Source organism: Acinetobacter sp. NIPH 284, from assembly GCF_000369425.1.
GTDB lineage: Bacteria > Pseudomonadota > Gammaproteobacteria > Pseudomonadales > Moraxellaceae > Acinetobacter.
Map to the genome: position 1 here is coordinate 1014561 of NZ_KB850011.1, position 57671 is coordinate 1072231.

Genomic DNA, 57671 nt, shown 5'->3' on the forward strand with positions numbered 1-57671 from the left:
ATATTGAACCATTTGAAAGATTCTTTTTAATAGAAATAGATCAAAGTACTTATTTTCGAAATGAACTCAAAGAATTAATTTTTATCATTTCTAAAAAGTGGTCAAAAATTTCAAAATATGGAACAATTTCTTTTTGTCCGTACATCTTAATTCATGGAATAGATTATTCTGAATTAATCGAGATTAAAACAGAGTTATTCAGAGAAAGATATAAATTTATTGGCAGAGTAAAACTTGAAGTGCGACATAAACCACCTAATTAATTTAAAGGGTTTATGGAGTATATAAAATTGTCATACCATCATCTTAACTTTGAAGATCGTACTGCATTAATGCTTGAGTCAAGAAAAGAAGGCTTTTCACCCAGAAAATTTGCTGAACTTATTAAAAGACATCCTAGTACGATCTATCGTGAACTTAAAAGAAATAGCATCAATGACGTTTATCAAGCTCGATATGCTTCTGATAACACCTTCGCTAGACGTAGACGTGGTCACAGAAAACTCAAAATCGACTCAATTCTCTGGAGATTTATTGTTGAAGCGATCCGTTGTTTATGGTCTCCTCAGCAAATATCGAAGCGTTTAAAGACATTTCCTGATTTGGATCAAACAATGAATGTAAGCCATACAACGATTTACTCAACTATACGAGCATTACCAAAGGGTGAGTTGAAAAAAGACTTATTATCCTGTCTGCGTCATGAAAATAAAAAGCGAAAAGCTAACGGTGAACCTAAAAAAGATTCTATATTACAGGATATTAAAACTATTCATGAGCGCCCAGCCGAAGTTCAAGAAAGAAAAATACCGGGTCATTGGGAGGCCGATTTAATTAAAGGTAAAGACAATAAAAGTTCGATAGCAACACTTATTGAACGAAATACACGGCTCTGTATCTTGGCAACATTACCTGATGCAAAGGCAGAATCAGTGCGCAAGGCTTTAACTGAAGCTCTGAAATATTTACCTGCAGAACTGCGTAAAACGTTGACCTATGACCGTGGACGTGAGATGTCAGAACATAAAATACTCGAAGAAGATTTAGGCATAGATGTATATTTCTGTGACCCACATTCACCATGGCAAAAAGGCACATGCGAAAATATGAATGGTTTAATTAGGCAATATTTACCTAAAGGAATTGATTTAAATCAGGCAGATCAGCATTATTTAAATCAAGTTGCCATGTCACTGAATACTCGTCCTAGAAAAGCGTTAGATTGGCTTACACCATTAGAGAAGTTTGCTCAGCTTGTTGATTATCATAAGGCTTTTGAAACTGTCGCACCTCATGTTTGAATTCGCCCTACCTTGATTAAGTTTAGGTTGTCCTTTTTTCTCACCTGAAGCATAAGTATCGCCAGTATCAATTTGTTCAGTATTTTTAAATTTAGCAAAATTTAAAACCTCATTAATATCAAATGGTATTGGAGAATCAAGATGAATTCTTTGTTTATCTTGCTCTTCACCAGTAAACTTTTGTTTTCTATCTAATATTATAGATTCTTTGAAAATATTACGTTGATTATGATCATTAGCTTCTGTATCTAGGAAAAATTCTTCTAATTCTTCACTATTTAACATCCAATATGGAAGAGTTAAATTCGAAATATCAATGTAACTTGCATTAGGAAAAGCCATTTTATATTCAGAATGAATATCAAAGACGATAACGTGAGAATTATTTAAATGAAAATTCTCATTTTTCTCAGAGGTCGCCTTTTGGATAATTTTTGCTAGAGTATGAGATTTTCCTGAACCAGTTGAACCAACTATAGCAATATGTTTATTAAAAAACTTGTTCCCATTAATTGGTACAGCGACCTCTGTATTTGAAGAAAGATTTGAAAAAGTAAAGCTTTCTGCTGAATTAACTGTATCCTCATATATCTTTTTTATGTCTTCTATAGTTGCTGGAACTACTTCTTTTGGAGGAATAGCTAATGAATCACCTCCACGTTCAAATTTTCCATTTCTAAGCACCCCTAAAGGAAATGCTTCAATGATATAGTTTTGTACACCTTCGCCTACAGAAATTTGAAAATTTTCAATTACAGCTATTAAAACTGCATTTTCATTATCTGCAATTTTTAAATATGAACCAACTTTTAATGACTCTTCAGCAATTTTAAAATTCTCTAAATCTTCGACAACGATTTTTACTTTATCGGGGAATACAGCTATGACTTGAGCATTTATTTTTTCATCTGGATTCGAAACAATCATATGATTTCCTTAATATCTGTAATATGTTCAATTTGAATGTTGTGTATTCCAATTGAAGGGTTTGAGCATTCAAAGTAAGGAGACGTGATAAAAAATTGATAAACTTTCTTAGTTTTAGTAGGAATAGAATTAAGGGTCAGTTCCAAATTTGTCAACATATTTAATATTTTAATCTTAATTTGATTTTGGTAAGTTGCTGCTTGTACAATTGAAGTTGGATTAAATTCAGCTCCTTGGAAATCATGACCATCAATAAATTTCTCTGTACACGACAAATTTCATAGAGCCCTTGTCCTATCAGGCTTTTTCTTTCTTAAAATTGCGAGCACTTTCTTAAATTCTTCTTTTTTTCCAAAACCAATCAAACGTAGAATAGCCATCTGAACATAGTCTAAACCGTATCGAAATAAACTGACTGAAAGTCGTCCATGCTTCTTTATTTTTATCGCTTTTTTTCGATCATGTTGCCATTCACCTGTTAAATAGCACCAACAGAAACCGATGGCTAGCACTGCTATCAATTTCTTGACTCGTCTAGGGTCTGTTAAACGAGTATTTTCAAGATTGAATCCACGTCCTTTGAGACAACTAAATAAGGTTTCGATTTCCCAGCGTAATGCATAATCACGAATAGCAGAAGCATTAAACCTAGGAGAAACAACAAGTAAAAGTTCTCCATCTTCTAATCGTAACGCACTAATATACAGTTTCACTCGACCAACCCAAATACGTCGTTTACGACATTCTGTTTGACCAACTTGAAGATGACGAAATAAATCACTAATTTTATGATTCTTAGCTAAGTGATTGGTCACAATAAAGTTTTTTTAACACGTATACAGAAGTTAATGTCATTTTCAATTAACCATGTAAACCATTTCTCACCGATAAATTCTCTATCTGCAAACACATTCACAATACGGTCTTTACCAAAAATGGAGATAAAGCGTTGAATCAAAGCAATACGCTCTTTTGTATCTGAATTTCCACGTTTATTGAGCAATGTCCAAACAATATAGTCAACACGTCAAAAAACCAATACAATACCAATATGAGTTATCCAATACATTTTAGAAAGAAAATATTAGCCAAGCTTGAAGAAGGTCAATCTATCCGAGCGGTTGCTCAGCACTTCGAAATTAATAAAAATACAATTGTCGAATGGAAAAAGCGAATCGAAATAAAAAGAACTCGACCAAGAAAACCATCTAAAGTTGATGATGATGCCTTACGTGCAGATGTTGAGCAATATCCTGATGATTATCAATATGAACGCGCTGCTCGTTTTGGTTGTGGTACTTCTACAATTGGAGATGCGCTCAAGCGTCTAAATATCACAGTTAAAAAAAGACCTTACGGCACCCGAAAGCAAAAACAGAACTCAGAGAACAGTATTTAAAAGATTTAAACCGATTAAGGTATCAACACCAGATTATCTATCTTGATGAAAGTGGATTTAAATCTCATGAACATAGACCTCATGGTTATTCAAAACAGGGAACTCCTTGTTATGGAACATATAATTGGCAATTAAAAAATCAAACTAATGCAATAGGAGCAATCCATGAGGGTAAGTTATTTGCAGTGGGTTTATTTGATAGCAAAGTAAATTCGGATGTATTTCATTTTTGGGTAGATAAGTTTTTATTACCAGAATTACCCTCGAATAGTGTAATTGTCATGGACAATGCAGCCTTCCATAAACGACAAGATATACAAGATCTATTAGCCCAACATGGGCATCAAATACTTTGGTTACCACCTTATAGTCCTGACCTTAATCCTATTGAAAAAATGTGGGCATGGGTTAAAGCAAAAAGGAAAAAATGGTTGGTTAACTCAATAGATAAGCTTTTTAGTCGTTTCTTTAACGAGTGTATGGGTAATTAAGCGGTTTTACTATAGGTATCGCTATTCCACGATAGACGATGGCTAACATCAAGATATTGATATCTCGTTTTCCCCATTTCCAGTTGGTTCTATCCAAAGTTAATTGGACTTTATCGAATGAAAATATATTGAAAATTAACTGAGAAATTTGACGATAATCGAAGTACTGATCTGCAAAGAAGCGTTGTATACGTCGATAAAATGATTGTGGTAAGCACTTGATGGGTAAGGCTTTAGATGCAGAAGAAAGATTACATGTCTGTTTTACAATTAATGCAAGCATAATCAGTGTAAAACATTTTACACGTGACTTGTTCCACTTTAGATATTTGTTTAAGATGAGATGTAACTCATTGAAATGTGTCATCATATTCGTCGTCAGAAAACAAGTATTATGCCATTATTTCAATGAGTTGTCTTTTTTTGTCGTGTACAAAGATAAATTTTATTCTTTTTCAAATCATATGTTTGTGATGTATTTCTCATATTTTTACTGATCAAAATTTGACAAGCTCCTTTTTGACGCTTAAGATGCGCCCCTAAGTTAGTTTTTTGTTTACTTTTTATACACCTTGTAAATGATGTGAAACATTTTCATCATTTTTCCATTAACCCAATGTCATTTTGAATGACGTTCATGACTTGCCCACCCCGATTTAATTTATCAACTTTTAGAAGTTGTGGTGAAGTTTCGCCTCAATTTTTAGGGCATAAATTACCTGTAGCGGAGACAACATGCACAGTAATTCAAGTTCTGGGTCTAGGCCTGGCCTTAACTCTTTATCTTCTAAACTTTCATTTCAAACGATGGTATTAGGAATTGCAATCCTTCCCTTTAATAGTTTGAACGCAGAAAAATCACATCAATACAACACGGTTGTAACCACCAATACATTAACGGTAGTTGCTGTTGAAAACCCAACAACTGTCTTTAAAGACGGGCAATTTTTGCATGGTTTTGGCTATGATTTAGCACGAAATTATGCACAGAGTTTAAATGTCAAACTCGATTTTAAAACGGTTCCTGATAATGCAACTGCGTTAAAATGGATTGCTCAAGGTAAAGCTAATCTTGCTATGACAACTGCAAATTTAGCAGCCATTGAAAGTAAACAACTTGTCTCTTTTTCTGCAAGTTGTGGTGATCAAGCTACTTTAAGTAAAAATGGATTAAATCCTCAACTCAATTGGGTACTTAAGCAAGCTGATGATCCGTTAACGCTCACTGCAAGTGGATTTGTTTGTCAAAGCAAACAGCTTGGTACAACCCAACAACTAGCTTCCTTTTATAATCGCAATGTGGTTAAACCTGAAGCATGGTCTACGATTCAAAAAGACCTGAACCAGCGTTTGCCAATTTATAAAGCAAGCTTTAAACAAAGTGCGTCTAAGTATAATTTAGATTGGCATTTGCTCGCTGCTATTGGCTATCAAGAGTCTTATCTTAAACCCACCTCGGTTTCTCCCACTGGTGTACGCGGTTTGATGATGTTGACCAATAGCACCGCTCAAGCAATGGGTGTGAGCAACCGATCTGATCCGATACAAAGTATTCAAGGTGGTGCAAAATATTTTGATCTAATGCTAGATCAATTTTCGAATGTCCCTTATCCAGACCGTAATTGGTATGCTTTGGTCGCCTATAACATGGGACCAGGTGCAGTCAATCAGATTCAAAACCGAATCAAAACCCAAGGAAAAAACCCAAATCAATGGGTAAATTTATATGATTATTTACAGCGTAACCAAGCGCGAAATGGTCGATATAAACAAGCAGTTCAATACGTGACACGTATTCGAACTTACTTAGAACATTTAAAGACCAACAGTCGTATTGATGTCTAAGTTGAAAATAAAAAAGCTTACCTCTCGGTAAGCTTTTTTATGAGAAAAGGACTTAAGCAGTTTGCTCAAGTACTTTCTTGAATAAATCTTTTTGTTCTTGGCTTGGCTTCGCCGTTTGTAAAGCCATAAGTTGAGACATATCGCCTTGTACTTTGATTTTACCAGTCATAAACGCTTGCATCGCAGCAGCCATATCAAACTCTAAAAATACTTTACGTAATGTTTCAGCATCCATATTTAAAGTTGTTTTAGCATTTGCAGACAAACCTTTTTGGATTTTACCAGCATCTAAGGCCAATTCGGTATTACCAGCCGCATCTGTTACAACTAAGTTAATCGCTAAATTCGCAAGTGCTGGTGGTAAATTTAAATCACCCGCTTCAGCAGTAAGTTTTTCAACAGTTGCAAACCAATCATCAGTTAAAAATGCAGCCATGATTATTCCTCAAATATATTTGTTCAATTTCTTGTGTCATCTATCCAGACAACATTAAATGAAGCAATTTGCTTGTGCCCTGTTATAGCACGTAATTTTTATTTTAGGCTATGGCTTTTTGTACGAAGAATTCACTTTTTAGCTCTTTTTTATAAAAAAAAGACACTTAAATAAGTGCCTTTTCAAAAAGTTTTACATTTTATTCAGCAGCGAAACTCAAGTTCACTACATCAAGACGATTTTTCATCTCTTCAGGGTCTTTCATATCAAATTCACGTTGCCCATCTAAGGCTTCGAAGTCAAACAATTCACGGTCAGCCAATTGTGAAGGCGATACATTCTGTAAGGCACCAAAGATGCTATGTAAACGTTTTGGATGTTGTTTATCCCATTCACGTAGCATGTCATTAATAATTGCACGTTGTAAGTTTTCTTGTGAACCACATAAGTTACATGGAATGATTGGGAACTTTCGTAGATCAGCATATTTAATAATGTCTTTTTCTTCGACATAAGCCAAAGGACGAATCAAGATATTCTTTTTATCTGAAGAAAGAAGTTTTGGTGGCATTGCCTTTAAGCTACCGCCATGGAATAAATTTAAAAAGAAAGTCGCCATAATGTCATCGCGATGATGACCTAATGCAACTTTGGTTGCACCGATTTCTTGTGCGAAGCCATATAACGAGCCACGGCGCAGGCGTGAACAGACCGCACAGTAGGTCTTGCCCTCAGGCGTTAGGCGTTTAGTAATCGTATAAGTGTCTTTTTCAAGAATGTAATATGGAATGTTATTTTCTTCCATATAACGTGGTAAAACATCTTCAGGAAACCCTGGTTGTTTTTGATCAAGATTCACCGCAACAATATCAAAATTGATTGGTGCAATGCGCTTGAACTGCAACAGGATATCCAGCAAGGTGTAGCTGTCCTTACCACCTGAAACGCAGACCATGACCTTGTCGCCATCTTCGATCATGTTGTAATCACGAATTGCATGCCCTACTTGACGACGAAGCTTTTTCAACAGGCGATAATATGCCGAACTCGTCGGAAGCTCAGGCTTAAAATTAAATCCTTGGTTGGACTCCACTGGCGCGTACATAGACGTGATTTACTCATAAACAAAAATACCGCAAGATTTTATCCGATTCCGAAAAGATGCGCACCTAAAGAATTTTTCAATTTCGTGCAATCGTCATATTTCAGTTTCATACTGGTAAAATTCTGACCAAATTATGTCAAAACGGTCTGGATTGCTTATATTTCAAACTTTTCCACAGTTTTCCACAAAAGCTGTGGATAAAATTGTGGATTTCTTCGCTATTGACAAAGTATTTTTATGTGAGAACAAGGCTTACAATCAAATTGATCATTTTTTAATCAATGATTTTTAGTTAACAAAAACAATGCTTTAAATATGTCAAGACTTAGATTTTAAAAAAAATAATTTAATTTTTTTTGCTGAACATTCGCACAAATCGACTTGCTTTTTGTAAGACAGCGGAAATAAAAAAATTGTAGCTAAAGTTTTTTTTATGCTTTTTTTTGTTACACTACTGTGAACAACTCCATGCTCATCTTTTGTGAATATTATAATGATGGACAAAACAAAATATATTTTCGTTCTTTTTTTGGGGACAATCGGTTTTTTAAATACGACAGTATCTAGTTATGCTGGTCAAACCATTTATCAATTTAAAGATGATAATGGTACAACTTTGCTTACCAATAAAAAGAAAGCTGAATACAATCACCTAAAAGTGATTAAAGCGACCTATTATCCTGATAGCAATATTCACAGCTATAGTAACTGGGGCGCAAGTGAAGCCTCTGTTCTACCAAGTTATAGTCGTAATAAAAATGCTTTTGATCAAATGATCCGTCAAGCAGCGCAACAGCATGGTGTTTCAGAAGGTCTGATTAAAGCCGTTATGCATACTGAGTCAGGTTTTAATATTAATGCGCGATCCCCTGTCGGTGCTCAAGGATTAATGCAATTGATGCCTGCCACTGCACGGCGTTTTAATGTGAGTAATGCTTACGACCCTCAACAAAATATTTTTGGTGGTGCGAGATATCTAAGTTGGTTGTTAAAACGTTTTAATGGCAATACGCAACTTGCTATTGCTGCTTATAACGCTGGTGAAGGCAATATTGATAAATATGGTGGAATACCGCCATTTCGTGAAACACAAGATTATGTCCGTCGTGTCACAAGTCGTTTTCAAAATCTCTATTCATCAGGTCTAAGTTCAACTTCGAGTTCTAATAATGCAAATACTCAAGTGATTGCTCAATCGGCAAATTATACATCTTCAAATTCAGAAGCTGTGGCTGCACCTAAACAATATAGCCGTCAAATTATCACATTGGCCGATGGTACTTTTACAGATGCTCCAGGCACATATACCACAGCCAATGCAACTGCATCTGCACGAATCCGAGTAAGTGATTAAACAAAGAAATCACTTATTCTCACATCATGATTTTATTTGTTTTTTTTAAATAAATTAGTCGTTTCCCCCTTCTTAAAACACTTCTATTGTTTTATTAGCTTAATGTATCTACGCTCATTTTTTGCTTGAATTTTTAGGGTTCGCCCTGCATATTAGCGTTATGATTTATAATTTATAAATCAGATCAGTTTTTATTTATAAGAGGATTTTCTCAATGATGCGGATTGGTTTGTTCTTGCTGACCAACCTCGCGGTACTGGTTGTAGCTGGCATTATCTTGTCACTCTTCGGTGTCGGTAGTTACCATGGCGCGGGTGGCTTGAATCTAGGCAACCTTTTAGTCGTCTGTTTTGTCTTTGGTATGGTGGGTTCTTTAATTTCCTTATTCATGTCGAAGTGGATGGCGAAAAAAACCACTGGAACTGAATTAATTGACCCAAATGCTCCTCGTAGTCAAGCAGAAGCTTGGTTACTACAAGAAGTGGCACAACTTTCCCAACGTGCAGGTATTAAAATGCCTGAAGTTGGTATTTTCCCTTCTTACCAGTCCAATGCATTTGCGACAGGTTGGAATAAAAATGATGCTTTAGTCTCTGTTTCGACAGGCTTACTTGAGCGTATGAACAAAGATGAACTTCGTGCTGTACTTGCGCACGAAATCGGTCACGTTGCCAACGGCGATATGGTGACTCTTGCATTGATTCAAGGTGTAGTGAACGCCTTTGTGATGTTCTTTGCACGTATTGCAGGTGACTTTATTGACCGTAATGTGTTCGGTCGTGAAGATGGTGAAGCACCTGGTCTTGCTTATTTTGCTATTACGATTGTACTCGACATCGTATTTGGTATTTTGGCCTCTGCGATTGTAATGTGGTTCTCTCGTCAACGTGAATATCGCGCAGACGAAGCTGGTGCACGTTTAGCTGGCAAACAAGCAATGATTTCTGCTCTACTTCGTTTACAGGCAGAGTCAGAAATGCCAGATCAAATGCCAAAAGAAATGAAAGCATTTGCAATTGCTGAAGGTAAGGAACAAGGCTTTAGCTTAGCGGCTTTATTCCAAACGCACCCAACCATTGAACAACGTGTTACCGCTTTACAGCAATTAAATGTTCAATAATCAGTATCAGATAAATGATAAAGCCTCCGTTATGGAGGCTTTATTTTTGCTTAAAATCTAGTGTGCTTGGAAAGATTGATAAAACTGCCACAGATAACTCAAACCTGCCCAAACTGCAACAAGCAATAAAATGAGTACGGCAATACCCAATAAATCTGGGATACGTAACCAAATCCAACTTACGATCGGATTACGCCAGAAAGCTGAAGTTTTCTGCTTTTGTTCTAGGGATTCATGCAAGAATGGATGCACCACATGAATATCACTATGTACTTGATATTCCTCACGGATATGATCATGTACGATTTCCAGTGTTTTGCGACTTGGACGAATAAATACGTCAAATAAGGTACCGACAATCGGTACAAAACCCACCAACATATCCATAATTGCCAGTTTAACCACACCTTTCAATTTATGCTGTGGTACGCCCACTTCTCTGGCTTTTTTAAAAGCATATAGTGTTAAAATAAAACCTGCGATATCGCCCGCAAAGGGAATGGTACTCAATGCAGCATCTGCCCCGACTCCCTGTTTGGTAAAAGGAATCCGAACCAAACTATCCATGGTATTGGCAAATTTTGCTAAATCACGTTCAACAGCGATCGCTTGCTGCTGAGTTAATTTTTTTTGTTCTGTTGGAGCAGTCATTCACTCAACCTAAAAACCATGTTTATGCTTGAGAATAAAGCAGATTTTTCGTTTTGTCGGTACAATTATTATTACCAATCAGAATAAAATCATTGAAGCAATTAATAATTCAGGTCTATGAGCTTAACTCATAGACCTGATCATTCATTTGCACTGAATTTTAAAGATTGTCTTATTCAGTGGTTTCCAGTTTATGTTTAGGCTGGAACATACTGGCAACCAGTACAAACATAAATGGAATAAAGATCAGTACCAATATTGTCCCGAATATCACACCACCTAAAACACTGATACCAATTTCTTGACGGCTTACAGCCCCTGCTCCAAATGCAAAAACCAGTGGAATAACTCCCGCGCCAAATGCAAAAGACGTCATTAGAATAGGACGCAAACGCAGCCCTGCACCTTGTAGCGCTGCTTGAATGGCATTTTTTCCTTGTGCTTGGGCCATCGCTGCAAATTCAACAATCAAAATTGCATTTTTACAGGATAAGCCAATTGTTGTAAGTAAAGCGATCTGAAAGTAAACATCATTTGGTAAAGCAAAAATATGGGCAAAAATAATACTACCGCCAATCCCTAAAGGAATTGCGGTCATCACAGCCATAGGAATACGCAGACTTTCATACAACGCGGCTAAACATAGAAAAATAAATGCAATAGAAATTAAATATAGCCAAATTGCTTGATTAGTCGATTGCTGCTCTTGATAAGAAAGCCCAGTCCATAGCAAACCTAAGCCTTCTTGTTGGCCCACCAACTGTTCAATATCTTTCATGGCTTGGCCTGAAGATTGACCACTGACAACGTTAGCTTGTAATTGCAAAGCACTGTATCCCATATAGCGTTGCACAATGCTTGGTGTCCCTCCCCATGATGTCGTTGAAAATGAACTAAAAGGAACCATTTGATTTTGATTATTGCGTACTGACCAGCTATATAAGTCTGCAGGCTTAGAACGGAATGGTGCATCACCTTGTAAAATAACTTGTTTAATTCGACCACGGTCAATAAAGTCATTCACATATGTCCCACCCCATGCGGTCGACAAAGTACTATTAATTTCATTTAGATTTAAACCATTTGCCATCGCTTGCTTATGGTCAATCTTCACATTCAAAGTAGCTTTACTATCAGTAGATTGTTTATCTAAGTTTTCAAAACTTGAATATTTTTGTCCCAACTGTTGCAACTGTTTAAAACTTTGATCGAGGAATTGCTCACCTTGCCCATTAATATCCTGAATCCATAAATCCATTCCATCTGTTGCGCCTAATCCATTTACCGAAGCAGGCAACGTCACATTGATCTGTGCATCGGGAAATTGGCTAAAATATTTAAGTGCTCTCTTTCGAATAGCTTCAGCAGAGTTTTTCTTCCCAGTACGGTTGTCCCAATGATTTAATGAAACAAAGCCTTGTCCAAGATTTTGCCCTGTTCCAGAATTATTTCGTCCGTAACGAATAAGCACTAAATTGACATTTGCTTTTTCACTCTGAAGAAAATACTGACGAATTGCCTCACCGACCTCCTGACTTTTTGAAAGTGGCGCACTATCCACTAATTTAAATTGAACACTTAATATCCCTTGGTCTTCTTTTGGTAAAAAACTACTTTGTAGACTGCTATACAACAAAGCAAATACGGCAATTAATGCAATAAAAATCACAGATACAGAGATTTTATAACGAAGCATGGTTTGCACTAGAGATAAATACTTATTTTTAAGTGTGTCTATCCCGTTATTGAACTGAATCGCCCATGACTTAGGTTGATGGTTTGGCTTTAAAATCAAAGCACATAAAGCGGGTGTAAGCACCAAAGCCACTACTAAAGATAAGACCATCGCAGCAACCAAAGTGATTGAAAACTGACGATAGATAACCCCGATAGAACCAGCAAAAAATGACATTGGAATAAAAACGGCTGTTAACACCATGGTAATTCCAATCAATGCACCACTAATTTCTTGCATAGATTCAACGGCTGCTTCTTTGGGTGACAAATGCTGCTCATGCATAAGCCGTTCAACATTTTCCACTACAACAATTGCATCATCAACCAACAAACCAATCGCAAGCACCAATGCAAAAAGAGTTAAGGTATTAATACTAAATCCAAGTAATTCAAGTACAGCAAAAGTCCCTAAGATCACGATCGGTACAGTAATACTTGGAATAAGCGTCGCACGCCAACTTTGAAGAAAAAGAAACATGACTAAAATAACTAAACCAATTGCTTCGACAAGTGTTTTAATTACCTCTTTAATAGATTCTTGCACAAAGGGAGTATTATCTCTTGGATAAACGATCTTATACCCTGTTGGAAGCTTGCTAGAGAGTTCATCTAGAGTCTGATGAATAAGTTTAGATGTTTGAATTGCGTTGGCACCAGAAGATAAAGAAATACCAAGACCTGCAGCTGGATAACCATTGATCGTATTAAATGATTGATAATTTTCTGCCCCTAATTCAATCCGAGCAATATCTTTTAATTGAACAAAACTTCCAGATACATCTGATTTCACAATAATTTGTTCAAAGTCTTGAATGGTCTTTAAGCGAGAACCTGCTGTTACTTTTGCATTCAAGTATTGACCTTGAACAACGGGCAAATCGCCGATCGCACCTGCTGCCACCTGTGTATTTTGAGTAGTAATCGCGGTAACGACATCATTTGGAATTAAATTATATTGAGTCAATTTATTTGGATCTAGCCAAATTCGCATTGCATACTGCGATCCAAAAATATCTGTTTCACCGACGCCATCAATCCGATTTAAATTATCAAGGACATGTGTAGATAGATAATCAGACAACGCAATATTATTTGCTTGCCCTGTACTGTCATACAGTCCAATCACCATAAAGGTATCACCCAAGGACTTAGTGACATTAACTCCCTGCCGTTGTACCGCATCTGGGAGACGGCGTATCACACCACTAATTTTATTTTGTACTTGAACCTGTGCTGTATCGGGATTTGTGCCATTTTCAAAACTAATCGTAATACGGCTACGACCAGCTGCATCGCTGGTTGAACTAAAGTACAGTAAATGATCAAGCCCTTGGATTTGTTGCTCTAAAACTTGAGTTACACTTTGTTCAACTGTTTTGGCATCAGCACCACTATAGTTGGTCGATACTGTAATTTTCGGTGGAGCAATATCAGGATAACGTTCAACTGGCAAATTCAGAATTGCCAGTATTCCTAATGCCATCACAATAATGGCAAGCACACCTGCGAAAATTGGACGCTCAATAAAAAATTTAGATAGCATGGCTGCTCATTCCATCGTGGAAACAGTCAATTTTTTCAAAAAGATAGGAAAATAGAGGGACTTTCAATCTACGATCATTACCGAGCTTTCAAGGAAACACCATCCTTATTAACATATCATTGCAAAAAGCGAAAATTACGGAGAAATAATGAATTTTTTATTGATCATCAGCATATTTCATCGAAAACAAATGAGGTCAAAAATTTAATTTACTATCCTATCAAATACTTCTTAATTTTAGATTGACACTCCACTCACTTAAACCGATAGTAGCACGCTCTCCGTTGCTCCCTTATTTTTTAGGCATATATGAAGGCCAATTTTAAACATTTTAATATTCTGCTCCTAATTCTATTACCCGCATTAATTACTGGGGGGTTACTCAGTATTGCTGGCAATTTGTCTGATGGTTTAAGACTGGGATTTCTTTCTTTGCCAGGTGTAGGTTTAATTTGGCTTGCGATTAAAACACAAAAAAAATATTGGTATGGACTTACAGTTTTATGGTGGTTTGCGACTTGGCTTGATGTACTATTGCGTTCGAGTACGTGGTTTTTATTTGATAGTGATAATGAAGCCTATTTTATTATTGAAGCAATTGCTAATACCAGTCAGCAGGAAACGTGGGAATTCATACAACTACACTTAAGCACAATCTTAAGTGTGATTTTTAGTCTACTTTGCTTGCTAATTATTTACAGTATTTCTACTTTCAAACTGATTAAAGCTCACCATCTTGATCAGATGTGGCAGAGTCGAATTTATCGTAGTTGTATCGTTTTACTTGTTCTATTAACAATAACAAGCTATTTAATGAAGCCATCACGTAAAGTTCATCCTATCATTTTTTGGTCAGACTATCAAACAAAACTTCAGGATTTTAAAAATAGAATTAAGCAACATCAAAATGTACACCGACAATGGGACATCAGTGCAAAGCAAAATTTAACTTTAACAAAAAAACAGGATGAGAAACAAACACATGTGTTAGTTCTCTCAGAGAGCTTAACAAGTTTAAATTTAGGTGTTTGTGATTATCAACGCGAGACGACTCCACAATTAGCAAAAAAACTTGATGAGTTAAAAATCTTTTGTAATGCATTTTCACCGTCACCTTCAACGATCAATGCGCTACGTGTTTTATTGACTGAAAGTCCTGCATCTGCGCATGATCAATATTCTTCGGAAAGCGTTTTAGCTTACGCTCGCGCGGCAGGCTATAAGATTTATTGGTTAAGCAATCAAGATGATAGTTATTTATCTTCATTATTTGGTTCTTATGCAGATACGGCTGTTTATAAAAATACACGATCAGGAAGAAGTAGTCATTCATTAGATGAAAAGCTTATTCCCGTTTATCAACAAGCTCTTGCAGATCCGGATCCTAAAAAACTGATTATTCTTCATTTGATTGGCGCACATCCAAATTACCAAGAACGTTACCCATTAGCGTTTAATAAATTTACTGGAGACAGTAATGATGCTGTCGAACTCGACCTCAAGAATCGTAATATTGATCCTTGGGTTCGTTCACTACGCAATGATTATGATAATGCAGTATTATATGAAGACTCGTTGCTTGCCAGATTTTTAGACGATCTAAAGGCTGATAATAATTCTGATTTTAGATCTTTTATGGTCGTTTCAGATCATGGAAATGAAGTTGGTCATGAAATTGACTATGCTGGTCACAGCCCGAATACAAAAGCGGGATACCAAGTTCCTGTGATTATGTGGCATGACAATATGCAAGTCACGGGTGTCAATAAAGAAAAAATGCTTAATACAGCAGAACTCGATAACAACTTAATGCATATCATGGGTCTTAAAAATAAAACTGCTTCACCGCAATCTTATTGGTTAGATCGTGATTATCGTTTTACGCCTGAAGTAAATTGGCCTTATTGGAAACAGAAGTCATAATCTCCCTCCAGACCCCGCTTTATCAAAGCCTAAAATCAGATATTGGATTTCAAACATTCAGTTAAAAAAATCATTATTTTCATAAAATTATCATCTAATTGTCATCCATTTGATAAATTAAAACGGCAAGATCAATGCTTTAAGAAAAACTAATGAGTTAAATTATGTTCAAAAAAGTATTGGTCTGTATTAGCTTGATCGGTCTGACAGCTTGCAATGATGACAACAAAGATCAACAAAGCACGGCGCAACCTGAACCTCAATTACCACAAGTGATTGGACATCGTGGCGCGAGCGCACTTCGTCCAGAACATACACTCGCATCCTATCAAAAAGCGATTGATGATGGTGCTGATTTTATTGAACCAGATTTGGTATCAAGCAAAGACGGCATATTGGTTGCTCGCCATGAAAATGAGATCAGCGGCACAACCAATGTTGCAACGCTTCCTCAATTTGCAGACCGTAAAAAAACTAAAATTATTGATGGCGTGAGTTTAACAGGTTGGTTTACTGAAGATTTTACTCTGGCCGAGCTAAAACAGCTCAAAGCACGTGAGCGTATTCCCCAGTATCGTGCTGCCAATACGCAATATAATGATCAATTTGAAATCCCGACACTCGATGAAATCATTGATTTAGCTGCAAAGCATTATCAAAAAACGGGCAAAATTATTGGTCTTTATCCAGAAACCAAACACCCAACCTATTTCCAAAAACAGAATTTGGCTATGGAAGATACTTTGTTAAAAACCTTATCCAAATACCAATATAGCCGCGATATTGCGCCTATTTATTTACAGTCTTTTGAAGTTGGCAATCTAAAATATTTAAAAAATCAACTCGATTTACACAAGAGTGTTAAGCATGCACAATTGATTCAGCTCTATGATTCACCTGAAGCAAGACCAGCAGATTATGTTGCACAAAACAATCCTAAAACCTATGCAGATCTAGCAACGGCACAAGGCCTCAAAGACGTTTCGGCCTATGCGAATGGTGTAGGTCCATGGAAAGTCTATGTCTTTAAAGATGCAGCAATGACACAGACCACCTCTTTTATTGCAGATGCCCATAAAGTCAATTTAAAAGTACATCCTTATACCTTCCGCCCTGAAAATAATTTCCTACCAGACAGCTTAAAATGTAGTAAGGATACGTCCAAAGCAGCCGAGCGTTGTGAGTCTGGTTCAATCAAGGAAATGCAACTTTACTTCAAGGCTGGCGTAGATGGTGTATTTACTGATGATCCAGCATTAGGTCGTCAGGCAGTACAAAGTTATCAAGCAACTAAATAAGTCAAAGTAGTGAATAAGGGCAGTTGTTCTACTGCTCTTATTTTTAAGAAAGAGTAAGTTGCTTGTGTTTGACTTGTTCCCATTGCCACCAACCATATGCAGCCAACAACACAAAAGCGGCATACAATCCTGCGGTTAAAAATAATTCTTTATAAATAAACATACCTACATAGACAATATCGACAAATACCCAAAGTACCCAAGTTGCGATATGTTTACGACTTGTCCAATAGGTTGCCAGTAAACTAAAAGCAGCGAGTTGGGCATCTAATAACGGTACAGCAGCATCGGTAAAATGTTTAAGCGTTAAACCAAACAATAATCCACCGATTGCTGCTAAACACATTTGCATCAATACCATTTTGGCTGCAATTGGTTCGATCCGAATCTCATGGTCTTGGCGTTTACCTTTCAGCCAATAATAAAAACCATAGAAATTAATCAGCATAAATAAGAATTGTAAAATCGTTTCGCCGTATAATTTAAAGGTGAAAAAAAGGTAAGCATATAAAATAAATGCCAAAAAATTAAACCACCAACACCACATATTCCGTTTTATCGTGAGCGCAACACCGATCACACTAATAATAACGGCAATAATTTCTAAAGAAGACAAGAGCAAACTACTTTGAAAATCCGAATGACAACATTATGGAAATATTCTTTATTTAAGCAAGCCAAAAAATCTTGATCTGATGCGCTTCTATTCGCCATATTTTTAAAGCTTTAACGCCAAAGGTTATTTTTCACTCAAGCCCACATCGAATTAAATAGTATAAAACTGATAGGTCAATAAAATGACCTATCCTTTATAGTCTCAATCCGTTTCACACTGTAAACTACATACCATCCAATTAGAATTTCTCACAGATTTGCTCAAGGATGAAAGAATCTATGCGTTCAAATATTTTATGGCTTTGCTTTGGCATTTTTTTGCTATTACAAGGTTGTGTCAATGCGGCAATTCAACCTCAAAAAATTCAATCTCAACCAACAGAATTAAAACAACGTTATTTTCAAGCAAAAACAATCGCATCAGATGGAACAATCATTGCGTTTACAGTGTATCAACCACATTTAAAAGCAGGACAAACAGCTCCTTTGCTGCTACATACCCATGGTTTTGGTTTATCTCGAATGAAAAGACCAGAATTAAGCTTGTATGGTTTTTTACTTCCGACGGGTCAAGTAGCCAAAACAGCGTGGAAAGATGGCTATTGGGTAATCAGCTATGATCAACGTGGTCATGGAAATAGTCAGGGTAAAATTCGCTTAACCGATCCTGAAAAAGAAGCTCAAGATGTCATTAGCATCATGAACTGGGCTGAAAAAAACTTGCCACAGCTGGCACAAAATCAAAATGGTGTTCGTACAGGTATGATTGGTGAATCTTATGCAGGCGGTGTGCAATACATTGCTTCTGCTTTAGACCCTCGCCTACAAGCAATTGTACCAATCACAACTTGGCATGATATCGTCGATAGCCTTGTACCCAATGGCGTTCCAAAAGGAGATTGGCTAAGTTTCTTGAATTTGATTGGTGACTGGTGGAACTGGAAAAAATTGATCCCGAACTTAAACAAGCTTATCAAGATATCCAACAAGGTCAGTTGAAACAATCAACTTATGATTTTCTAAAGACACATCAAGCTAGTTGGTTTTGTGAAAATGCTCAAGCGCCAAAAGCAGATGCGCTCATTATCCAAGGCTTTAGAGATGTATTATTTCCTTTTAATGAAGGCGTTAAAGCGGCTCAATGTATTCAGAAATCGCAGCATGAAGTCCATTTAATCGGCGTACAAGGCGGACATTTACAACCATTTGCACAGCGTTCCCCATTGGGTGATACTCCTTTTTGGTATATTGGGAAATCTGTTGCCTGTGGGAATCAAAAGCAATATAAATTACAAGACACGATCATGGGATGGTTTGATCAAAAACTCAAAGACCAAACTGCAACAATTGATTTACCAGAATTATGTGTCGACAAAAGTCCAGTCTATAAGTTCAAAGATTTGGATGCAAAAACACAATACACGTTAAATAGAACTTGGATTGAACCTCAGAATTCGCAAGCTGTGTTTGTTCCGATCCATACAATAACTGAATTGGCACATCTCACAGGTACACCACAACTCAATTTAAAGATCGAAACGCCAAATAATAAAGTAGAACCAACACTATTTATTTCTATGGCCATTAAATCTGGAAAAACGGGTAAATATGCTATTTTAAATGATCAAACAACAGCATTAAATCCAAGCAAAAAACATACTTTTGATCAAGTTATTTCTCATAAAAATTCAGCATCGAAAGGAAATCAAACCATTGAATTACCTAGTATTAATGGAAGTTTGAACAAAGGCGATACTTTAGGCTTACTGATTCAGACCGAAAGTATTTATTATCAAAAAATTAAACAACCTAAAATTGAAGCATGGATTTCAGGTCAAATTACTTTACCTAAATTTTGGAGTGAGATTTCAAATAAGGAATGATCATAATTTCTAAATATCGAGAGTGAATTTTACCACTCTCGATTTGCAATCAATTGTTCCATTTCAATCTCAAAATAACCTGCTTCTTGCACAATCATCATCATAGCTTCAGCAATATAATCCGCAGCCGTATCATCTAAACTTGAATCTAGGTCTTCAAACTGGGGTTTCATCTCATTAATTGCGATCATTGTATGATGAGCAAAATGATATATTTCTGCTTCAGTTAAACCAGAACGACCCACCTTTTTGGAAAAGTGTTTAATCTGTTGTTTAACTTCGGCAACGAGAATGTCAGGATAATATTCATCATCAAACATGGGGAGAAGGAGATCTTCAAACATAAATAAAATAATATGCCAATAAAACGCCATGCTTATAACATAATCCCATACAAATCACGATATTTAGACATAAAAAAAGCGATCTTTCCGACCGCTTTTAAAAAAGATAATTTAGTCTTTTTTAGCACTTAAACTTTTTGCGATCTTGGCAAGCTCTATAAATTCCTCACGCATTTGGTAAAGATCTGGTTTTGCAGATTGCTGGGCTAACTGAATAATTTGATCCCACCCCATAGCAGCATTGTATTGCCCACCTTTTAGCTGCTGGGCATAGGAAGCCACCGCAATCGCAAAACGAGTATCGCTATTGGCCTGAGCAAGGGACTTACTTTGCGCTTTTACAGCTTGGTTTAAAAGAATGCTCTTCTCTTGATTTGGCAATTTATAGCGCAAATTTACAAACGCATATTCAGATTTTTTCGTTGTATCTGTTTTTGTCGATGCCTGATAACGTGAATCATTGAGCCAGCCTTGCTGCCCAACTGGAACGATTTCATAAATTGCCGTCACGTTATGCCCTGCCCCGATATCGCCCGCATCAACTTTATCATTATTGAAATCTTCCTGTTTCAACATCCGATTTTCATAGCCAACTAAACGATATTCTTTTACCGTAGCAGGATTAAACTCCACCTGAATTTTTACATCCTGAGCAACCGTTGCCAGTGTTGACGAAAGCTGACGTTGTACCACTTTTTTCGCTTCATTTTTATTATCAATATAGCTGTAATTACCATCTCCTGCATCCGCCAGTTGCTCCATCAACTGCTCATTATAGTTGCCTGTTCCAAAGCCCAGTGTCGTGAGTGAAATACCACTTTTGCGCTTTTCCGCCACCATCCCTTTTAAAGTACTAAAGTCAGTAATACCTACATTAAAGTCGCCATCAGTTGCCAATAAAATACGATTGATTCCATTCTTCACAAAGGCTTTTTCAGCTTGTTTATAAGCCAGTTGAATTGCATGTTCGCCTGCGGTTGCCCCACTTGCCTGTAATTCATTAATGACGGTTAAAATTTTGTCTTTTTGATCACCAGAAGTGGGGGCTAAAATGAGTTTCTCGCCACTAGCATAAGTAATAATCGTGACTTTATCTTGAGGTCGCAATTGCTCGGTCAATAATCTAAGAGTTTGCTTAACCAAGGGTAACTTATCTGCCGCATCCATACTACCTGAAACATCAACCAAGAATACCAAATTGGCTGGTGGTAACTGTTTGGTTGCCAAGTCTTTGGCTTGAATCCCGATTTTGATCAGTTTGGCATTTTCTTTCCACGGTGAATCAACAATTTCAGTCGTGACCGAGAATGGGTGAATGCTGTTTGGCTGCGGATATTGATAATCAAAGTAGTTAATCATTTCCTCAGCACGAACCGCATCGACTGGTGGCAAACGCCCATCATTCAGGAAACGGCGGGTATTGCTATAACTGCCTGTATCGACATCAATGCTAAAAGTTGAAACTGCCTGATCTGCAACCCGATAAATAGGATTGACCTCATTCTTTTGATATTTTTCAGTATTCTGCTCCAGCCGCACGCTTTCTGGACTAGGCATTGCCGCCATGTACGCAGCAGGAGCAATCATCTTTCGGGTACTATCCGCTGCCATATTAGACATAACCAAAGATGCAGGAGCGACTACATGGCTACGTTCCTTTACGGGATTACCACAGGCGATCATCATAGAACTTAGCAAGGTTAAGGTCAGTATTTTTGTAGATTGATGCATCATAAAATCCCCCAATTTTTATGTCTTTTAAATGAATGACGAGATTGCAGTGATTGTATGCAAAAAGATAAAGATACATCGTATTGGAATGTATTTTTATCTTCATTATTTCTCTGTAATTATTGAGCTAAACTCATCGCATTCCAAACTTTTATCGCATCGCTTGTGGCTTTAACATCGTGCACTCGAACAATACTAGCGCCCTGCTGAATACTCAGTAGATGCCCCATGACACTTCCAAGCGCACGTTCCTGTGCAGGTATACCATTCAATGCCTCACCAATGAAACGTTTACGTGACAAGCCAGACAAGATCGGATACCCCATCCGATTGAGTTTCCAAAACTCATTGAGTAATTGAAAATTCTGTTGTGCGTTCTTGGCAAAACCGAAACCTGGGTCGATAATAATATTTTCTTTGCTTACTCCGACTGCAATTGCTTGATTAAGCCGCTGCTGTAATTCATGAATCACATCTTCAGTCACATCCTGATATTGATCCAACTGATTCATATTGGTCGGTTCACCACGCATATGCATCAACACCACAGGAATATTTAATTCAGCCGCCGTTTCTAAAGCTTGTGGACGAGTTAAAGCACGAACATCATTCCAGATATGCGCACCTGCTTTCACGGCAGCTCGAATCACCTCAGGCTGACTGGTATCAATCGATATGATCACATCATACTTGGATAATGCTTCCACCACAGGAATTACACGCTGAATTTCTTCTTCTAGCTCAACGGGTGATGCATTTGGGCGAGTTGACTCTCCACCAATATCAATAATGCTTGCACCCTCTTCAATCATCTGCAAAGCATGTTGAATGGCGAGGTCTTTTTGATGATGCTGTCCACCATCACTGAAAGAATCAGGGGTGACATTGAGAATACCCATAATCTGTGGTTGGGATAAATCCAATGTAAAACGACCACATTGTAACTGCTGCTGTGGTAATGGCATCAACTGCATTATCAAAAAACTCTTAACACTTTACGAATCACTTTAGTTTAACAAGACTATTCTGTGAACATTGTTGATTTATTTTCAGCTTGGCTAAAATAAGAACAAAAAAAGAGCCGCTTTTAGCGACTCTCTTTGATTTTAACCATTAGCCCATTACTGGTAATGGTGGTGGTGTAGATGGACCATCTTTCGGTGGTTCAAATGCAGCCACTGGATTTTCAGGAATATAGACCTTAGGTGGTTGTGGTTCACGACCTTCCATAATGTCACGGATTTGGTCACGATCGATGGTTTCCCATTCCATCAACGCTTTCACCATTGCATGTGCGATATCTTTGTTATTTTCCAAGATATCACGAGCAACTTTATATTGTTCATCTAAGATACGACGTACTTCTTCATCAACTTTTTGCTGAGTTGCTTCTGAAATTGTACGGCTACCCACATTACCAAAGAAACCACTTTGGTTTTCATCTTCATAAACCATTACACCAAGAGCATCAGACATACCATACTTGGTCACCATTGCACGCGCCATTTTAGTTGCACGTTCAAAGTCGTTTGATGCACCTGTCGACATTTGATTAATGAACACTTCTTCGGCAATACGACCACCAAATAAGATTGAAAGCTCATTCAACATCTTATCTTTGTAATGGCTAGTTTGGTCTTGCTCAGGCAACTGCCAAGTTACACCTAGTGCCCAACCACGTGGCATGATTGTCACTTTATGCACAGGGTCTGTACCTGGCAAAATTTCAGCAACAATGGCATGTCCAGCTTCATGGTAAGCCGTCGCACGACGTTCTTCTTCACGAATCACCATCGATTTACGTTCTGGACCCATGTAGATCTTGTCTTTTGCATCTTCAAAGTCATGCATATCGACCGTGTTTTTATTACGGCGAGCAGCAAACAACGCAGCTTCGTTGACTAAGTTCGCAAGTTGCGCACCTGAGAATCCTGGCGTACCACGAGCAAGGACTTTAACATCCACGCCTGTAACCGAAGGAAGTTTCTTCAAATGAACATTCAAGATTTGCTCACGACCACGGATGTCTGGTAAACCCACCATCACTTGGCGATCAAAACGACCTGGACGAAGCAATGCTTTATCAAGTACGTCTACACGGTTAGTTGCAGCAATGACAATTACGCCTTCATTACCTTCAAAACCATCCATCTCAACAAGCATTTGGTTCAGGGTTTGTTCACGCTCATCATGACCACCACCTGTACCCGAACCACGATGACGACCCACCGCATCAATCTCATCAATAAAGATGATACATGGAGCATGACGTTTAGCTTGTTCAAACATGTCACGAACACGTGAAGCGCCGACACCAACAAACATTTCAACGAAGTCAGAACCAGAGATACTAAAGAATGGAACTTTAGCTTCACCTGCAATGGCTTTCGCAAGTAATGTTTTACCCGTACCTGGAGGACCAACCATCAATACACCACGAGGAATGGTTGCACCAAGACGTTTGAACTTAGAAGGATCTTTCAAGAAGTCAACAATTTCAACCACTTCTTGTTTTGCTTCATCACAACCTGCAACATCGGTAAACGTAATCTTAATCTGATCTTCAGATAACATTTTCGCTTTTGACTTGCCAAAACTCATTGGGCTGTTTTTGCCACCAGCGCCCCCACCCATATTACGCATAAAGAACATGAATAATAAGATGATCAGTAATACAGGGAAGCTAGCAATGAGAAGTTGCATCAAAATGCCTTGACGTTGTGGTGCAGTACCTTCAACGACTACATTCTGTTTATTCAAGCTTGGAAGCAATTCAGTGTCTTCTACTTGTGGACGAACCGTTTCAAAAGAAGAACCATTGGTTTTTTCACCACTAATGTTTAAACCGTCAATTGTGACTTGTTTAATTTGCCCAGCATTCACCGCTGCAACGAAATCAGAATATTTCATCGCTGCAGGCTTATTGCGGTCACTGACGTTGCTAAAAATCAAAATCAGAACACCGAGTATGATGAGCCACAATACGGCATTCTTGAAGTAATCGCTCAAGGCTTTATTCCCATATCAATCTAATTTGATCATACCTAATCTTGGCTGACCTTCACAAAAACAGCAATAAATTTGCGTTGCAAAAAACTTAAAAGGTACAAAATGCACAATTTTTAACAACTTGGCAAGTACACTTTTATTGCAATGCCTTTTTACGACCTTGACCAATCAAAAAAACTTCTTTTGATCGAGCACGAGATGCCGCAGGTTTGGCTGTTTTTAATACATCAAAACTATCAACAACTTGTTTTCTGAACTCATCAAATCCTGAGCCTTGGAACACCTTAACAATAAACTGTCCATTTGGGCCTAAAACTTTTTGAGCAAAATCCAATGCCAACTCACATAAGTAAATCTGGCGTGGTTGATCCACAGCCCTATTACCTGATGTATTGGGGGCCATATCTGAAATTACAACGTCTACTTGACGTCCATTTAAAATATTTAACAATTTTTCGAAAACTTCTTCTTCTCGGAAGTCACCTTGTAAGAAAGTCACATCTGGAAGAGCGTCCATTGCGAGAATATCTGAAGCAATCACTAAACCATTTGCGCCGACTAACTTACCTGCAATTTGTGACCAACTGCCTGGTGCTGCACCAAGATCGACAACGGTCATACCCGGCTTGATCATTTTATATTTTTCTTGGATTTCAAGTAATTTATATGCTGCACGAGCGCGATAACCTTCCTTCTGTGCTTTCTTTACAAAAGGGTCATCTAAGTGCTCTCTCATCCATGCACGACTGCTTTTAGACAATTTTTGATTGGTAATGCGTGTCGCCATAACTCACTAAATTTCAAAAAACTTCTGATTGGTCATTGTACGTTAAAATTACTCTCATTACAGTACGGTTGTAGTTCATTCACACGAACTTTTACAGATTTTTTCCGATTGTCATGATTGGCTATTTGCCTAATTTTCACATATTTGTTTCGAGTGCCTGTCTGCTAAATCTATCTTAGAAACGGGATGCAAGTTATACTAGGTCGTTTTCCCAATCAGGTATTTTTAATGGCGGCTTTATCTATCCATGAACGTAAGCGTTTACGTCAAATTGGTCATGCACTTAATCCAGTTGTAATGATTGGTGGCCAAGGTCTTACAGAAAACGTCATTGAAGAAACTCATCGCGCACTCAATGATCACGAACTCATTAAAGTGAAAATTGCAGGTGAAGATCGTGATGCACGTGCCGCAGTAATTGATGCGCTTGTTGAAGCAACAGGTGCTGAATCTGTACAGAAAATTGGTAAAATTGTTTTGCTTTATAAAAAAGCAGCAAAACAAAACCAGCATCTTTCTAATTTAGTTCGTTTTGCTCACTTAAGTAATAAGTAATCAAAATGGCAAGTTATGAACTTTCTGCTTTCGATCGCTTTAATGCTATTACTGTCGTTGGAGCAATTGAGCAACAAACACCAGCGACATTAAATGTTGGTTTTTGGGTTCGTGATCCCAATCAGTTTCTGATTTACCCAGATCAAGTCAAGGCTCATCCTCGCCAAGACTTTTTATGGGAGCAGACTTGTTTTGAGATTTTTATTGGTGTGAAAGATGAAGATTTTTATCGTGAAATCAATCTTTCTCCCTCTCAAGCTTGGCAAGCCTATCAATTTGAAGAATATCGCTTCCCAGAGGATATGCCGCCCGTTGCTGCATATGACATTGAGTTGAACCATTTGCAACGCACACATTATGGTTTAAATGTCAGTCTAGATTTATCTAAATTTATGCAACAGAATAAATTGAAATGGTCTGACTTGTATTTAGGTTTAACTGCGGTTTTTAATACCACTCAAGGTAATCACTATTTTGCAATGCAACATAGTAGCCCACAAGCCGACTTTCATAATAAACGCGATTGGTTACATCAATTCTAAAAAATAAAAAAAAGCGAGAATGATCTCGCTTTTTTTATTTAAATACTTGTTAGCTAGCGCGAACTTTATTCCAAGCTTCTACCGCTTGCTCTTTAGTACGCTTAAAACTACCAACCAAAGTATCTTTATGCTTCACTGAAATTTGACCAATATCATCTTTCAACTCTTTGCTGACCTTCGTTAAATCTTCAATTAAAGCATTTAACTCAGTTTTTAATGCATTCGTTAATTCAACTAAATTGCCTTGTGATGAATTCAGTTGAGTTTTAATAACATCAATACGCTGCAAAATATCTTGCTTAATTTGTGCAAGCTGATTTTGGATATTTTGGTTAAGTTCTTTCGCTTCCGCCTCAATTTTTTCTTGAGTTTCAGCTAATACTTCTTTCACTTGCTCTTGAGTCTCAGCAATGACTTCTTTCGCTTGTTCCTGAGTCTCAGCAATCACTTCTTTCGCCTTCGCTGTTTTTTCAGCTACAACTTCTTTCGCTTTTGCAGTTTTCTCAGCAACCACCTCTTTCACTTCTGCCGTCTTTTCAGCAACAGCTTCTTTAACTTCAGTGGTTTTCTCTGCAACAACTTCTTTCGCCTTCGCTGTTTTTTCAACCACAACTTCTTTAACTTCTTCAGTTGCTGGTGTCGTTTGATTATCAGCCATTGTGTTTCCCCTCTATATTGTTAGTTGATTTTTTGGCTAAATATAAGATAAAACGCTTTACTTTTAGAGTATGAAAAAATTGTTAGACAATTTTCATAATATCTCATGATATAGATAGAAGAATGATTGATTTGGCAATAGACATAACAACAGCCAAACTTATAAAAGAAAAACTACAATTACTCGCTTTAGCCAATAAAACAGATAGACTTTTGAACTACTCATGCGTATAATGCGCTGTTAAGTTACAAGCGAGCAGACTGGAAGGAGGGGCATGTTTTTAAAGACAGCCTACCTTTTTTTATGTCTTCTCGCTTTTTTACAGCCCTATTTTTGTGGTTTTAGTTCAGGAGCTTTGGTTTGAGCACCCCCGCCATTTTAGCCCTCGCAGATGGAACGATCTTTAAAGGAACGTCTATCGGTGCATCGGGAAGTACGACTGGTGAAGTCGTTTTTAATACAGCCATGACTGGCTACCAAGAAATTTTGACTGACCCAAGTTATGCGCAACAAATTGTGACGCTGACTTATCCCCATATTGGAAATACAGGCTGTAATAGCGAAGACGTTGAATCTGGTCGCATCCATAAAGTATGGGCGAACGGTTTAATTATTCGTGATCTTCCTTTATTACATAGTAATTTCCGTGCAGAACAATCACTCAGTGAATACTTGGAACAACATAATGTTGTTGCAATCGCTGATATTGATACGCGTAAATTGACACGTATTTTACGTGACAAAGGTGCGCAAAATGGTTGCATCCTTGCTGGTGAAAATATCACTGAAGAAGAAGCAATTGCAAAAGCACGTGCATTCGGTGGTTTAAATGGTTTAGACCTTGCAAAAGAATGCTGTGATCCTGAAGGCTTTGAATGGACTGAAGGTTCTTGGACTTTAGGTCAAGGTTTTAGCCAACCAGAATTTAAATTTCATGTTGTTGCATACGATTATGGTGTCAAAACCAACATCTTACGTATGCTTGCAGACCGTGGTTGTAAACTCACTGTTGTGCCTGCACAGACCCCTGCTGAGAAAGTTCTCGCTTTAAATCCAGATGGCGTGTTCTTGTCAAATGGTCCTGGTGATCCAGCAGCATGTGACTATGCGATTGAAGCAGTAAAAACGATTGTTGAAACTACGACTTTACCTGTATTTGGTATTTGTTTAGGTCACCAAATTTTAGCACTTGCTTCTGGCGCGAAGACCATGAAAATGAATCATGGTCATCACGGTGCAAACCATCCTGTACAAAATCTTGAGAATGGTACAGTGATGATTACTTCTCAAAACCACGGCTTTGCTGTCGATGAGAGTACTTTACCTGCAAACTTAAAAGTGACACATCGCTCTCTGTTTGATGGTACAAACCAAGGTATTCATCGCACTGACAAACCAGCATTCAGCTTCCAAGGTCACCCTGAAGCAAGCCCTGGTCCACATGACTGTGCTCCATTGTTCGATCATTTCATCGAACTTATTGAAGCATCTAAGAAGTAATTAAGGAGCGAATAATGCCTAAACGTACGGATATTAAAAGCATCTTAATTATTGGTGCAGGTCCAATTGTGATCGGTCAAGCATGTGAGTTTGACTACTCAGGTGCGCAAGCATGTAAAGCACTTCGTGAAGAAGGCTATCGTGTTATTTTGGTGAACTCTAACCCAGCAACCATTATGACTGACCCTTCAATGGCAGATGCAACTTATATCGAGCCAATCACTTGGCAGACTGTTGCTCAAATCATTGAAAAAGAACGCCCAGATGCAGTCCTCCCAACGATGGGCGGTCAAACTGCATTGAACTGTGCACTTGCATTAGATGCCAACGGTGTTTTAGAAAAATACAATGTTGAATTAATTGGCGCATCAAAAGAAGCGATTGAAAAAGCAGAAGATCGTAAACTTTTTGACATCGCCATGCGTAAAATCGGCTTAGAGTGCCCTCGTGCCGATGTTGCTGAAAGTATGGAACATGCACTGGAAATTCAGTCACGTTTCGGCTTCCCAGTGATCATTCGTCCGTCATTCACGATGGGTGGTTCTGGTGGCGGTATTGCGTACAATAAAGAAGAATTTATTGAAATCTGTGAACGTGGTTTCGATCTTTCTCCAACCAAACAATTATTGATTGATGAATCACTGATTGGCTGGAAAGAGTACGAAATGGAAGTTGTTCGTGACAAAAACGACAACTGTATTATCGTATGTGCGATTGAAAACTTTGACCCAATGGGCGTACACACAGGTGACTCAATCACTGTTGCCCCTGCGCAAACATTGACAGATAAAGAATATCAAATCATGCGTAATGCATCGGTTGCTGTTCTTCGTGAAATCGGTGTTGAAACAGGTGGTTCAAACGTTCAGTTCGGTATTAACCCGAAAGATGGTCGTATGGTTGTGATCGAGATGAACCCTCGTGTTTCTCGTTCATCTGCGCTTGCCTCTAAAGCAACAGGTTTCCCAATTGCGAAAATCGCAGCAAAACTTGCGGTTGGCTATACCCTTGATGAATTGAAAAATGACATCACTGGTGGTATCACGCCTGCAAGCTTTGAACCAGCGATTGACTATGTTGTAACCAAGATTCCTCGCTTCAACTTCGAAAAATTCCCGCAAGCTGAGCCTGTATTGACGACTCAGATGAAATCTGTGGGCGAAGTGATGGCAATTGGTCGTAACTTCCAAGAATCTGTTCAAAAAGCGCTTCGTGGTCTTGAAGTAGGTGTCAGCGGCTTTGATGAAAAAATCGAAGTTGGTACGGCTAATGCCAAAGACATCATCTTAAAAGAACTTAAAGTTCCAGGCCCTGAGCGTATTTGGTATGTAGCTGACGCATTCCGTCACGGTTTCTCATTAGATGACGTATTCGAAGCAACGAAGATTGACCGTTGGTTCTTGATCCAAATCGAAGACATCGTTAAAACTGAAGCTCAAGTAAAAACTCTAGGCTTTGGCGATTTAAATGCTGACAATATCCGTTCGTTCAAGCGTAAAGGTTTATCTGACCTGCGTATTGCTGACTTGATGGGTATTTCACAAAAACAATTCCGTAAACAACGTTGGAACTTGGGTGTCTATCCAGTTTATAAACGTGTTGATACTTGTGCTGCCGAATTCGAATCTGGCACAGCTTACATGTACTCAACTTACGACGAAGAATGTGAAGCAAATCCATCGAACCGTGACAAAATCATGGTCATTGGTGGTGGTCCAAACCGTATTGGTCAAGGGATCGAGTTTGATTACTGCTGTGTACACGCTGCGCTAGCGATGCGTGATGACGGTTATGAAACCATCATGGTGAACTGTAACCCTGAAACAGTTTCAACTGACTATGACACTTCAGATCGTTTGTACTTCGAACCTGTAACACTTGAAGATGTACTTGAAATCGTACGTACAGAGAAGCCTAAAGGCGTGATCGTACAGTACGGTGGTCAAACACCATTGAAATTGGCGCGTGCTTTAGAAGAAGCAGGTACACCAATCATTGGTACATCTCCTGATGCGATTGACCGTGCAGAAGACCGTGAACGTTTCCAGCAAATGATTCAACGTCTACAGCTTCGTCAACCAAACAACAGTATCGTTAAATCTGCTGAAGAAGGTATCTCTGAAGCTGCAAAAGTTGGTTATCCGCTAGTTGTTCGCCCATCTTATGTGTTAGGTGGTCGCGCAATGGAAATCGTATATAACGAAGAAGAACTTAAACGTTACCTTCGTGAAGCAGTTCAAGCGTCTAATGAAGCGCCTGTTCTTCTTGACCGTTTCCTTGATGATGCAACTGAAGTTGATGTGGACTGCGTATCTGACGGTAAAGACGTTGTGATCGGCGGTATCATGCAACACATTGAACAAGCTGGTATCCACTCAGGTGACTCAGCATGTTCGATTCCGCCTTACTCTCTTTCACAAGAAGTTCAGGATGAAATGCGTCGTCAAACTGTTGCGATGGCAAAAGAGCTTGGCGTTGTAGGTTTGATGAACGTTCAGTTTGCAGTAAAAGGCAACGACATTTATGTACTCGAAGTGAATCCACGTGCATCACGTACTGTTCCTTTCGTTTCTAAATGTATTGGTGAGTCTTTAGCAAAAGTTGCTGCACGTTGTATGGCTGGTCAATCTTTAGAATCTCAAGGATTCACTAAAGAGATCATCCCGACTCACTTTGCTGTAAAAGAAGCGGTATTCCCGTTTGCTAAATTCCAAGGTGTTGATCCAATGCTTGGGCCTGAGATGAAATCTACAGGCGAAGTAATGGGTGTCGGTCAAACTTTCGGTGAAGCATTCTACAAAGCAGTACTTGGTTCAAACGAACGTTTACCAGGCTTGCCAACAGAAGGCGAAGTGAAGCATGCGTTCTTATCAGTTCGTGAATCAGATAAGAAATACATTGCCAATATTGCTAAACAATTAATCGAATATGGCTTCAAACTTGTTGCGACGAATGGCACACATCGTGTTCTGAAAGAAGCAGGCATTGAGTGTGAAGCTGTCAATAAAGTCACTGAAGGTCGTCCACATATTGTAGACCGCTTGAAAAATGGTGAGATTCATCTTATTGTCAACACAACTGAAGGCAAACAAGCTCAATACGACTCTGCCATGATTCGTCGTGCTGCCCTACAAGGTAAAGTGTATTACACTACGACAATTAATGGTGCTGAGGCTGTTTGCCAAGCATTTTCTGTGAAATTGCCAATGGATGTATACCGCTTGCAAGATTTACAAACTGTAGGTTAATTCTTTACTGATAAGTCCCGCCACCTTATCGGTGGCGGGCTTTTTCTTTTTTTAATCCTGTATTTTCCCAACCAATTTAGAGGGACTGAAATGCAACGTTATCCTATGACTCCTGAAGGCAAGGTTGCCTTAGAGAAAGAATTACAACAGCTAAAAACAGTGGATCGCCCACGTATTATCCAAGCGATCGCGGAAGCTCGTGAGCACGGTGATTTAAAGGAAAATGCTGAATATCACGCTGCACGTGAACAGCAAGGTTTTTGTGAAGGTCGTATTCAGGATATCGAAGGCAAACTGGGTGCAGCTCAAGAGATTGATGTCAAAACACTTGAACAAAACGGTCGTGTTGTGTTTGGTGTTACAGTAACCATCGAAAACCTAGACACTGAAGAACGTAAAACTTATAAAATCGTAGGTGATGATGAAGCAGATTTTAAAATCAATAAAATCTCAGTGAACTCACCGATTGCCCGTGGTCTTTTAGGTAAAAGCGAAGGCGACGAAGTAAAAATTCAAACACCACAAGGTGAAGTTGAATACGAAATCGTCAGTGTGGAATATCTTTAATATTCCAAACTGAATTAGCCCCTCTATTTGAGGGGTTTTTCTTCTTAAGATACTCGGTAGAAATTCAATGGACTCATCTTTGATCAACTCTCCTGTTAAACATTGGTGTGAATTCGAATTTATTTCCAAAACAGTAAAAAATCCAAATATCCATATCAAAGGCAATTACTCTTATTATTCTGCTTATTGGGATCAGGGCTTTGAACGTTGTGTGGTACGTTATCTACATGACAAACCTGCAACACCAGAAAAACCAATAGACCAACTTCATATTGGCAATTTTGTCTGTTTTGGTGCTGAATGCGTGATTATGATGGGCGGCAATCAATTACACCGTCCTGATTGGATTTCGACCTTCCCTTTTGACACCCGTAGTTTCTTGCCTGCTGGTGATACCGTGATTGCCGATGGTTGCTGGATTGGTAGCCGCGCCATGATTATGCAGGGAGTAAAATTGGGTGAAGGTGCTATCGTGGCAACAGGTGCTGTGGTCACCCAAGATGTACCGCCTTATGCAATTGTTGCTGGTGTTCCAGCCAAAGTGATAAAATATCGTTTTCCTGAACAAGACATCGAAAAACTGCTTTCCCTCAAATTGTATGACTTAGATGAAAAGCAAATTTTAAAAATGCGTGAACAATTGCAGACGGATCAACTCGTAGAGTTATGTTCATATTTAGACCAAAGTCTATAATCTTTCCAAATCTAATATTCACCTTAATATTTAAAAAAAAGATTATTTTTCAATGGATTGAATAATTAAAAACTGCTTTAACATTTAATTATTCTTATAAAATTACTAGGTTTTATTATGCTACTAATAAGTTTAATATGAAAACATAGATCTTATTTTAAACAAAAATTTAGAAACAACTCAAAGTGTAATAATAAGGAGTAATCAACATGACTTATCAAAAAATCCTCGTTGCAATTGATGACTCTGAAATCTCCGATAATGTCATTCAACAAGCGGCTCAACTTGCAAAAGCCCTAAATAGTGAAATCACTGTGGTTGAGGTGATGACCTTAGACCCATATTTGGCAGATGCATACCTTAGACTCGGTCAAAGTAATGAATTGATAGAGCGTGTTCGTAGCTACGTTCAAGAAAATTTAACCAAAGCGGAAAAGAAATTTGAAGCTTTAGGATTGACAGTTGCAACTCAAGTGTTGGAAGGCTTCTCTGTAAATGGGGAAATTATCAGTGCTGCACAGAACTTAGGTGCTGATCTGATTATTATGGGATCACACGGTCGGACTGGTTTCAAAAAATTTATCTTAGGCAGCGTAGCTCAAAAAGTATTAGGTGAAAGCCATATCCCTGTTTTGGTCGTACGTTAAATATTCTGATTTTTAGTTTTAGAAGACATCGCAACCCTTATGAAACCTTAAGTTTGATAAGGGTTATTTTTTGATTATTGAGTTTTTAATTCAATAGGTTTTGCTTTTTGTAAAACTTCTTTTGGTAACTCAGTCGTAGAAACAATCGTCAGTTACTGTGTATTTGCTTGAATGTTTTCTTTCTTAAGATCATTCAGTACACCATTGGTATCTTTAGTACTTAAGGGCTTTTTTGCACACAGATTTGAAATGTAAAGCCCCCTAATTGAGCTAAATTTAAGGCCTAACTTGGGTAAGTGGGTCGACCTAATTTCGCAAATCTGTTGAGGACTGCTATGCGTGCATGAATCTCATTCACTTGGCTATCAAAATTCCTTGAGCAGAGTTTATCGCCTAATAATTTAAGAACAAATATTCATCGTTTTTACTTAAAAGTATCACATTGATTGATATCTCCAGATTTCAGACCTTGCTGAAACCAGTGCATTCGTTGTTCACTACTGCCATGTGTGAAACTATCGGGAACAACCTGACCTGTAGCTCTACGTTGTAAATAGTCATCGCCAATTTTCTCGGCAGCATCCATTGCTTCTTCAATATCACCCTGTTCTAAAAATTGAGTGCGTTGTTGATTCTGATGCGCCCAGATACCAGCAAAACAATCCGCCTGTAATTCTAAACGGACAGAAAGCTGATTTCCTTGTGTTTGGCTAGCTTGTGCACGTGCTTGCTGTACTTGACCAGAGATGCCCAATAGATTTTGAATATGATGCCCGACTTCATGCGCAATAACATAAGCCTGTGCAAAATCCCCTGCTTGATCTTGGCGAGAAAGTTCTGTCTGATTCTGCTCACCAGAAATACCCATTTGCTGGCGCATATCTTTAAAGAAAGCAGTATCGATATAAACTTTTTGATCAGCAGGACAATAAAACGGCCCCATCGCTGCTTGTGCCCTACCACAAGCTGATTTATCGACACCGCTAAACAAAACTAAGCGTGGTGGCGTGTAAGTCATGCCAAGTTTTTGAAAAATCGGCGTCCAAGTATCTTCTGTATCCGCAAGAATAGTTCCAACAAAATCACTTGCCTCTTTCTGTTCAGCAGTTAAATTTTGTGGCGCAACACCCTGTTGTGAAGACTGAGCACTGGTAACCGCTTGAGTTGCTTGATAGGCTTGTTGTGGGTCTACTCCAAAAAACTTCCACGCAACAAATGCAACGATCAAACCTATAATACTGATACCACCTGCTTTTGCTCCACCACCACCACGACGATCTTCAACATTGGTACTGACACGACGACCTTTCCAACGCATATTAACCTCACATATGATAATGATGGTGATTGAGCATTTTATTTATGCAGATGCTTTTGACCAAAATTTTTGAATAAGTATAACAACCATTAATACAATCGCACCCGCAATAAAGCCGATTCCTAGATTAATCAAAGTTGGTGTTAAGGCACCAATAATTGAACCAAAACTTGGAATCAATTCTAAGTGGTCTACGGTTTCTTCAGTAAAATGATGTAATAAAGGAACTGTATGCGAAATAATTCCACCACCTACCAAAAACATTGCAACCGTTCCAACAATAGATAATGTTTTCATTAGAATAGGAGCAAATGCGAGTAGACCACGACCTATTTTATTTTTAAACGCAGATGCTTGCTGTGTTAAATATAAGCCTAAATCATCAATTTTCACAATCATTGCAACAAAACCATAAACACCTACGGTCATTACGATTGCAATCACACTTAATACAGTCACTTTAGTCATAAATGCTGCTGTTGCAACTGTACCTAACGAAATCACCACAATTTCAGCAGATAAAATAAAATCCGTACGAATCGCACCTTTTACTTTTTCTTTTTCAAACTTGTCTAAATCTATTTCGATCTGTTCCAAGCTTTCATTGGCTTCCTCAGCTGTTTTTGCTTTTTTATGCTGGAGCATGTGTACAACTTTTTCTACTCCTTCATAACATAGAAATAAGCCGCCAATCATTAATAAAGGATTGATTAACCAAGGTGCAACTACACTAATCAGTAATGCTAATGGAACCAAGATAAGTTTATTAACGAAAGACCCCTTAGCAACTCCCCATACCACAGGCAACTCTCGATCTGCACGTACACCACTGACTTGCTGCGCGTTTAGGGCTAAATCATCACCCAACACCCCTGCTGTTTTTTTTGCAGCCATCTTACTCATTACCGCAACATCATCTAAAATCGTTGCAATATCATCGAGTAATAACAATAATCCACTCGCCATTTTTATTTCCCAGTTTGTATTTATTTCGCTATTGTAGAATTCCTCAATAAATTCACAACATTATTTTAAGAAAAAGTTTAAGCAATCGCTGACGAAAAAATTTTATTTCCCGTACAATAATATCAATCTTTATATTTATGAAACTACTGAATCTTGGAATATATCATGAGTAATGCTGATCAACGTCCAATCATCTTGACAGGCGACCGCCCTACTGGACAACTTCATCTTGGACACTTTGTTGGCTCGTTACGCTCTCGTGTTGGTTTACAAGACAGTCATCATCAACACCTTTTATTAGCAGATGCTCAAGCACTCACTGATAATGCTGATAATCCAGATAAAGTCCGTAATAATATTCTTCAAGTTGCATTAGATTATTTGGCAGTTGGTATTGATCCAACCAAAACAACGATCTGTGTCCAATCATGCTTGCCTGCTCTCAATGAACTGACCATGCTCTATCTGAATTTTGTGACGGTTGCTCGTTTAGAACGCAATCCAACCATTAAGTCAGAAATTCAAATGCGTGGTTTTGAACGAGATATTCCTGCTGGCTTTTTATGTTATCCAGTGGCTCAAGCAGCAGACATTACCGCATTTAAAGCGACTGTAGTACCTGTTGGCGAAGATCAAATCCCAATGATTGAACAAACCAATGAGGTTGTACGTCGCGTTAACCGCCAAATTGGTCATGACTTATTACCTGAGTGTAAAGCATTATTATCGAATATGGGACGCTTACCTGGTTTTGATGGTAAAGCAAAAATGTCTAAATCTTTAGGCAATACTATTGTGCTGAATGCTTCTGATAAAGACATTAAAAAAGCAGTCAACGCAATGTATACCGATCCAAATCACTTAAGAATTGAGGATCCAGGTCAAGTCGAAGGTAATATTGTATTTACTTACCTTGATGCGTTTGATCCAAATAAAGAAGAAATCGAAGAACTAAAAGCGCATTATCGTCGTGGTGGTTTAGGTGATGGTACGGTGAAAAAACGCCTAGAAGGTGTACTCAAAGAATTGATCCTGCCGATTCGTGAACGCAGAGCTGAACTTGAAAAAGATCCTGATTATATTATGGACATTTTAAAACATGGTACAGATAAATGCCGTGACATTACTCAGCAAACATTAGATGAAGTGAAAAGTGGATTAGGTTTATTTAAATTCTAATTTACGTTACTTTTATCGCAAAAAAGCCCATATTTCTGGGCTTTTTTAATTAACTCATGGATTTAAGTCTAATTTAAGAACTACCCAATAAAATTTATAACTAACAATTTTCGTCACTTATTAACATCTATTAACAGTAGTTAACATGAATACCTATGAATTTGGTTAAGTTTTTTTATATGATGGCTATGTAGATTAGAAAAAACTAATCTTATGACATTTCTCCTTTTCATCGAAACTGTTTTTTTAACAGATTCGTTGTTCAACGCAATGACAACCCCAATCATTGCGTTTTTTTTATGCCTATTTCTCGATTGTGAAAACATGTAAGTTTTTAGCAATAAAAAGTTAATTGTAGCGGTCTAGCTTATTTTTTGATCTATGATAATTTTTCAATAACTACCACACACTGAGAGAGATTATTATGTCCATTGCTAAAGTCGTCGAAGTCAATTCTAGCAGCAACACAAGCTTTGAAGATGCAATTCAAACTGGAATTGCTAAAGTCACTGAAACGGTCAAAAATGTTCAAGGTGCTTGGATCAACGAGCAGAAAGTAGTGATCAAAGACAATAAAATTACTGAATATCGCGTGAATTTAAAAATTAGTTTCCTTGTTGAATAAAAAGATTTTATCTTTTAAAAATCCCCGTTTGGGGATTTTTTTATATTGACAATGTCGACAATATTTGATCATCCAAAATGATCAAACAGATTATAAAATCATCTTTTATTCATCTGCCAGAGCATAGCAATCAGAACGATTTAAGTTGAAATTCACCCCCATTCGCTTTACTCTTATAACTGTTTTATTTTTATAAAAATTTTATTAATTATCTCAAAAAGATATAAGAGTAATACAAATGATATGGGATTTATTAACACATCCATCAAACATTGTTTTTAGTATTTCATTAATGCTATGCCTATTTATAGGTGCTCTAGAATTAATTTTATTATTATTTAGCGGTAGTAGTAGTTTCATTGATCAATTTTTACCAGACAGTCTAGTTGATGTTGATCATGCCGATATTTCTATTGAACATACTAACGGTATTTTTACTCAGCTTTTAGAGTGGCTTTATCTAGGAAAAGTTCCTCTTCTCATTTGGTTAATTATCTTTTTAACGGTCTATTCACTCACAGGTCTCATTATTCAGGATATTTTTTTCCACTTAACCGAGCATTATTTATCTGCTTGGATCATTGCTCCTATGTGTTTATTTTTATGTATGCCACTAGTGAGAACAAGTGCAGCATTGATCAGTAAAATTATTCCAAAAGATGAAACCACAGCCATTCATAGTGATGAACTGATTGGTCGTACAGCACAAATTATTTTAGGACAAGCCACACAAAACTCCCCTGCTCAAGCTAAAGTAAAAGATCAATTCGGTCAAACCCATTATGTCTTGGTTGAACCTGAGTTAGATATTATTTTTTACCAAGGGCAAGATGTGATTTTAACCCAAAGAACAAAAATTGGATTCCAAGCAATTACTGCTTAATTTATATATTAATTTAATGAGGGATTTTAAATGTTGAGTTCAGCATTGACTGAAATTTTAATCATCACCGGTATTATTTTTGCAGCACTCATTTTTATCGGTGTTGTGATTGCTCGCCTATATACCCGTTCCAGTAAAGAAGTGTCTTTTGTGCGAACAGGTTTTGGAGGTGAAAAAGTTATTCTAAACGGAGGAGCAATTGTCCTCCCTGTTTTACATGAAATTATTCCTGTGAATATGAATACTTTGCGCCTCGAAGTTAAACGGGCAGCAGATCAAGCACTGATCACTCGTGATCGTATGCGTGTCGATGTCATGGCTGAATTCTATGTTCGAGTCAAACCTACTGGTGAATCAATTGCAACGGCAGCCCAAACATTAGGTCGAAAAACCATGTCACCTCAAGAATTGAAAGACTTGGTTGAAGGCAAATTTGTTGACTCTTTACGTGCTGTTGCTGCTGAGATGGCAATGGAAGAACTGCATGAAAAACGTGTGGACTTTGTACAAAAGGTTCAGCAAGTCGTTTCTGAAGATTTATCTAAAAATGGTTTAGAACTTGAAACAGTGTCATTGACTGGTTTAGACCAGACCAGTTTTAAATTCTTTAATCCACAAAACGCCTTTGATGCAGAAGGTTTAACCAAACTAACTGAAACCATCGAAGATCGTCGTAAAAAGCGTAACGACATTGAGCAAGATGCTGATCTGGCGATTCGTGCGAAAAATCTGCAAGCTGAACAGGCAAGACTACAAATTTCTCGTGAAGAGGAATATGCCAAGCTACAGCAGGAACGTGAAATTTCAATTCGCAAGGCCGAACAAAGTGCTGAAATTGCTGCTCAAGAAGCGGCTAAAAAGCGTGAAGCTGAAGAAGCCCGTATTGCTGCTGAACGTGAAGTTGAAATCAAACGTATTGCTTCGGCTCGTGATGTAGAAAATGAAAATATTCAAAAAGCACAATTGATTCAAAAAGCGCAGGTTGAACAAAAGAAAACCATTGAATTGGCTGAACAAGACCGTGCAATTGCGATTGCTGAAAAATCTCGTGCAGAATCAGAAGCCAAAGCCCAAGCAGATAAAGCCCGTGCCGAAGCCGTAAAAGCCGAAGAAGAAGTTGTAACGGTACGTGAAACACAACGTGCTGAACGTCAAAAAGCGGTTGAACTAGTTGCAGCCAAACAGACTGCTGAAAAAGAAGCAATTGCTATCACTGTCGCAGCAGATGCAGGTAAAAAAGCCGCTGCTGATGAAGCAGAAGCTGTACGTATTGCTGCTGAAGCCGAAGCTGAAAAAATTCGCTTAAGAGCGAAAGGTGAAGCCGATGCTAAAATCTTGCTTGCTCAAGCCTTAGAGAAACAATATCAAGTTGATGCGGAAGGTGCTCGTGCAGTCAATGAAGCCGCCAATACCCTTTCTGCTGAACAAGTGGAAATGCAAGTTCGTCTGGCATTACTTAAACACTTACCTGAAATCATTCGTGAAAGTGTGAAACCAATGGAAAATATTGATGACATCAAAATTTTACAGGTGAATGGTTTAAGTAGCTTTGCAGGTGGTTCTGCATCAGGTGAAACAATAGAAAGTAGTCAAACTTCTTTGTCTGATCAGGTTGTGAATAGCGCCCTACGCTACCGTTCACAAGCACCGTTAATTGATAGCTTAATGAGTGAGTTAGGTTTACAAGGCGGTGATATCAATGGTTTAACTCAAGGGTTGAAACCTAAAACTGAATAAGTATTTTCGATCTATTAAGAGTCTTAGTAATAAGGCTCTTTTTTATGAAAATCAAAAACTTGATCAATAAAAAACCCCAATATTTCTATTGGGGTTTTTTTAAAGATTAAAATCTAACGTATTACGCCAAACCTTTCTCTTTTAGCACTTGCAACATAGTAGAACCTAGCTCAGCTGGGCTACGCGTGTAAGCCATTCCCGCACGTTCAAATGCAGCGAATTTCTCTTCAGCAGTACCTTGACCACCAGAAATGATCGCACCAGCATGACCCATACGCTTACCTTTAGGCGCAGTTACACCAGCGATGTAACCGACTACAGGCTTAGTCACGTTAGATTTGATGAATTCAGCAGCTTCTTCTTCCGCTGTACCACCGATCTCACCGATCATGATGATTGCATCAGTATCCGGATCGTCTTGGAACAATTGAAGCGCTTCAATCTGATTCATACCCGGAATTGGGTCACCACCAATACCGATACAAGTCGACTGACCTAAACCAAGCTTAGTTGTTTGAGCAACAGCTTCATAAGTCAATGTACCTGAACGTGAGATGATACCAATACGACCTGGTTGGTGAATGTGACCCGGCATAATACCAATCTTACATTCACCCGGAGTGATCACGCCTGGGCAGTTAGGACCAACTAAACGAGTACCGTTACCGTTAGTTTCTAAGTAGCGTTTTGCTTTTAGCATGTCGATGGTTGGAACACCTTCAGTGATCACAACGATTAAACCAACACCTGAGTCAACAGCTTCAACGATTGAGTCTAAAACGAATGGTGCTGGTACATAGATGACAGATGCATCCGCATTTGTTTCACGTACCGCTTCTTTCATCGTGTTGAATACTGGTAGGTCAAGGTGAGTTGTACCACCCTTACCCGGAGTAACACCACCAACAACTTTTGTACCGTAGTCTAAAGCTTGTGCAGAGTGGAAAGTACCGTTTTTACCAGTAAAACCTTGTACCAATACTTTAGTGTCTTTATTAATTAATACGCTCATGATTGATACTCCTTACGCTTTCACTGCAGCTACAACTTTTTCTGCGGCATCAGATAAACCGTTCGCAGAAATTAATTTCAAACCAGATTCATCAAGTAATTTCGCACCTAACTCAGCGTTGTTACCTTCTAAACGAACAACAACTGGTACAGTTACGTTTACTTCCTGAACCGCTGCAATAATCGCTTCAGCAATCATGTCACAACGTACGATACCACCGAAGATGTTGATTAAAACACCTTGAACAGACGTATCAGCAAGAATGATTTTGAACGCTTCGATTACGCGCTCTTTGGTTGCACCGCCACCAACGTCAAGGAAGTTTGCAGGCTGACCACCATAAAGTTTGATGATGTCCATCGTTGCCATTGCAAGACCAGCACCGTTGACCATACAACCAATGTTACCTTCTAGAGCAACATAGTTAAGATCAAATTCAGATGCTTTTAATTCACGCTCATTCTCTTGAGATTTATCACGTAAAGCAGCAACTTCTGGTAAACGGTATAACGCATTTGAGTCAATGCCTACTTTTGCATCAACACACAAAATTTCACCATTTTCACGTACTGAAAGTGGGTTAATTTCAAATAAAGCAAAATCATTTTCTACAAATGCTTGATATGCAGCTGTCATGATTTTAACAAATTGACTGATTTGTTTATCTTTTAATGCTAATTTAAATGCAACTTCACGTGCTTGGAATGGTTGTAAGCCAACAAGTGGATCGACTTCAACTTTAATAATTTTTTCAGGTGTTTCTTCTGCAACTTTCTCGATTTCTACACCACCTTCGGTAGAAGCCATGAAAGTAATACGACGGCTAGAACGGTCGACAACCGCACCCAAATAAAGCTCACGCTCAACTGGATATACATCTTCAGCAACAATAATACTATTTACTGGTTGGCCATTTGCATCTGTTTGATACGTTACAAGACGCGTCCCAATAATATTGTTTGCGAATTCGATAACATCTTCTTTTGATTTCGCAACTTTGACACCGCCAGCCTTACCACGGCCGCCAGCATGAACTTGTGCTTTCATTACAGCAAATTTACCACCAAGCTGTTCAAACGCAGCAACGGCTTCATCTGCATTTGTTGCCAAGATACCTTCCTGTACTGGCATACCATATTTTTTCAATAATGCTTTAGCTTGATATTCATGTAAGTTCATTCAGTTACCTACTATGTAGTTTATTGTCATACAGTCTAGATATATTATAAATTATAGACTGTTACAAGTTGAGTAAATGATTGTTTTTATTTCAACCATCATTAATTAAAAAGTGTGGCGAACCACACTTATTTTGTTATTTACGTTTACGTTGAATCGCGTGGATGGCACGACCATCAACAGCAAGCGCGGCTTCATGTACAACTTCTGAGAAAGTTGGATGACCAAAAGTCATTAATTGTAGGTCTTCAATTGAAGATACAAATTCAAGTGCGATCATACCTTGATGTACGATATCAGATGCATTTGGACCCACAACGTGCATACCTAATAAACGGTCAGTTTTTGCATCAGCAACGAACTTCACAAAACCAGCAGTATCACCAGCAGCCAACGCACGACCATTCACCGCAAACGGGAATTGACCTGCTTTAACTTCGTGACCTTTTTCAGCAGCTTGTTCTTCAGTTAAGCCAACCCAAGCAGCTTCTGGATGTGTATAAATAACGCTAATGATCGTGTCATAGTTCACTTGAGCAGCATGACCGTGAATACGTTCCACTGCCATTACGCCCTCTTCCATTGCTTTATGAGCAAGCATTGGACCGCGTACCAAGTCACCAATCGCGTAAACACCTTCAACAGATGTTTGGCACTGATCATTCACATCAACCAAACCACGTTCAGTCAATTTAATGCCAGAATCTTCTGCCAATAAACCTTCTGCATATGCCTTACGACCTACACACACGATTAACTTGTCAAAAACTTGTTCTTTGTCTTCGCCAGCTTGGTTATATTTTACCGTTACTTCGCGACCATTGGTTTCAGCACCTGAGACTTTAGCACCGATGCGAATATCTAAACCTTGTTTTTTCAAGATTTTTTGATATTCCTTCGCCAATGCTTTGTCTGCCATTGGTAAGAAAGCATCTAATGCTTCAAACACAACAACTTCTGAACCAAGGCGACGCCATACAGAACCAAGTTCTAAACCAATAACACCTGCACCAATCACACCAAGACGTTTAGGAACTTCTGGGAATTTTAATGCACCAGTAGAATCAACGATTAAGTCTTCATCAACTGGAGCTACTGGAATATTTACAGGTACAGAACCCGTCGCAAGAATGACATATTTAGGTTCTAAAACCTGTACTTCACCTTCAAACGGTGTGAATTCTACTTTTTTACCTGCAAGTAATTTACCCGTACCTTGTAACCACTCGATACCATTACCTTTCAGTAATTGCGCAACACCACCCGTCAATTGATCTACAACTTTGTCTTTACGTGCTAACAAAGCATCTAAATCAAATTTAACTTCACCAGTCGTGATACCGTGTTCAGCAAGTTCATGAACTGTTGCTTCGTAACGATGAGAAGAGTCAAGCAACGCTTTAGAAGGGATACAACCTACGTTCAAACATGTACCACCCAAAGATGGTTTACCGTTATGAATACGTTTTTCGATACATGCAACTTTAAAACCTAGTTGCGCAGCACGGATTGCTGCTTCATAACCACCAGGTCCACCGCCAATAACAACAAGATCAAACTGTTGAGACATTTTTATCTCCAATCAATCTCCCTAAATCCCCTTTTGATTAAGGGGATTGAACTTTCTTAATTAAAGAAAAGTTAGGGATGATTTTTAAATAATAAGTTATAGGTCAAGAATAAGTTTAGCTGGCTCTTCTAACAATTCTTTGATTGTTACAAGGAAACCTACAGCTTCTTTACCATCGATTAAACGGTGGTCATAAGAAAGTGCTAAGTACATCATTGGCAAGATTTCAACTTGACCATTTACCGCCATAGGACGTTCTTGGATTTTATGCATCCCCAAGATTGCAGTTTGTGGCTGGTTTAGAATAGGCGTTGAAAGCAATGAACCGAAAGTACCGCCGTTCGTGATCGTGAACGTACCACCCGTCATTTCTTCGATCGACAATTTGCCTTCACGTGCTTTAGCAGCATATGCAGCAATACCACCTTCAACTTCAGCGTAGTTCATACGATCTGTATCACGAAGGATTGGCACAACTAGACCACGGTCCGAAGAAACAGCTACACCGATGTCATAGAAACCGTGATATACGATATCGTCGCCATCGATAGAAGCGTTTACAGCTGGGTAGCGTTTTAACGCTTCAGTTGCCGCTTTAACGAAGAAAGACATAAAGCCTAAACGTGCACCATGACGTTTTTCGAAAGCATCTTTATATTGCTTACGCATTTCCATGATTGGCTTCATGTTCACTTCGTTGAACGTGGTTAACATTGCAGTTTGTTGTGTCGCAGCCAATAAACGCTCAGCAACACGCTTACGTAAACGTGTCATTGGAACACGTTTCTCAATACGCTCGCCTACAGCAACGCTTAATGGTTGAACTGATGCAGCAGGTTTAGCTTGATGGCTAGCAACATCTTCTTTAGTGATGCGACCACCACGGCCTGTACCTTGAACGTCAGCAGCATTGATACCAGTTTCAGATAATGCTTTACGAACTGCAGGCGCTTGGTTTTGATCAACTGCTTGAGTCGATGCAGCTGCCGCAGGGGCAGATGCAGCAGGCGCCGCTTCTGCTGGTGCAGCAGCTTCAGGAGCAGCGGCAGCAACAGCACCAGTTTCGAATTGAGCAATCACTTCGTCAGAAAGAACTGTATCGCCTTCACCTTTGATGATTGCAACTAAGCTACCATCAGCTGGAGCAACCACTTCTAAAACAACTTTATCGGTTTCAATGTCACAGATCACTTCATCACGTGATACAGGTTCACCTACTTTCTTATGCCAAGTTGCGATCGTACCGTCAGCAACTGACTCTGGAAATACCGGTGCTTTAATTTCGGTTGCCATTATTTAGAATCTCCTGATTGTTCAACTTCAATCGCAAGTGCGTCATTGATAAGCTGAGCTTGTTGTTTTGCATGCAAGTATGGCGAGCCACAAGCAGGTGCGGCAGATGCGTCACGACCAGCATAGCTAATACGAATTTGTTTACCTGATTTAAGAACGTCTTCATATAAACGAGGAACGATAAATAACCAAGCACCTTGGTTCTTCGGCTCTTCTTGTGCCCAAACAAGTTCTTGAATGTTTGGATACTGAGCCATAACCTCAGCTAAGCGTTGTTCTGGGTATGGATACAATTGTTCGATACGAACGATCGCAATATGGTTTAGACCAAGCTCACGACGTTTTTCCAGTAAATCGTAATAAACCTTACCACCACAAAGAACTAAACGAGTCACATCAGCTTTATTGATTTGATCAACTTCATCAATCACGGTTTGGAATGAACCGTTTGCTAATTCATCTAAAGTTGAAGTCGCAAGTTTATGACGGAGTAATGATTTTGGTGACATTACAATCATTGGCTTACGAATCGGACGAACCGCTTGACGACGCAATGCATGGAAAATCTGTGCTGGTGTTGTCGGTGTCATCACTTGCATATTGTCTTCAGCGCAAAGCTGTAAGAAACGCTCTAAACGTGCAGATGAATGCTCTGGACCTTGACCTTCATAACCGTGTGGTAACAACATGGTTAGACCACACACACGCTCCCACTTGGTTTCACCCGAAGCGATAAATTGGTCAATAACAACTTGTGCACAGTTTGCGAAGTCACCAAATTGAGCTTCCCAAACGATTAAGCTTTTTGGCAATGTCGTTGAATAGCCGTATTCAAATGCAAGCACTGCTTCTTCTGACAACAAAGAGTCATAGACCGCAGTACGAGGCTGATTTTCTTTAATATGGCAAAGTGGAATATAAACCGAACCATCGACTTGGTTATGTAATTTGGCATGACGGTGCGAGAATGTACCACGCCCCACGTCTTCACCCGTGATACGCACAAGGAAGCCATCGTCAAGCAAAGATGCATAAGCTAAAGTTTCAGCAGCACCCCAGTTCAGTGGCATTTCACCTGTTTGCATCTTCACGCGATCTTCGATCACTTTCTGAACTTGACGTTGTAATACAAAACCTTCTGGTAATGTATTCATTTTCAAACCAAGTTCTTTTAGACGATCGATGCTAAAAGTTGTATCCCAAATATCTGTGTATTCATGACCTAAATATGGCGACCAATCTACAAACATTTTTTTGTTTGGTTCACGAACTAAAGCATTTGCAACATGATTACCTGCCTCTAAGTCAGAGCGATAACCTTCAACCATGGCATCAGCACTTGCACGATCAAGCACTTTTTCTTGAACCAATTGATCAGCATACAACGTACGTGTTGTTGCTTTCTTGTTGATCACTTGATACATCAATGGTTGAGTTGCAGATGGTTCATCCGCTTCGTTATGACCACGACGGCGGTAGCAGAACAAGTCTAAGATGACATCTTTACGGAAAGTATGACGGAAATCATGTGCAAGCTGAGTTACGAAAATCACAGCTTCAGGATCATCACCATTCACATGGAAAATCGGCGCCTGAATCATCTTCGCAACGTCAGTACAATACTCTGTAGAACGTGTATCGCGCGGATCAGAAGTTGTGAAGCCCACTTGGTTATTGATCACGATGTGAACGGTACCGCCCACTGTGTAACCACGTGTTTGTGACATTTGGAAGGTTTCTTGGTTTACACCTTGACCCGCAAATGCAGCATCACCATGTACAATCACTGGAAGAACGTCATCGCCGCCAATATCTTTACGACGAACTTGACGTGCACGAACCGAACCTTCAACAACTGGGCCAACGATCTCTAAGTGCGATGGGTTAAACGCCAATGCTAAGTGAACTTCGCCACCCGGAGTCATTACGTTTGAAGAGAAACCTTGGTGATACTTAACGTCACCAGAACCTTTTTTATGTAGGCTCTTGCCTTCAAATTCACCAAAAAGATCCGCTGGATTTTTACCCATGATGTTCACAAGAAGGTTGAGACGACCACGGTGTGGCATCCCGATCACAACTTCTTTACAACCGACACTGCCTGCACGTTGAATGATTTCATTCATCATTGGAATAAAAGACTCACCGCCTTCTACACCAAAACGTTTTGCACCAACGAATTTATTACCAAGATATTTCTCTAAGCCTTCCGCAGCGGTTAAACGCTCAAGAAAACCTTTTTTCTGATCATTGGTATAGTTGAATTTACCGCGAGCACCTTCCAAACGTTGTTGAATCCAACGCTTTTCTTTGGTGTCGACGATATGCATGTATTCCGCACCGATTGAAGAGCAGTAAATTGCTTCCATGGATTCAACCATTTCAGACAATGTTGCTTCTGCTTTACCAATTGCGAGGTTACCTGTATTAAATACAGTATCTAAATCAGATTTGGTTAAACCGTGTGCAGATAAATCAAGATCTGGAACTTCTTCGCGTTTCGCAAGGCCTAATGGATCAAGTTTGGCTTTTTGATGACCACGGTTACGATAAGCAGCAATCAGTTGTAATACACCAATTTGACGACGCTCATGTTCTGTACTTACAGTGCTTTGTACAACAGGTTGAACTCGGTTTGAATTACGCCCCAAAAGGAGGAATTGCTCGCGCACACTGCCGTGTGGTTGATCACCTTTAGGGTATTTATCGAAATATTCACGCCAATCCTCTGACACTGAGGTTGGAGAAGTTAGGTACTGTTCGTAAAGCTCTTCAATATACGCTGCACTATCAGCGGAAAGTTCAGTGTCAAGACGCAGTGCGTCAGCAACTTCTTGCATTTTTGGACCCATTTCCTATTGCAAAAAATAATACAGGTTGCCTTTTAAGCACACCCATGATTCATAGTATCAAATTGGTAACATGACACTACTACTCAAGATCATCCAACCTTGAGACATTATCACTACACATCAGGAGTATTCCTTTTGATGTAATAAATGAGCTATGCACTTTCAATTCAAAGCACATAACTCATCCTTATACTCGATGAAATCGAGCAATTTTTTGCAAACCATTTTAGAAAAATTAACAAAAATATTAACTTTTCTAAATTGACTTTAACCCAAACTATATCCATACAATTGGCAAGCATTAGAGCGATATAACATCAGGAATATGCTTATTTTTTGCTTCAGGTCGTGGCAGAAATCGTAACATGTTCTCATGTACGAATTGATTTTTTTGACACATACCATCTATAAAGCAGCGAAATACACATTCTTAATTATATTCTAATATACCGCCCTTTTTATAATTGTTGCACCCTTATCGACCAAAGTTAAAGATTTTCTACAATTCTTGCACAAACATTATGCAGAGCGCCTAAAAATAGATCATTCATTTTTCCTATTCATCCAAGTCATTTTTATTAAGCTCAAAATTTATAAATTTCAACACTCAATAATATTTTTTAAGGACTCGATAATAAGCCTTGCACCTCCCAACACAAAAAAGGATTTAAACAAAATAAAAAAGGGAACTTTTAAAAAGTTCCCTTTTCACATGTCAGAAAACTGTATTAACCAGCTTGGTCTAACAACATATTACGAATGTGACCAATTGCCTTCGTCGGGTTTAAACCTTTAGGACAAACTGATACACAGTTCATGATCCCTTTACAACGGAACAAAGAGAATGGGTCGTCTAAACGAGCCAAACGCTCTTGTGTTGCGGTATCACGAGAGTCAATGATAAAGCGATAAGCATTTAGCAATGCAGATGGTCCGAGGAATTTATCAGGGTTCCACCAGAATGATGGGCATGATGTTGAACAACATGCACATAGAATACATTCATACAAACCATCAAGATGTTCACGATCTGCTTGAGACTGTAAACGCTCTTTTGCTGGTGCAGGCTGATTGTTAATCAAGAACGGTTGGATCTTGTCATATTGATCATAGAACTGGTTCATGTCTACAACCAAATCTTTTACCACTGGTAAACCAGGTAAAGGACGGATCACAATCTTCTCTGGTAAATCGTTCAAGTTCCACAAGCACGCTAAACCATTTTTACCATTGATGTTCACACCATCCGAACCACAAATACCTTCACGGCAAGAGCGACGGAATGTTAATGACTCATCTTGCACTTTCAACGCAAGTAACGCATCAAGCAACATACGGTGCTTATCGGTTAACTCAAGTTTGAAAGTTTGCATGTACGGCGCTTTATCCTTATCAGGATCATAGCGGTAGATTTCGAATGTACGAGTACCTCTACTCATCTTTGTTCTCCCGATTAGAATGTACGTGGCTTAGGTTCAATTGCTTCAACCGTTAATGGGCTGAAACGTACCGGCTTATATTCAAGACGGTTGTCTGATGAATACCATAAAGTATGCTTCATCCACTCATCATCACGGCGACCGTATGAATAAGTTGGGTGATCAGGTGCTAACTCATAGTCAACAACTGTATGCGCACCACGACATTCTTTACGTGCAGCAGCAGAAATTAGAGTCGCTTTCGCAACTTCATACAAGTTTTCAACTTCCAATGCTTCAACACGTGCAGTGTTAAATACTTTAGATTTGTCTTTCAAATGAATGTTACGAACACGTGGCTCAATCGCAAGAATTTCTTTTACGCCTTTGTCAAGCAATGCTTGAGTACGGAATACACCTGCGTGATCTTGTACGATGTCACGGATTGCATCAGCAACTTCTTGCGCGTTTTCACCCGTGGTTGAATCATCTAACTTACGAATACGCTTTAATGTGTTTTCCAACACATCAGTCGGAAGCGGTTGATAGTCATCACCATGATGTTTAGTCACGTAGTCAATGATGTGTTCACCCGCTGCTTTACCAAATACCACAAGGTCAAGAAGGGAGTTTGTACCTAAACGGTTTGCACCATGTACTGATACGCAAGAACATTCACCGATCGCATAGAAACCTTTTACTGGTTTCACATAGTCACGTGTACCTTTATAAGAATACTCTTTGGTATCTTTATCATAGTGCGCAGAGAATTCACCCTCTTCAACACCGTGTGGCACAACCACTTGACCATGAATATTCGTAGGAATACCACCCATTTGATAATGGATTGTTGGTACAACTGGAATAGGCTCTTTGGTACAGTCAACGTTTGCGAACTTCTTACCAATCTCAAATACAGATGGTAGACGTTTCATAATCGTTTCAGCACCCAAATGCGTCATATCTAACAAGATATAATCCGCCTTAGGACCACAACCACGACCTTCTTTAATTTCTTGGTCCATTGAACGTGATACGAAGTCACGTGGCGCCAAGTCTTTTAAAGTTGGAGCATAACGTTCCATGAATGGCTCGCCGTCTTTGTTACGAAGGATACCACCTTCACCACGACAACCTTCAGTTAACAATACGCCCGCACCCGCAACACCCGTTGGGTGGAATTGCCAGAATTCCATATCTTGTAATGGAATACCTGCGCGAGCAGCCATACCAAGACCGTCACCAGTGTTGATATAAGCATTGGTTGATGCACGATAAACACGACCAGCACCACCAGTAGCAAATAAAGTCGCTTTCGCTTGGAATACTGCAATGTTACCTGTTTCTTGGTCGATTGCGGTTACACCAAGAACATCACCCGCTTCGTTACGGATTAAGTCTAATGCAATCCATTCAACGTAAAACTGAGTACCCATTTTTACGTTACTTTGATACAAAGTATGAAGTAATGCATGACCTGTACGGTCAGCAGCAGCACACGCACGTGGTACAGCTTTTTCACCGTAGTTTGCAGAGTGACCACCAAATGGACGCTGATAGATCGTACCATCTTCGTTACGGTCAAACGGCATACCTAAGTGTTCAAGCTCATAAACAACTTTTGGCGCTTCACGTGTCATGAACTCGATTGCGTCCTGATCGCCTAACCAATCCGAACCTTTAACCGTGTCATAGAAGTGATAATGCCAGTTATCTTCTTGCATGTTACCTAACGATGCACCAATACCGCCTTGAGCAGCAACAGTATGCGAACGTGTCGGGAATACTTTGGTCAATACTGCAACTTTTAAACCAGCTTGAGCAAGTTGGTAAGAAGCACGCATACCAGAACCACCACCACCAACAATAACTGCATCGAAAGTGAGGTTTTGAATATTTGAATAATCTTCTTTAGGGTTAATTGCGCCCATGATCTCTTCCTATCAATTTGCCCAGAAAATCTGGATACCCCAGATTGCGTACACGAACACTGAAATAATGACAGCTGTAGTGAGTACAAGGCGTAAACCTGAAGCCGAAGGACCCATTTGACGAGTCGTTACATAATCAGTAAAGACTTGCCACATACCAATCCAAGCATGAGCAACAAGTGACAATACTGCCAATAAAGAGAAAATCTTCATTGGTAGAGTCAACATAAAGCCAGCCCACTGTTCGTAACCGAATCCGCTATTACACAAGATCCAACCGAACATCACCACAGTGTAAGCAGCCAAAACTACAGCACTGACACGTTGGATATACCAATCGCGAGAACCTGAACCTGTTAAACCTGTAGCACTTTTCATCAGAACATAATCCATACAAATGCCGCGAGAATACCAATCGCAGACAAGATCAATGAAATAGTAGCTGCGATACGACCGCTTTGAAGTTCCTCAGCAAAACCGAGATCAGCAAGTAAATGCTTTACCCCAGCAATGAAGTGAAAAATTAAGCCAGCTACAAATACCCATACGATAAAACGTACACAGATATTTCCGAAAACGACATTTTTAACGTAGTCAAATCCTTCTGGTGAAGATAAAGATTTATCCAAAATCCATAAAAGAACAGCGACTAATAAGAAAACGATTACACCTGATAAACGGTGTAGAATTGATGCAATAGCCACGGGTGAGCGTAAATTTACCGCTAACACCTGACCCATGGACAAATTGACAGGTCTGTTGCTTTTCACAGCGGGCATCCTGTAGGTAGAAACTCCATCCGGAGTTTGTTTGAATTAATTCAAAGGAAAGCTGGCATAGTCAGGCAAGCATAATGCACGCCTAACCTATATAACGACAACGAATTATAAAACGTGAAATATCAAAATACAAACAATCAGTTTTCGCTTTAGTCGAAAATACAATGAAATAAGAATCATTCACATTTAATGCGTGTTTAAGCTGCGTTGGAAACTGCGATAAAACCCAATATATTACTGTTATATAAAAATAAAATATGAGTTATTATTTTTTAGTTTACTAAATTTTTTGTCAAAATTATTTCTAATATATTTCAATAACACTCCACTTAATGTCTAAAAATTAATCAAAAAATACAATATTAAATATAGGCGAAAATAATACCCCTCATTTATATATTAAATATCAGGGATCAACAATCTGTTTCCTCACACCAGTTACTCATAAAAAATAAGCTATTTTTTATACAGTTAATCGCACCATAATGAATCAATTATGACTCAATATATAAAACTTTTAATCTGTTTTTTAATGGATAGTTAATTCTAAACCCTGAGATATATAGGCTTTTGAATTGTGGTAAGTATTTATTTTTTAAGCACCAAAATATAACTCGGATAAAAATTTACTTACAATTGTACTGGTGCTTCATTTTTTTTATGCACCTCAAACCTGATTTGACATATTATACTCGACCGATGCTGTGATTTTACTCAATTTTTTCTTTGATACTAAATGACTAATTGACTGCAATAACGTTGTTTTTTATCCCTAAGTATAATTGACAAAATTTTAGTAGCCACTAATCTTATAGCAAATTTTGACACCGTCTGATTCGCACATGACAAGATTAGGATTTCGAGTCAGATAATCATTCACCAGGACAGGAGATCTATTGAATGTCTGCAGCAACTGGCAAAAAAGCCGTATTACAGCTTGATGGCAAAGAAATTGAATTACCAATTTACAGCGGCACATTGGGCCCAGATGTAATTGACGTTAAAGATGTATTAGCATCTGGTCATTTTACTTTCGATCCTGGTTTTATGGCGACAGCTGCTTGCGAATCTAAGATCACATTCATTGATGGTGACAAAGGTGTGTTATTACACCGTGGCTATCCGATTGATCAATTAGCGACTCAAGCAGACTATTTAGAAACTTGCTACTTATTATTAAATGGCGAGCTTCCAAATGCTGAACAGAAAGCAGAATTTGATGCTAAAGTTCGCAACCACACTATGGTTCATGACCAAGTAAGCCGTTTCTTCAATGGTTTCCGTCGTGATGCTCACCCTATGGCAATCATGGTTGGTGTAGTAGGTGCATTATCTGCGTTTTATCACAACGGTTTAGACATCGAAGATGTTAACCATCGTGAAATTACTGCAATTCGCTTAATCGCGAAAATCCCTACGCTTGCAGCGTGGAGCTACAAGTACACTGTAGGTCAACCATTCATTTACCCACGTAATGACTTAGGTTATGCAGAAAACTTCTTGCACATGATGTTTGCTACTCCTGCTGATCGTGACTACAAAGTAAATCCTGTTCTTGCACGTGCAATGGATCGTATCTTTACGCTTCATGCTGACCACGAGCAAAATGCATCTACGTCTACAGTTCGTCTTGCTGGTTCTACTGGTGCGAACCCATATGCATGTATCTCTGCTGGTATCTCTGCACTTTGGGGACCTGCTCACGGTGGTGCAAACGAAGCTGTACTTAAAATGTTAGATGAAATTGGTAGCGTTGAAAACGTTGCTGAATTCATGGAAAAAGTAAAACGTAAAGAAGTGAAGCTTATGGGCTTCGGTCACCGCGTTTACAAAAACTTTGACCCTCGCGCTAAAGTAATGAAGCAAACTTGTGACGAAGTTCTTGAAGCATTAGGCATCAATGATCCACAATTGCAGCTTGCTATGGAACTTGAGCGTATTGCATTGAACGACCCGTACTTCGTAGAGCGTAAGCTTTACCCGAACGTAGACTTCTACTCAGGTATCATCTTAAAAGCGATTGGTATCCCAACAGAAATGTTTACTGTAATTTTCGCTCTTGCACGTACTGTTGGTTGGATCAGCCACTGGTTAGAAATGCACAGCGGTCCTTACAAGATCGGTCGTCCACGTCAGCTTTACACAGGCTCGACTCAACGCGACATCAAACGTTAATTTTATTTTTAAAATTAATGTTAAAAAAGCTGCCAAATGGCAGCTTTTTTATGCACAAAAAATAGAAATATCTTAACGCCCCCAATCTATATCTTTTGCATAAGGTTCGACCATTTTAATCCGCCTGATATTTTCTTTTTCAATTTGAGTTAGACGTGTATCCACATTGGTATAGCAAGGCATATACCAATCATATTGCGAAAATGTAGTTGCCCAATTTTTATTCTGAAAAGCATAACCATGACGTGCATAAATTTCATTACGCATATATTGCAACTGCCCTAAAGGCACTTGTAAATCAGCATCTTTCAACAAACGCACCGAAGCATCAGGAAATTCACCTTGCCCTTTTGCATATTTACATTGCTGTGCATTTAAACTAAAAAATTTAGGTTTTACCGTTTGACTTACAGACAACCATTGCGCTTCAATCGGTGAAGTATTCCCCTTATAATTCAATACGAATCGACCAACATCCACACCTTGCCCAACCTCATTCAAGGTTAATGTATAATTTGAATCAGTTTGCTTAATTTTCCCTTTAAAATTTAGTTGCTTACCATTCAAAACACTATAACCATTAACATCATTACCTTTTTGCTGCATAAACAAAGAAATTTTTTGTTCATCGTTATACAACCCTGTCCATGAAGGTGCTATTTGAGCGGGCTGTGCTAAAGTCAGCGGAGTGCTTGATAAAATAGCAATCGCAATTAATAATTGTTTAGGCTTATTCATTTTAATGTTCTCATCTAAAAAGACTATTTAAATTATTTTGCTTGCACAGCATATCAGTGATCAATATTTATGTGGAAAATACTCAACCGATTCTCTCAATTGATCATCATATTAGTTTTCGGCTATCTATCTTGGTTAATGCTTAAAATCTGCCTGAATTATTTCCCTTGGTCGGATAGCACCAATTTTTTAGTTCTTAAGCAAGATGTCGTACACTCTCAGCCTTGGCGCTTTGCATTTCAAATTCATGTTATCACTAGCAGCTTGGTATTATTGGCGGGTTTTACCCAATTCTCACATTCAATTCGTAACAACACACCACGTTTACATCGCTATGCGGGCTGGCTTTATATTATTGCAACACTTGGAGCCGCCTTGCCTAGCGGCTTCATTCTTGCAATCTCAGCAAATGGAGGTCTAAGTACTCAAATCTGCTTTGTGATTCTTGGATTATTATGGGGAACAAGTACCCTATTTGCACTTTATTATGCTTTTGAAAAAAAATGGATTGCACATCGTAACTGGATGATTCGAAGTTTTGCTTTAGCATTATCTGCATTAAGCTTAAGAACATGGAAACTTGCACTTTACCAAATTCAACCCTATTGGGATTGGCTTACACCACTGCATATTTATCAACTGGAAGCGTGGCTGGGCTGGACAATCAATCTACTTCTTGCAGAGTTGATTATTTACCGACTCAGCATCAGAAAAAAGTGAATTAGAGCTCATCCTCTTCTAGGGCACGCAATAGGTTTGTACTGATCCCATCGGCACGCAGCCAGGCCAGTTCATAGCTTGCCTTGGCTAAAGCCAAAACACGTCGTTCAAACTCATCCCAGACCCCCTTTACCTGCGTGTGGGAAATTCCAAGTCCACTTTCCTGTGCCAAATGCTTATTTTTCTCACAGACTTTTAAAGCATGATACAGCTTACGCCCAGCACTTGCGCTTTCCAGAATACGAATGTGCTTGCCGTGGATAAAGCCCTCGACATGCTGGAGACTGGCATTGGGCAACAATGGCACCAATATCTGGTCCAGTTGTGCATCCAGACGCTTCCAGACCACCAACCGCTGTTCAGGCGTATAGGTGTTCCACTGAATCACTTCATGATTAAAACGTCGACAACCACGACACACCAGATCACCAAATACCGTTGAGCAACGTCCTGCACAGGGGGTCAATGATGGAATTCGACGATCATTACTCAAAACTTATTCCTCTAAAACCATATTTTTTTTATGGCTTTCTCGCTTATTTTCAGATTTCGCGCTAAAATGTGCGCCTTATTTTTCTATCTTAATACATTTGGAGTTATCCATGAACGCTACTGTAGAACAGCTTGCACCTGTAGAACAGCAAGCGACCAATAATTGGGTTGTTGCGGCACTATATCAATTTAAAGAAGTTGCGGATGCAGCCGATCTGCAAAAACGTCTTCTGGACTTAGTGAATGGCATCAATTTATGTGGAACTCTGATTGTCGCTTCTGAAGGAATTAATGGTACTGTTGCTGGCGACCGTGCAGCAATTGACACAGTGCACCAATTCCTCTTGAACGAAGGTTTTACTGCAATGGAATATAAAGAGTCTGAAAGCTCTGAAAAACCATTCCGTAAAATGAAAATTAAACTTAAAAATGAAATTGTCACTTTAGGTGTCGACGTTAAGCCACGTGATTTGGTTGGCCATTATCTTGATCCTAAAGAGTGGAATGAGCTGATTAGCCGTGATGACGTGATCCTGATCGACACTCGTAATGACTATGAATACAAAGCGGGTACATTCAAGGGTGCAATCGATCCCAAAACGGAAACATTCCGTGAATTTCCTGAATATGTAAAACAAAACCTTGAGCAGCACAAAGACAAAAAAATTGCGATGTTCTGTACGGGCGGTATTCGTTGCGAGAAATCAACTTCTCTCCTTCTTCAAGAAGGCTTTAAGGAAGTTTATCATCTCAAAGGCGGTATTTTAAAATATCTAGAAGAAACCCCTGCCGAAGAAAGTATGTGGGAAGGTGAATGCTTCGTATTTGATGGTCGTACTGCGGTGACTCACGGCGTTGAAGAAGGTGAAAATATTAAGTGTCACGCTTGTGGAT

Annotated in this window: 47 protein-coding genes and 5 pseudogenes (2 of these 52 cut by a window edge); 24 read left to right on the forward strand and 28 right to left on the reverse strand. The window is 38.8% G+C overall.

Annotation, left to right across the window (positions count from 1 at the left end):
• A protein-coding gene (locus F908_RS10805) for a DUF4297 family anti-phage-associated protein (RefSeq protein WP_005161669.1) crosses the window boundary here: on the forward strand, nucleotides 1–263 show its 3' end. It extends 745 nt beyond the left edge of the window; only the last 263 of its 1008 coding nucleotides appear in the window; its start codon lies off the left edge, out of view; it ends in the stop codon at nucleotides 261–263.
• A gap of 69 nt (nucleotides 264–332) precedes the next feature.
• Nucleotides 333–1301 carry an IS30 family transposase gene (locus F908_RS10810; protein ID WP_228761473.1) on the forward strand — a complete coding sequence of 323 codons (969 nt, stop codon included), beginning with the start codon at nucleotides 333–335 and terminating at the stop codon, nucleotides 1299–1301.
• Here the strand turns inward: F908_RS10810 and F908_RS10815 are convergent.
• Both F908_RS10815 and F908_RS10825 read right to left on the reverse strand, forming a co-directional pair.
• On the reverse strand, nucleotides 1236–2228 hold the full coding sequence (locus F908_RS10815; protein WP_005161671.1) for an ATP-binding protein: 993 nt from the start codon (nucleotides 2226–2228) through the stop codon (nucleotides 1236–1238). The genes F908_RS10810 and F908_RS10815 overlap by 66 nt on opposite strands.
• Nucleotides 2229–2506: 278 nt before the next feature.
• A pseudogene (locus F908_RS10825) lies at nucleotides 2507–3243 on the reverse strand (IS4-like element ISAba33 family transposase); the annotation flags it as partial.
• Nucleotides 3244–3279: 36 nt separating this feature from the next.
• On the opposite strand from F908_RS10825, the gene F908_RS10835 reads away from it, so the two are divergent.
• Together F908_RS10835 and F908_RS16130 are read left to right on the forward strand one after the other, a co-directional pair.
• The gene (locus F908_RS10835; protein ID WP_005156618.1) at nucleotides 3280–3627 is read left to right on the forward strand and encodes an IS630 transposase-related protein; all 348 of its coding nucleotides are present in this window, start codon (nucleotides 3280–3282) and stop codon (nucleotides 3625–3627) included.
• 17 nt (nucleotides 3628–3644) lie between these two features.
• A pseudogene (locus tag F908_RS16130) lies at nucleotides 3645–4118 on the forward strand (IS630 family transposase); the annotation flags it as partial.
• 7 nt (nucleotides 4119–4125) lie between these two features.
• Here the strand turns inward: F908_RS16130 and F908_RS15695 are convergent.
• Nucleotides 4126–4485: pseudogene (locus tag F908_RS15695) on the reverse strand (IS4 family transposase); the annotation flags it as partial.
• A gap of 368 nt (nucleotides 4486–4853) precedes the next feature.
• On the opposite strand from F908_RS15695, the gene F908_RS10845 reads away from it, so the two are divergent.
• Nucleotides 4854–5963, forward strand: a complete 1110-nt coding sequence (locus tag F908_RS10845) for a transglycosylase SLT domain-containing protein (protein ID WP_005161677.1) — start codon at nucleotides 4854–4856, stop codon at nucleotides 5961–5963.
• 52 nt (nucleotides 5964–6015) lie between these two features.
• Here F908_RS10845 and F908_RS10850 read toward each other — a convergent pair whose 3' ends face one another.
• The gene (locus tag F908_RS10850) at nucleotides 6016–6399 is read right to left on the reverse strand and encodes an SCP2 sterol-binding domain-containing protein (RefSeq protein ID WP_004660844.1); all 384 of its coding nucleotides are present in this window, start codon (nucleotides 6397–6399) and stop codon (nucleotides 6016–6018) included.
• 199 nt (nucleotides 6400–6598) lie between these two features.
• The gene (ttcA, locus tag F908_RS10855; protein WP_005161680.1) at nucleotides 6599–7504 is read right to left on the reverse strand and encodes a tRNA 2-thiocytidine(32) synthetase TtcA; all 906 of its coding nucleotides are present in this window, start codon (nucleotides 7502–7504) and stop codon (nucleotides 6599–6601) included.
• A gap of 493 nt (nucleotides 7505–7997) precedes the next feature.
• On the opposite strand from ttcA, the gene F908_RS10860 reads away from it, so the two are divergent.
• Together F908_RS10860 and htpX are read left to right on the forward strand one after the other, a co-directional pair.
• Complete coding sequence (locus F908_RS10860; protein WP_005161682.1) at nucleotides 7998–8858, forward strand: lytic transglycosylase domain-containing protein; 861 nt, start codon at nucleotides 7998–8000, stop codon at nucleotides 8856–8858.
• A gap of 214 nt (nucleotides 8859–9072) precedes the next feature.
• Nucleotides 9073–9978 carry a protease HtpX gene (htpX, locus tag F908_RS10865; protein WP_005161684.1) on the forward strand — a complete coding sequence of 302 codons (906 nt, stop codon included), beginning with the start codon at nucleotides 9073–9075 and terminating at the stop codon, nucleotides 9976–9978.
• Nucleotides 9979–10035: 57 nt separating this feature from the next.
• On the opposite strand, the gene F908_RS10870 is transcribed toward htpX, so the two are convergent.
• Entirely contained in the window at nucleotides 10036–10629 is a 594-nt protein-coding gene (locus F908_RS10870) for a DUF4112 domain-containing protein (RefSeq protein WP_005161686.1), read from the reverse strand.
• A 172-nt stretch (nucleotides 10630–10801) separates the two neighbouring features.
• Entirely contained in the window at nucleotides 10802–13909 is a 3108-nt protein-coding gene (locus F908_RS10875) for a multidrug efflux RND transporter permease subunit (protein ID WP_005161688.1), read from the reverse strand.
• 309 nt (nucleotides 13910–14218) lie between these two features.
• Here F908_RS10875 and F908_RS10880 point away from each other — a divergent pair, with 309 nt between their 5' ends.
• Both F908_RS10880 and F908_RS10885 read left to right on the forward strand, forming a co-directional pair.
• The gene (locus F908_RS10880) at nucleotides 14219–15832 is read left to right on the forward strand and encodes a phosphoethanolamine transferase (RefSeq protein WP_005161690.1); all 1614 of its coding nucleotides are present in this window, start codon (nucleotides 14219–14221) and stop codon (nucleotides 15830–15832) included.
• A 164-nt stretch (nucleotides 15833–15996) separates the two neighbouring features.
• Complete coding sequence (locus F908_RS10885; protein WP_005161692.1) at nucleotides 15997–17130, forward strand: glycerophosphodiester phosphodiesterase; 1134 nt, start codon at nucleotides 15997–15999, stop codon at nucleotides 17128–17130.
• A gap of 43 nt (nucleotides 17131–17173) precedes the next feature.
• Here the strand turns inward: F908_RS10885 and pnuC are convergent, their stop codons facing one another.
• Entirely contained in the window at nucleotides 17174–17746 is a 573-nt protein-coding gene (pnuC, locus tag F908_RS10890; RefSeq protein ID WP_005161695.1) for a nicotinamide riboside transporter PnuC, read from the reverse strand.
• Nucleotides 17747–18024: 278 nt separating this feature from the next.
• Between pnuC and F908_RS10895 the strand changes: the two are divergent.
• A pseudogene (locus tag F908_RS10895) lies at nucleotides 18025–19628 on the forward strand (CocE/NonD family hydrolase).
• Nucleotides 19629–19657: 29 nt separating this feature from the next.
• Here F908_RS10895 and F908_RS10900 read toward each other — a convergent pair.
• The 5 genes from F908_RS10900 to rlmE all read right to left on the reverse strand — a co-directional run bounded on the left by F908_RS10900 (nucleotide 19658) and on the right by rlmE (nucleotide 25499).
• Complete coding sequence (locus tag F908_RS10900; protein ID WP_034602853.1) at nucleotides 19658–19972, reverse strand: DUF5713 family protein; 315 nt, start codon at nucleotides 19970–19972, stop codon at nucleotides 19658–19660.
• 111 nt (nucleotides 19973–20083) lie between these two features.
• Nucleotides 20084–21703, reverse strand: coding sequence for a vWA domain-containing protein (locus F908_RS10905; protein WP_005161712.1), 1620 nt, complete (start codon nucleotides 21701–21703; stop codon nucleotides 20084–20086).
• Nucleotides 21704–21822: 119 nt separating this feature from the next.
• On the reverse strand, nucleotides 21823–22677 hold the full coding sequence (folP, locus tag F908_RS10910; protein WP_005161714.1) for a dihydropteroate synthase: 855 nt from the start codon (nucleotides 22675–22677) through the stop codon (nucleotides 21823–21825).
• Between the two features lie 139 nt (nucleotides 22678–22816).
• A complete protein-coding gene (gene ftsH, locus F908_RS10915) occupies nucleotides 22817–24712 on the reverse strand; it encodes an ATP-dependent zinc metalloprotease FtsH (protein ID WP_005161716.1) in 1896 nt (631 codons plus the stop codon).
• A 136-nt stretch (nucleotides 24713–24848) separates the two neighbouring features.
• Nucleotides 24849–25499 (reverse strand): 23S rRNA (uridine(2552)-2'-O)-methyltransferase RlmE, encoded by a 651-nt coding sequence (gene rlmE, locus F908_RS10920; protein WP_004660807.1) that lies wholly within the window; start codon nucleotides 25497–25499, stop codon nucleotides 24849–24851.
• Between the two features lie 228 nt (nucleotides 25500–25727).
• Here rlmE and yhbY point away from each other — a divergent pair, with 228 nt between their 5' ends.
• Both yhbY and F908_RS10930 read left to right on the forward strand, forming a co-directional pair.
• Nucleotides 25728–26054, forward strand: a complete 327-nt coding sequence (yhbY, locus tag F908_RS10925) for a ribosome assembly RNA-binding protein YhbY (protein WP_004660805.1) — start codon at nucleotides 25728–25730, stop codon at nucleotides 26052–26054.
• A 5-nt stretch (nucleotides 26055–26059) separates the two neighbouring features.
• Nucleotides 26060–26596, forward strand: coding sequence for a DOMON-like domain-containing protein (locus F908_RS10930; RefSeq protein WP_005161717.1), 537 nt, complete (start codon nucleotides 26060–26062; stop codon nucleotides 26594–26596).
• Nucleotides 26597–26645: 49 nt separating this feature from the next.
• On the opposite strand, the gene F908_RS10935 is transcribed toward F908_RS10930, so the two are convergent.
• Complete coding sequence (locus tag F908_RS10935) at nucleotides 26646–27254, reverse strand: hypothetical protein (RefSeq protein WP_005161718.1); 609 nt, start codon at nucleotides 27252–27254, stop codon at nucleotides 26646–26648.
• A 360-nt stretch (nucleotides 27255–27614) separates the two neighbouring features.
• Between F908_RS10935 and carA the strand changes: the two genes are divergently transcribed.
• From carA to F908_RS10960, 5 genes are all read left to right on the forward strand, one after another.
• On the forward strand, nucleotides 27615–28754 hold the full coding sequence (carA, locus tag F908_RS10940) for a glutamine-hydrolyzing carbamoyl-phosphate synthase small subunit (protein ID WP_005161719.1): 1140 nt from the start codon (nucleotides 27615–27617) through the stop codon (nucleotides 28752–28754).
• Nucleotides 28755–28768: 14 nt separating this feature from the next.
• Nucleotides 28769–32002, forward strand: a complete 3234-nt coding sequence (gene carB / locus F908_RS10945; protein ID WP_005161720.1) for a carbamoyl-phosphate synthase large subunit — start codon at nucleotides 28769–28771, stop codon at nucleotides 32000–32002.
• A gap of 90 nt (nucleotides 32003–32092) precedes the next feature.
• Nucleotides 32093–32569: a transcription elongation factor GreA gene (gene greA / locus F908_RS10950; RefSeq protein WP_005161722.1), complete on the forward strand. Its 477-nt coding sequence runs from the start codon at nucleotides 32093–32095 to the stop codon at nucleotides 32567–32569.
• Between the two features lie 67 nt (nucleotides 32570–32636).
• Nucleotides 32637–33263 carry a CatB-related O-acetyltransferase gene (locus tag F908_RS10955; protein ID WP_005161724.1) on the forward strand — a complete coding sequence of 209 codons (627 nt, stop codon included), beginning with the start codon at nucleotides 32637–32639 and terminating at the stop codon, nucleotides 33261–33263.
• A gap of 209 nt (nucleotides 33264–33472) precedes the next feature.
• Complete coding sequence (locus F908_RS10960) at nucleotides 33473–33910, forward strand: universal stress protein (protein ID WP_005161726.1); 438 nt, start codon at nucleotides 33473–33475, stop codon at nucleotides 33908–33910.
• Nucleotides 33911–34193: 283 nt separating this feature from the next.
• On the opposite strand, the pseudogene F908_RS15980 reads toward F908_RS10960, so the two are convergent.
• From F908_RS15980 to F908_RS10970, 3 genes and pseudogenes are all read right to left on the reverse strand, one after another.
• Nucleotides 34194–34316, reverse strand: a pseudogene (locus tag F908_RS15980) (IS5/IS1182 family transposase); the annotation flags it as partial.
• A gap of 18 nt (nucleotides 34317–34334) precedes the next feature.
• Nucleotides 34335–35228 (reverse strand): KPN_02809 family neutral zinc metallopeptidase, encoded by an 894-nt coding sequence (locus F908_RS10965; RefSeq protein WP_005161727.1) that lies wholly within the window; start codon nucleotides 35226–35228, stop codon nucleotides 34335–34337.
• Nucleotides 35229–35270: 42 nt separating this feature from the next.
• Nucleotides 35271–36194, reverse strand: a complete 924-nt coding sequence (locus tag F908_RS10970; protein ID WP_005161730.1) for a DUF808 domain-containing protein — start codon at nucleotides 36192–36194, stop codon at nucleotides 35271–35273.
• Nucleotides 36195–36359: 165 nt separating this feature from the next.
• Between F908_RS10970 and trpS the strand changes: the two genes are divergently transcribed.
• The 4 genes from trpS to F908_RS10990 all read left to right on the forward strand — a co-directional run bounded on the left by trpS (nucleotide 36360) and on the right by F908_RS10990 (nucleotide 40618).
• Nucleotides 36360–37373 carry a tryptophan--tRNA ligase gene (gene trpS / locus F908_RS10975; protein WP_004664430.1) on the forward strand — a complete coding sequence of 338 codons (1014 nt, stop codon included), beginning with the start codon at nucleotides 36360–36362 and terminating at the stop codon, nucleotides 37371–37373.
• Between the two features lie 424 nt (nucleotides 37374–37797).
• Nucleotides 37798–37998: a dodecin family protein gene (locus F908_RS10980; RefSeq protein WP_004755923.1), complete on the forward strand. Its 201-nt coding sequence runs from the start codon at nucleotides 37798–37800 to the stop codon at nucleotides 37996–37998.
• Between the two features lie 238 nt (nucleotides 37999–38236).
• Nucleotides 38237–38881, forward strand: a complete 645-nt coding sequence (locus F908_RS10985) for a YqiJ family protein (RefSeq protein ID WP_005161736.1) — start codon at nucleotides 38237–38239, stop codon at nucleotides 38879–38881.
• A gap of 30 nt (nucleotides 38882–38911) precedes the next feature.
• Complete coding sequence (locus F908_RS10990) at nucleotides 38912–40618, forward strand: flotillin family protein (protein WP_005161738.1); 1707 nt, start codon at nucleotides 38912–38914, stop codon at nucleotides 40616–40618.
• 121 nt (nucleotides 40619–40739) lie between these two features.
• Here the strand turns inward: F908_RS10990 and sucD are convergent, their stop codons facing one another.
• The 9 genes from sucD to sdhC form a co-directional block, all read right to left on the reverse strand.
• Complete coding sequence (gene sucD, locus F908_RS10995; RefSeq protein WP_003655479.1) at nucleotides 40740–41630, reverse strand: succinate--CoA ligase subunit alpha; 891 nt, start codon at nucleotides 41628–41630, stop codon at nucleotides 40740–40742.
• A gap of 12 nt (nucleotides 41631–41642) precedes the next feature.
• Nucleotides 41643–42809: an ADP-forming succinate--CoA ligase subunit beta gene (gene sucC, locus F908_RS11000; RefSeq protein ID WP_005161739.1), complete on the reverse strand. Its 1167-nt coding sequence runs from the start codon at nucleotides 42807–42809 to the stop codon at nucleotides 41643–41645.
• Between the two features lie 136 nt (nucleotides 42810–42945).
• Entirely contained in the window at nucleotides 42946–44379 is a 1434-nt protein-coding gene (gene lpdA, locus F908_RS11005; protein ID WP_005161743.1) for a dihydrolipoyl dehydrogenase, read from the reverse strand.
• A gap of 96 nt (nucleotides 44380–44475) precedes the next feature.
• On the reverse strand, nucleotides 44476–45672 hold the full coding sequence (gene odhB, locus F908_RS11010) for a 2-oxoglutarate dehydrogenase complex dihydrolipoyllysine-residue succinyltransferase (protein ID WP_005161745.1): 1197 nt from the start codon (nucleotides 45670–45672) through the stop codon (nucleotides 44476–44478).
• Nucleotides 45672–48512 (reverse strand): 2-oxoglutarate dehydrogenase E1 component, encoded by a 2841-nt coding sequence (locus F908_RS11015; RefSeq protein ID WP_005161748.1) that lies wholly within the window; start codon nucleotides 48510–48512, stop codon nucleotides 45672–45674. Before F908_RS11015 ends, odhB begins: the two co-directional genes overlap by 1 nt.
• Before the next feature lie 740 nt (nucleotides 48513–49252).
• Entirely contained in the window at nucleotides 49253–49963 is a 711-nt protein-coding gene (locus tag F908_RS11020) for a succinate dehydrogenase iron-sulfur subunit (protein WP_005161752.1), read from the reverse strand.
• A 14-nt stretch (nucleotides 49964–49977) separates the two neighbouring features.
• The gene (gene sdhA / locus F908_RS11025; RefSeq protein WP_004664448.1) at nucleotides 49978–51873 is read right to left on the reverse strand and encodes a succinate dehydrogenase flavoprotein subunit; all 1896 of its coding nucleotides are present in this window, start codon (nucleotides 51871–51873) and stop codon (nucleotides 49978–49980) included.
• 12 nt (nucleotides 51874–51885) lie between these two features.
• Nucleotides 51886–52251: a succinate dehydrogenase, hydrophobic membrane anchor protein gene (gene sdhD, locus F908_RS11030; RefSeq protein ID WP_004664449.1), complete on the reverse strand. Its 366-nt coding sequence runs from the start codon at nucleotides 52249–52251 to the stop codon at nucleotides 51886–51888.
• On the reverse strand, nucleotides 52251–52652 hold the full coding sequence (gene sdhC / locus F908_RS11035) for a succinate dehydrogenase, cytochrome b556 subunit (protein WP_018676974.1): 402 nt from the start codon (nucleotides 52650–52652) through the stop codon (nucleotides 52251–52253). Before sdhC ends, sdhD begins: the two co-directional genes overlap by 1 nt.
• Nucleotides 52653–53552: 900 nt before the next feature.
• Between sdhC and gltA the strand changes: the two genes are divergently transcribed.
• The gene (gltA, locus tag F908_RS11040) at nucleotides 53553–54827 is read left to right on the forward strand and encodes a citrate synthase (RefSeq protein WP_005161757.1); all 1275 of its coding nucleotides are present in this window, start codon (nucleotides 53553–53555) and stop codon (nucleotides 54825–54827) included.
• 72 nt (nucleotides 54828–54899) lie between these two features.
• Here the strand turns inward: gltA and F908_RS11045 are convergent, their stop codons facing one another.
• Entirely contained in the window at nucleotides 54900–55565 is a 666-nt protein-coding gene (locus F908_RS11045) for a YARHG domain-containing protein (protein ID WP_005161761.1), read from the reverse strand.
• 69 nt (nucleotides 55566–55634) lie between these two features.
• Here F908_RS11045 and F908_RS11050 point away from each other — a divergent pair, with 69 nt between their 5' ends.
• Entirely contained in the window at nucleotides 55635–56285 is a 651-nt protein-coding gene (locus F908_RS11050) for a DUF2306 domain-containing protein (protein WP_005161764.1), read from the forward strand.
• Between the two features lies 1 nt (nucleotide 56286).
• Here the strand turns inward: F908_RS11050 and F908_RS11055 are convergent, their stop codons facing one another.
• Nucleotides 56287–56778: a DUF1289 domain-containing protein gene (locus F908_RS11055; RefSeq protein ID WP_005161766.1), complete on the reverse strand. Its 492-nt coding sequence runs from the start codon at nucleotides 56776–56778 to the stop codon at nucleotides 56287–56289.
• A gap of 109 nt (nucleotides 56779–56887) precedes the next feature.
• Between F908_RS11055 and F908_RS11060 the strand changes: the two genes are divergently transcribed.
• Nucleotides 56888–57671: the 5' portion of an oxygen-dependent tRNA uridine(34) hydroxylase TrhO gene (locus F908_RS11060; protein WP_005161768.1), read on the forward strand. 149 nt of this gene lie beyond the right edge of the window; the window shows 784 of its 933 coding nt (coding positions 1–784); it begins with the start codon at nucleotides 56888–56890; the stop codon falls past the right edge of the window.

Coding starts and splice junctions, on each gene's coding strand:
- F908_RS10875 (WP_005161688.1), bottom strand. CDS start 13,909: ATGCTATCTAAATTTTTTATTGAGCGTCCAATTTTCGCAGGTGTGCTT.
- odhB (WP_005161745.1), bottom strand. CDS start 45,672: ATGGCAACCGAAATTAAAGCACCGGTATTTCCAGAGTCAGTTGCTGAC.
- F908_RS10835 (WP_005156618.1), top strand. CDS start 3,280: ATGAGTTATCCAATACATTTTAGAAAGAAAATATTAGCCAAGCTTGAA.
- F908_RS10985 (WP_005161736.1), top strand. CDS start 38,237: ATGATATGGGATTTATTAACACATCCATCAAACATTGTTTTTAGTATT.
- F908_RS10955 (WP_005161724.1), top strand. CDS start 32,637: ATGGACTCATCTTTGATCAACTCTCCTGTTAAACATTGGTGTGAATTC.
- lpdA (WP_005161743.1), bottom strand. CDS start 44,379: ATGTCTCAACAGTTTGATCTTGTTGTTATTGGCGGTGGACCTGGTGGT.
- F908_RS10990 (WP_005161738.1), top strand. CDS start 38,912: ATGTTGAGTTCAGCATTGACTGAAATTTTAATCATCACCGGTATTATT.
- sucC (WP_005161739.1), bottom strand. CDS start 42,809: ATGAACTTACATGAATATCAAGCTAAAGCATTATTGAAAAAATATGGT.
- F908_RS10935 (WP_005161718.1), bottom strand. CDS start 27,254: ATGGCTGATAATCAAACGACACCAGCAACTGAAGAAGTTAAAGAAGTT.
- ttcA (WP_005161680.1), bottom strand. CDS start 7,504: ATGTACGCGCCAGTGGAGTCCAACCAAGGATTTAATTTTAAGCCTGAG.
- trpS (WP_004664430.1), top strand. CDS start 36,360: ATGAGTAATGCTGATCAACGTCCAATCATCTTGACAGGCGACCGCCCT.
- F908_RS10845 (WP_005161677.1), top strand. CDS start 4,854: ATGCACAGTAATTCAAGTTCTGGGTCTAGGCCTGGCCTTAACTCTTTA.
- sdhC (WP_018676974.1), bottom strand. CDS start 52,652: ATGCCCGCTGTGAAAAGCAACAGACCTGTCAATTTGTCCATGGGTCAG.
- F908_RS11050 (WP_005161764.1), top strand. CDS start 55,635: ATGTGGAAAATACTCAACCGATTCTCTCAATTGATCATCATATTAGTT.
- F908_RS10880 (WP_005161690.1), top strand. CDS start 14,219: ATGAAGGCCAATTTTAAACATTTTAATATTCTGCTCCTAATTCTATTA.
- F908_RS10970 (WP_005161730.1), bottom strand. CDS start 36,194: ATGGCGAGTGGATTATTGTTATTACTCGATGATATTGCAACGATTTTA.
- F908_RS10960 (WP_005161726.1), top strand. CDS start 33,473: ATGACTTATCAAAAAATCCTCGTTGCAATTGATGACTCTGAAATCTCC.
- F908_RS10860 (WP_005161682.1), top strand. CDS start 7,998: ATGATGGACAAAACAAAATATATTTTCGTTCTTTTTTTGGGGACAATC.
- rlmE (WP_004660807.1), bottom strand. CDS start 25,499: ATGGCGACACGCATTACCAATCAAAAATTGTCTAAAAGCAGTCGTGCA.
- F908_RS10870 (WP_005161686.1), bottom strand. CDS start 10,629: ATGACTGCTCCAACAGAACAAAAAAAATTAACTCAGCAGCAAGCGATC.
- greA (WP_005161722.1), top strand. CDS start 32,093: ATGCAACGTTATCCTATGACTCCTGAAGGCAAGGTTGCCTTAGAGAAA.
- F908_RS10905 (WP_005161712.1), bottom strand. CDS start 21,703: ATGCATCAATCTACAAAAATACTGACCTTAACCTTGCTAAGTTCTATG.
- F908_RS10885 (WP_005161692.1), top strand. CDS start 15,997: ATGTTCAAAAAAGTATTGGTCTGTATTAGCTTGATCGGTCTGACAGCT.
- F908_RS10930 (WP_005161717.1), top strand. CDS start 26,060: ATGGCAAGTTATGAACTTTCTGCTTTCGATCGCTTTAATGCTATTACT.
- sdhA (WP_004664448.1), bottom strand. CDS start 51,873: ATGGGCGCAATTAACCCTAAAGAAGATTATTCAAATATTCAAAACCTC.
- gltA (WP_005161757.1), top strand. CDS start 53,553: ATGTCTGCAGCAACTGGCAAAAAAGCCGTATTACAGCTTGATGGCAAA.
- F908_RS11020 (WP_005161752.1), bottom strand. CDS start 49,963: ATGAGTAGAGGTACTCGTACATTCGAAATCTACCGCTATGATCCTGAT.
- F908_RS10850 (WP_004660844.1), bottom strand. CDS start 6,399: ATGGCTGCATTTTTAACTGATGATTGGTTTGCAACTGTTGAAAAACTT.
- sucD (WP_003655479.1), bottom strand. CDS start 41,630: ATGAGCGTATTAATTAATAAAGACACTAAAGTATTGGTACAAGGTTTT.
- F908_RS11015 (WP_005161748.1), bottom strand. CDS start 48,512: ATGCAAGAAGTTGCTGACGCACTGCGTCTTGACACTGAACTTTCCGCT.
- yhbY (WP_004660805.1), top strand. CDS start 25,728: ATGGCGGCTTTATCTATCCATGAACGTAAGCGTTTACGTCAAATTGGT.
- F908_RS11045 (WP_005161761.1), bottom strand. CDS start 55,565: ATGAATAAGCCTAAACAATTATTAATTGCGATTGCTATTTTATCAAGC.
- F908_RS10815 (WP_005161671.1), bottom strand. CDS start 2,228: ATGATTGTTTCGAATCCAGATGAAAAAATAAATGCTCAAGTCATAGCT.
- htpX (WP_005161684.1), top strand. CDS start 9,073: ATGATGCGGATTGGTTTGTTCTTGCTGACCAACCTCGCGGTACTGGTT.
- F908_RS10980 (WP_004755923.1), top strand. CDS start 37,798: ATGTCCATTGCTAAAGTCGTCGAAGTCAATTCTAGCAGCAACACAAGC.
- F908_RS10810 (WP_228761473.1), top strand. CDS start 333: ATGCTTGAGTCAAGAAAAGAAGGCTTTTCACCCAGAAAATTTGCTGAA.
- folP (WP_005161714.1), bottom strand. CDS start 22,677: ATGCAGTTGATGCCATTACCACAGCAGCAGTTACAATGTGGTCGTTTT.
- F908_RS10900 (WP_034602853.1), bottom strand. CDS start 19,972: ATGTTTGAAGATCTCCTTCTCCCCATGTTTGATGATGAATATTATCCT.
- F908_RS10965 (WP_005161727.1), bottom strand. CDS start 35,228: ATGCGTTGGAAAGGTCGTCGTGTCAGTACCAATGTTGAAGATCGTCGT.
- sdhD (WP_004664449.1), bottom strand. CDS start 52,251: ATGAAAAGTGCTACAGGTTTAACAGGTTCAGGTTCTCGCGATTGGTAT.
- carB (WP_005161720.1), top strand. CDS start 28,769: ATGCCTAAACGTACGGATATTAAAAGCATCTTAATTATTGGTGCAGGT.